We start from the raw sequence: 57,671 nt of genomic DNA on the forward strand, positions 1-57,671 counted from the left end.
CATCCTTTTGCGATACCCTGGACATCTTCCCCATCCTAAAACCCCAAATCGCAAAAGATACAGCGGACAGCCCGGCCCGGAGGGAAACGCCATAAATATTTTTAAACTTATGATTCTGTACATCAGAATGTTGTTTTGTTGTGCGTCTTTATATTTTTTTACTGTCAACGTCATTAATAAATTGAATTACACCATTCATAAAGACTTTTTGATCATCCCACATCGCTAAGTGACTTCCGTTAGGGCAATATAAATAACGTCCTTTTTGAACTAATTTACTTTGTTCTTCCATAGCTTTTGGATCCATTGTGTCATATTTTGCGCCAATCATAAGTGTTGGGATGGTAATTTCGCGTAGTCTGTTTTTAATATCCCACTTAGATAATCTTCCACTAATACCGAATTCACTTGGGCCTTGCATTAAGGTGTAAATGTCTCCATTTACATGTTTAGTGGCACGATTTAAGCCGTCTGGCCATTCTTTTAATCTACATAAATGTTCTTTATAAAAATTTGGAATTAGCAATTCCATATATCTTGGATTATTAAAATCTTTTTTAGCTTCTAAAGCTCTTATTTCTGTAAGAATTTCGGGTTTCATCTGCTTTGCTAAAACTTCTTCTGCATATTTTCCATATTCTGGCGCACTTGCCATCATATTAGATATTAATAAGCCTTTCATGTTTTTCTGATATTTTAAAGCATATTCCATAGCTAATATTCCTCCCCAAGAATTTCCTAAAACATAAAAATTATCGCTATCTGCATTTATTGCTTTGCGAACTTGTTCTACTTCGTCAACAAACCTGTCAGTTGTCCATAAACTGCTGTCTTTTGGCTGATCGCTGTAATAAGAGCCTAATTGATCATATTCGTAAAATTCAAAACCCTCTCTCTGGAAAAACGTTTCAAAACATTCCATGTACTCGTGTGTCATTGCCGGACCACCATGCAACAGAAGTATTTTTATTTTTGGATTGGCCCCAAAGCGTTTTGTCCAGACTTTAAATTCACCCACTGGTGTTTTTATTGGAATCATTCTCACCCCTGCTGCTTCTACATTATTATCTTTATTATACGTGAAATATTCAGCTAATGCTGTAGATTGGTTTTCTTTTTTGCATGAAGTTATCATTGCAATTACTAGAAAGAGTGTAATACGACGCATATTTTGAAATTTTATGATTTTTAGTACGAATTTCTTTTGTCTAAAATACAAATTTAAAATAGACATTTGAAAAATAGATTGTTACATACATTTTGAATGTAATTTTAAGGCTAAAAATTTAGTGTAGATTGGATTTTTAGCTAAGAATGTCTATGTTTTTAATTTATTATTTGAATTTTTAAAAGCGATATTTTATTCAATCTTGAATAGTTATCTTTGTAAAAATGATTACGTACAATTAGTGCCGTATACTATAATTAGCGATATATTAAAATGAGCAATAAATTTACTGTTGGAAGTCTATATGCCGGTATTGGAGGGATTTGTTTAGGATTTAAAAAATCAGGTTTTGATTTACTTTGGGCAAATGAATATGATAAAAATGCGTGTATAACATATAAAGAAAACTTCAAACATAATTTAATTGAAGGTGATGTATTGCAACTTAATTTAGATGAAATTCCTAAAATTGATGTCTTGACGGCAGGGTTTCCTTGTCAGCCTTTTTCAGTTGCGGGCTATAGAAAAGGTTTTAATGATAATAGAGGAAATCACTTTTTTAGAATATTAGATTTTGTGGATACTATGAGGCCTAAAGTTGTATTTCTTGAGAATGTAAAGAATCTTGTTAATCACGATCATGGAAATACAATGAAGGTAATTGAGAAATCTTTGCGAGACAGAAAATATTCTTTTCAATATAAAGTTCTGAATACCAAAGATTATGGGAATATTCCGCATAATAGAGAGCGTATTTTTATAGTTGCTTTTGATACATTAGAAATTGAAAATGCAGAAGCTATTTTTGAATTTCCAAAAGAAGATAAGTTGACTAAAACGATAAAAGATTTAGTTATTAATGAAAAAGTAGAAGACGATTTTTATTATAAAGAAGATCGCTATATGTTTGATATGCTTCAAAAGGAAATGACTTCTGATAAAACGGTTTATCAGTTTAGAAGACAATATGTGAGAGAAAACAAATCGAATGTCTGTCCTACTTTAACTGCTAATATGGGAACTGGAGGTCACAATGTTCCTTTGATAAAAACTGATTTTGGTTTTAGAAAACTAACACCTCGAGAATGTTTAAGATTTCAAGGCTTTCCAGACGAATTTAAAATTCCTAAAATAGCAAATTCTCATTTGTATAAACAAGCAGGAAATTCTGTAAGTGTGCCAGTTATTGAAGCGGTGTCAAAGAGTATAATGAAGGTTTTGAAATCATCAAAAAAATAATGTTTTTTCGATTTTTATCAGAGACTTTTTAGAAGTTCATCAATATCTTTCATGTCTCCACATTGTATATAATAGTTTTCGGCATCCATTTTAGTGTATTCATTTAAAATGGAATTTTGGGGTAATATATTGTTGTTTGCAATAGCTTGTACTAAATTTTCAGTAGTACAATATCCTGCAATATCATAACTCCAAGTTTGAGCAAAAGTAATTTCTTCAATGTCTGTTTTTGGTATAACATCAGTGTACATTAATCTTTTGCTTCGGAATATTTTTTTGATGTCTGGATTAATTCTTACTAGAATAAAATAATCGTATAAATTCGCTGATCCATTATTGAGATTTGGAAGATACTGCCCATTATTTGACCAATCTTTGGTTTCGAGTAACAATAGATTAGATTGTGATGCCGCTGATTTTACATTGATTTTTTTATTGTAAATTTCTAAATCCGCATCATCCCAAATTCCTTCGCCATAGATTCCAAAATCCGGTTCATTGCAAGCGATAGATTTTGACTTAAAAAAATTATAAAGTACAATTTCGGCTAATTTTCCCTGGAAAATATTGCAAAACTTCTCTCCATTTTTTCTTCCGTATTGGCCTCCAGTTCTAGTTGATCTATGATGACCAATTCCAAAAGACATTTCGTATGCAAAATCTAGAGCATTTTTTAAATCGGCTTCATTAATTAAAATCCCTTTAAACGGCTTTTTATTGTTGACAAAATAATAATCGCCATTTGGTCTTTTTTGGTAATCTAATTTCATATTCTTCTGGTTTCGGCAACTTCTGCTATAATATTCCAGTTTTCTTTGTACTGTTTTAAGGTGTTTAGATTAATGCTGGTGATTTCATGCTCTTCTAAACTATCAACGTAGTGCATAGGAATCAGGTAGCAAATACCAATTTCTTTATCAACTGCAACATAAATGTCACAATCTGCAGATGTAATTCTTTTTCCTTTATTTGTTATGTGTGTATGATCAATTCCTTGTCCGCCTCGATCTCTGTCTTTAAAACTTATAGCATTACTGCTTGAAACTCCTTTAATTTGAAGTCGCAGCAATACATTATTAAAGTCGACTACAGCGTCATATCTACTGGAGCGAACATCAACATTTGAGCAGTTATATCCTGCTAGAATTGCGCGCGCTAGAAATAAAAATTGTGCACTGTCTCCTGCATTAGCGGTCATTATTCCGGTATTTATATTTAGAAGATTTGTCGGAAATCCGTTTGAGAAAATAAAATCATACTGTTTTTCTAATATTTTTCTTAAAGATGTTTTTGCATATCCAAATTGATGCTGACTTGAAACGCTTTTTTGAATAAAATTCAAGGAATTATTTATAAATTCTTCTTTATCGATTTCATTAATCAAATTGCTTTGCAATGCTTCATCATAAAAAGACTGAAGATCTGATTTTGCGATAAAATATTGATCAGCAATTTCGGTTATTTTGGCTTTTACAAAATTTCTTTCAGAAAAATCTTTTATAAGTTGATCGTTAAACTCTTGTTCATTTAATCTTGTAATAAAATAGCCTTTTAAGAAAGTTTTTAAATTGGTTATTGAACCAAATAATGTTATTCCTTCCTTATTTAAATTAAAATTAGGTTGGTTTATTTCTTTTATATTTCCTTGAATATAAGTTATTTGGCTGTCAGTCATTCGTAATTAGATTAGATAGTCATTTAAATAAAATACTACATTAATATTCATATTAAATTCAATGCGAATTTACTTATAAAAAAATAAAGAGCCTGCTAATGCCGTGCTTTATTTGGTAAATAGGTTTTTCGTTCTTATTTGGAAAATGTTTTTATATTAAATTGCACGGATTATTTTTCGAATAGTAATTTTATCCCTGATTGAGAATAGAAATCAAATTTTCTCTAATTCCCGTTTTTAAATCTATAACTTCAAATCTCTTTGTTGACGAAAATGAACCAACATCGCTGTCACTATTAATTAAAATCCCCCCAACCAAAATAATGTACTTACAATTATACTTTGTAGCGGCAATAAGTTCCTGAATACGATTATCTATAGCTTCGTAAATTATTTCTGTTGCTTCATGTAGAGGAATTTCGGCATTTAAAATCTTATCTTTTTGATTATAAAGAATTTGTTCAATTGTATTCATTTGATAATCAAGCTCAGTTATATTATCAGGTTTTATGCTATTTTCTCTTAAGTTGTTTAATGCCACTGTTGCAGCTCCACAGCAAATAGAATTGTTATTTTGCCCAAATCTATTTATTTTGCCAATAATCCCTTCCTTCGAAATGCCAATATGAGGCCCATAATATATAAACACCGCACCATCATCAGGTACATGACTCGCAAAAGCAGCCATGCCACTTAGTCCAGTAAATGGAAATCCGTCTAATCCTCCCATTTTAAAAGGCCCTAAAAACTCCAGAGCTCTTACTGGATATTGAATACTGTTTACATCATCACTGCAAATACTGTCGGCTAATATTATTTGAGAAGGTTCTAAATCTAATTTCTCTTCTACATAATCAATGATTTTATTTATGTAATCTATTGTAGTTAAAGCGTTAGGATAGTGTTTTCGAACAATTTGCAGTTTTTCTCTTTTTTTCATTTATCGAAAAATTAATAAAGTATTTTTTATGAAGGTACGACTTTCTTGTTTTTTAATAAACCCGTTTTTGGGCAAAGGTTATTACAAAAAAATCAATTAACAGCGAAAATTACAGAAAAGGAATACAAATGGAGTGATTTGTGCAAACGATCAAGTTGGCTTGTTATGTAATTTTGCTTCATAAGTTTTCAGAAAGAAGGCTTTTTACAGAATGAAACGTTTAGTGTATATCTTAACTTGTTTTTTAACGTTGGTGTTTTTTGCGAAAGCGGAAAGCAAACCAAAGTCAATTATACACTTTGATCAGTATCAGTTTCAAAGCAAAGATTTATCTATATCTCAAAATGATTTGTCAATTGCTCTTATTGATGCTAATGATGATTTCTATGTTGAAAATAATGATGAGGCTGATTTTGGAAAAAATGGTTTTGACCAATATGCTTTTCTGAATTTCGGAGAAGTGATTTTTTCTAATCTAAACTATCACTCATTTAAACCAGTTGTGTATGGGCAGGACTTTGCTCCATTTTTACATACACCAACTATTCCCCTTTATATTTTATTTCATTCCATGATTATTCCTTTTTCGAATTAAATCGGGAATTTTAGTTATTGCTTCTTTACAGAAATTTTCAATTTTATAAGGGTCCTTGTGCTCTTTTGAATTCCTTTCACGCACTTAAACTCCATTATTTTTTCAATGCTAATATAAATTGGTATTGATCGTGGATTTCTATTTTTCAAAAATTGTTAAACATTTTAAATTCAAAACACTATGCATCTTACACCAAGAGAAAGTGAGAAATTGCTATTGCATCTTGCCGGCGAATTAGCCGCTAAAAGAAAGGCCAGAGGCCTGAAACTTAATTACCCTGAAACGATTGCATACATCAGCAATCATTTACTTGAAGCTGCTCGTGATGGAAAGTCGGTTGCAGAATTAATGAATTACGGCGCCACTCTTTTGACTAGAGAGGATGTGATGGATGGTATCGCCGAAATGATTCATGATATTCAAATCGAAGCAACTTTTCCTGACGGTACTAAATTAGTTACAGTTCACAGTCCTATTCGTTAAATCAAAAAAACATTATTTATGATTCCAGGAGAATATATTATCAGCAAAGGAGACATTGATTGCAATGTTGGCCGTAAAACAGAAAAAGTAAAAGTGACCAATACAGGAGATCGTCCAATTCAAGTTGGATCTCATTGCCATTTTTTTGAGATCAACCGTATGATGAGTTTTGATCGCGGTTTGGCTTTTGGTATGAGACTTAATATTGCAGCTGGTACTGCTGTTCGTTTTGAACCAGGCGAAGAAAAAGAGGTTGACTTGGTTGCATTTAGTGGTGCAAGACGCGCATTTGGTATCAACAATATTGTTAATGGTGATACTACACTTGAAATTAACAAACAACACAGTTTAGCAAAATTGCAATCAGAAAACTTTAAAAACAAATAGTCATGAGCTTGAAAATAAATAAGCTGAAATATGCAAGCATGTATGGTCCTACTAAAGGAGATAAAGTGAGATTGGCCGATACAGATATAATTATTGAGATAGAAAAAGATTTTACCGTCTATGGTGATGAAAATAAATTTGGAGGAGGAAAGACTATTCGTGACGGAATGGCTCAATCTAGTACATCCACTCGTGATCAAGGAGTTTTAGATCTTGTAATTACTAATGCTACTATCATTGATCACTGGGGAATTGTAAAAGCAGACATTGGTATTAAAGACGGCAAGATTGCGGGTATTGGTAAAGCAGGCAATCCTGATACAATGGATGGTGTTGATCCAAATATGATTATTGGTGCCAGTACAGAAGCGCATGGTGGAGAAAATTTGATCGTTACTGCCGGAGGAATCGATACGCATATTCACTTTATCAGTCCACAACAAATTGAAACTGCTTTATATAGTGGTGTGACTACAATGATTGGTGGTGGTACAGGACCTGCTGATGGTACAAATGCAACAACTATTACTCCAGGTAAATGGTATATTGAAAAAATGTTGCAAGCAGCAGAAGCATTCCCAATGAATCTTGGATTTTTTGGTAAAGGAAATTGTTCCACCGAAGCACCATTAGATGAGCAGATTGAAGCTGGTGCTTTAGGTTTAAAAATTCACGAAGATTGGGGTGCTTCTCCTGCAGTAATTGATGCATCGTTGAGAGTTGCTGATAAATATGATGTACAAGTTGCAATTCACACAGATACGCTTAACGAAGCTGGTTTTCTTGAAGATACTATGAATGCGATCAATGGTCGTGTAATTCACACTTTCCACACAGAAGGTGCAGGTGGTGGTCACGCGCCAGATATTATCAAAGCTGCAATGTATCCAAATGTATTGCCTGCATCAACAAATCCTACTCGTCCTTACACTGTTAATACAATCGATGAGCACTTAGATATGTTGATGGTATGTCATCACTTAAGTAAAAATATTCCGGAAGATGTTTCATTTGCTGATTCTCGTATCCGTCCTGAAACAATTGCAGCCGAAGATATTCTGCATGATATGGGAGTTTTCAGTATCATGAGTTCTGATTCACAAGCAATGGGACGTGTTGGTGAAGTTATTACTCGTACTTGGCAAACTGCTGATAAAATGAGAAAACAGCGTGGTGATTTAGCAGAAGATAAAGGAAATGAAAATGACAATTTCCGTGCAAAACGTTATGTGGCTAAATACACTATCAATCCAGCAATTGCCCACGGTATTTCTCAATATGTAGGATCTATCGAGGTAGGAAAAATGGCTGATCTTGTATTATGGAAACCAATGCTTTTTGGTGTAAAACCAGAATTAATTGTTAAAGGAGGTATGATCATCGCAGCACGTATGGGAGATCCAAATGCTTCGATTCCAACACCACAGCCTGTTCTTTATCGCAATATGTTTGGTGCTTTTGGTAAAGCATTATCTAAAACGTGTGCAACGTTTGTTTCTCAGGCTTCTCTAAAAAACAATATTGTAGCCGAATATGGTTTAGAAAAAATGGTATTGCCGGTAGTTGGCTGTAGAAATATCTCAAAGAAAAACTTGATTCATAATGATAAAACACCTGAAATCACGGTAAACGCAGAAAATTACGAAGTACGTGTTGATGGAGAAAAAATAATTTGTGAGCCAGCCGAGAATCTTCCAATGGCACAACGTTATTTCTTATTCTAAAGGATAAAAAAAATTGAACCGGGAGTAATTCGGTGAAAAATCAGAAGAAGGGCTGCGGGATAGATCTGCAGTCACTTCTCTCTGATTAAGATTCCAAAATTAAGTGAAGTAAAAAAGAGAACAAGAAAATGATGGATGCAGAAGCGTATAAATATTTTGAGATTTAAAAGAAAAAGATATGATTATAAATGAAGTAGCTGGAAGTCTTAAGCAATTTGATGTAGGAAACCGCACCATAGACTTTCTTGAAATCGAATGGTTTGAAGCAACAAAACGCATTCAAAGAAAAAAAACTAAAAATGGACAAGAGCTTGCTATTAAATTTTTGAAAGAAGGACAAAGGTTAAAACAAGATGATGTTTTATATGAAGATGATCAAAAAGTAATAGTAGTTGCTATTATTCCTTGTGATGCTATTGTAGTAAGACCTAAGTCGTTACTTGAAATGGGAAGTGTTTGTTATGAAATTGGGAATAAGCATCTTCCTATGTTTATTCAAGATGATGAAGTATTGCTTCCTTTTGAAGAGCCCATTTTTAAATGGCTTTCAGCAAGTGGTTACGAGACAGATAAAATATTTACCCGTTTGATCAATATTGTAAACGCAACAGTACAGCCTCATGGATCTTCAGAAAGCAGTTCGCTCTTCTTTAAAATTATGAATATTGCGAAGTAGTGCCGTCTTGCATTATAAATAAAGAAACACAGATAATACGATGAAAAATTTTATAGGCAGTTTGTTGCATTTGAGTGATCCCACGTTGCCAATTGGCGGTTATACACATTCTAACGGATTAGAAACTTACGTACAGCAACAGTTGGTAAAAGATCCAGAAACAGCATCATTGTTTGTGCGCAACATGCTTACTAACAACCTTCAGTATAATGATGGTGCTTTTGTAAAACTGGCATATGAAGCCACACAAAATAATGATATTACTGCTTTACTGCAATTGGATGAAGAGTGCAGTGCGCTAAAAACAGCCAGAGAAATAAGAGAAGGAAGCCAAAAATTAGGCTTAAGACTGATAAAGATATTCAAGCGCCAAATCAGCGAAGATCCTATTAACGCTTATGAAAAAGCGATTTTAGAGAAAAAGATAGAAGGACATTATTGTATTGTTTTTGGCATTTATGCTTGCTTATTAAATATTCCGCTTCCTGAAGTTCTTCTTGCATTTTTATATAATGCTACGGTGGGTACTGTTACTAACGCGGTAAAACTTGTTCCGCTGGGACAGCTTGACGGACAGGATATTTTGCATGATATGCAGGAAGTTATCGAAACCATTACGCAAAATATACTTCAGCTTGATCGTAATCATGTTGGTCTGTGCAATATTGGTCTGGATGTGAGATGCATGCAACACGAACGATTGTATTCAAGATTGTACATGTCTTAAATAAGTCGAAAGTTGTAAAGTCAAAAGAGCCAAAATAAATTTAAAAATTTAGGCTAAAAAATAATTAAAAAATAAAACAAAATGAAAGAGAGAAGTTATGTTAAAATCGGAATAGCTGGTCCGGTAGGTTCAGGAAAAACAGCCTTAATTGAGCGTTTGTCTCGCACATTAATGAACGAATACAGCATTGGTGTAATTACGAATGATATTTATACAAAAGAAGACGCTGAGTTCCTTACTAAAAATAGTATGCTTCCTAAAGAACGTATCATCGGCGTTGAAACGGGAGGATGCCCTCACACTGCAATTCGCGAAGACGCGAGTATGAATCTTGAAGCAGTTGAAGAGATGGCTTCTCGTTTTCCGGATATTGAATTTATTTTGATTGAAAGCGGTGGAGATAATTTATCGGCCACTTTTAGCCCTGACTTGGCAGACGTGAGCATATTTGTTATTGATGTTGCCGAAGGAGATAAAATTCCACGTAAAGGAGGTCCAGGAATTACGAGGTCAGATTTGCTTGTAATCAATAAAATAGATTTGGCACCTTATGTAAACGCAGATCTTGGAGTTATGGAACGCGATGCAAGAAAAATGCGTAACGGTCAGCCATTTGTATTTACAAATCTTATGAGTCTTCAAGGTCTAGACGCAGTTATTGGCTGGATTAAGAAATATGCATTGCTTGAAAATGCTGAAGAGCCTGAGTTGGTCAGATAATCAAACTTATTTTACAACATTCAATTTCATTACATGATTAATAGATTAAATATTGTCAGTGGATTTAAAGACGGACGTTCTTATTTAAAAGACAACTTCTTTACAAGACCTTTCAGAATTGCAAATATTAATGAAGACAGGTCAGATCCTTCCTTATATCTTATGCTAATGAGTTCCTCTCCGGGAATTCTGGATAATGACCATTATGATATAAATATTGAAGTTGAGTCAGAAAGTCGTTTGCAACTTCAATCTCAATCTTATCAACGGTTGTTTAATATGAAAAATGGTGCTCAGCAACAAATGAAAGTTTCATTGAGCAACGAAAGCACATTCAGTTATATACAGCATCCAATCGTTCCGCATGAGCAATCGATTTTTAAAGCGCATAACGTAATTGCTTTACAAGGAAATTGCAGTTTGACACTTGGAGAAATTATTACCTGTGGACGAAAACATTCAGGAGAAGTTTTTCTTTTTTCAAAATTTCAAAACCTTACAGAAGTATTTCATAACGGAAAATTGATTTTAAAAGACAATGTGTTGTTGCAACCACTTTTAGCCGATATCGAAACTTTAGGTCAAATGGAAGGGTTCACACATCAAGCTACATTAATTCATATTAATACTGGAATTCAAGATATGAAATCTCTTATTGAAGATACTTTTACTCTTCTTCAATCACAAGAAAATGTGGCGTATGGCGTTTCACAGCCTTTTGCAAATGGAATGATCGTGCGTATGCTGGGCAACGGAGGAGAACAATTGTATAATGCATTTCGTCAGATAGAAGACAAACTTTGGAATATGGAAAAACAAGTAAAAGTCGAAAATCAGATAATTGAATCTGTTGAAAATTATAACTAATGGATACTACAATAACAACACTAGTATTATCAGCCATCACAATCAGCTGTTTGCATACTGCTTCGGGACCAGATCATTATTTGCCTTTTATAGTATTATCAAGATCTAAAAAATGGCCCATAACCAAAACAATTTGGTGGACAATAGTCTGTGGTCTCGGACATATATTAAGTTCTGTAATTCTGGGATTGATTGGGGTTTTGGTAGGTTGGCAATTATCAAAATTGTCTATGTTTCAGGATATCAGAGGAAATGTTTCGGGTTGGTGTTTACTGGTTTTCGGATTCATCTATCTTATTTGGGGACTCCGAAGTGCTTACTTAAATAAACCTCACAAACATTTTGAAATGTACAGCGATGAAGATATGTATGTTTATGAACATAAACACGGAGAAGTTGTGGCACCTCAAAACCGTATTAAAATTACTCCATGGGTTTTGTTTGTCATTTTTGTAATGGGACCAAGTGAGCCTCTAGTTCCTCTATTATTTTACTCTGGAGTACGACGTTCTTCCTTAGAAGTTATCATCTTAATTACTGTTTTTGCAGTATTTACAGTTCTTACCATGCTTACAATGGTTTTGATTGGCTGTTATGGCTATTCATTTTTTAAAACAGACAAACTAGAACGTTATGTTCATGCCATTGGTGGTGGTGTGGTTACCATTTGTGGTATCGGAATGGTGTTTCTAGGTTGGTAAAAACAAAAATTATGGAATCAAAAATTAGTCTTTATATTAAAACAATTTTGACCAGTATTGGTCAAATTATGCTCCAGGAAAACCCTTGGACAGGTTTACTTTTTCTGGCAGGAATATTTTATGGATCGCCTGTTATGGGCATTGCGGCACTTTTATCCGCAGTTGTCGGATTGTTCACTGCTGAACTATTAAAATTTGATAAAACAGAAATAGCACAAGGGCTTTATGGATTTAGTGCTACACTAGTGGGAGTTGCCTTAACATTCTTTTTTAAACCTGAACCTGTAATATGGATTGCTGTAATTGTTGGGTCAGCATTGGCAACTATTGTTCAAAATATTTTTATTCGTTATAAAATACCAGCATTTACACTGCCATTTATCCTTGTTACCTGGATTTGTCTTTTTGTTTTTCATAATCTATTTGTAATAGGAAGTCCTGCAATGGGTGCAGAAACTGCCGCTGATACAAATGAGCTGGTAACGGTTGCACACAGTTTTGGAGAAGTGATTTTTCAGGGAAGCGTTCTTACAGGAGTTATATTTATTTTGGCCGTTTTCATTAATAGCCCAGTTGCTGCTTTGTATGCAATTGCTGCTGGAGTTATTAGTACTTATTTATCATTACAGTTTTCTGAACCTCAAACCGATGTACACATGGGATTGTTTAGCTTTAATGCTGTGCTTTGTGCGATAACTTTTTCAGGAACTCGTGTTAAAGACGGGATTTATGTTTTTCTCTCAGTTGTTTTATCGACTCTATTCGATATTTATATGGTAAAAATGGGATGGCCTGCACTTACTTTTCCTTTTGTACTTGCAAGCTGGATCACTATTCTAGTCAAAAAGATTGTTCCTAAACAATACCAATAATTACAAATTTCCTCATTAAATAATTAAATCAAAATGAAAAAATACGCCTTATTAAGCGCATTGTTTTTTGCAATGTGCTACTCAACCTATGCTCAGGTTTCATTCGAATCTAAAGCACAAACATCTGATAAACCGTTATATGAAATGGAATTTTCGCCTCGCTTGAAATTGAATGGATATGTGAATCTTGGAGGAAATGATAGCAAGACATCACAATCATTAAACTTAAACTCTGCAAATCCGTACAATCCTTTCAAAGATAAAAATGCAGATGCTAATATGTATCAAACGCAATTGGCATGGAAAACGACTTATAACGGATTTGAAAAAGGTCCTTTAGTTACTTATGTTGAAGGACAATGGTGGGGCGGACCTGGAGCTGGAGGTAATTTACAGTTAAGAGTAGCTTATGTAGATTATAATCACTGGCACGTTGGTCAGGATTGGAGTTTCTTTGGAGGAGGTGTGCCAACTTGGTGCAATACTTTAGATTGGGAAGGTCCAAATTCTGGAACTTGGGCGAGACATTTACAAGCTAAATATTATACTAATTTCGGAAAGGACAAATTATGGAAATTTGAAGGAGGAATAGAAACTACTGCTCAATATTTAAAAGTAGCAGGCGGAAGTATGCCAGGTCAATTTTCTGTTGATCCGATTTTTGCTTTTACTAAATATGCACAAGATGGAAGTTTTGCTCGTTTGGCATTCATGGGACGCAGTATTCGTTATACCAAAGAAGATGCTTCTAACACTCTGGCAATGGGTTGGGGAATAAATGCTAACCTAAAAAGTAAGCTGAACGATAAAAGCTATTTCTTGGCACAAGGACTTGTAGGATCTGGTATTGCAGGTTCGTATACATTGTCAGGAGCTTTATTTGGTAATGGCGGTGCTACAAATATGTATGACGGAATTTATGATCAAAACGGCAATTTCAAAACGGTTCCAGTTTATGGAGGTTCTGCTGGTATTGAATATTTCTTCGGTCCAAAAAAGAATTTACACTCCAATCTAGTATTAGGATATACCAACATGTCTTATAATGCTTCGCCACTTTCATTGGTACAAAGTAAAGTAATCAATGACAATGCTACAGGAGATTTTGTGACCAAAAATAATGAAGCAACAACTCATACGGCTTTAACTTTTGGATCAATAAACATGCTTTATGATGTGACAAAAATCACTACTATGGGAATTGAATATGACGCAGGAACCAAACAAATTACAAATTCAATTTCACAAAGTTCAATGGTAAATCGTGTGGCTTTAGGTTTAAAAGTTGGATTCTAATATCATAAAAAATCAAAATTATTTTTATTAAAATGAATAAGCATACGAGAGAACAAATGAAGCGAGCTTTCATTTTTATAATATTATTTTTAATTACCTCTACATCGCTTTTTGCGCAGAAAACAATAAGTGGTATTGTGACAGATGAAGATGGATTGCCGTTAGTAAATGCAACTATTATTAACAAAGATAAAACTTGCCATTCTGCTACAAAAGTAAATGGCAGTTTTGCAATAAGTTTGAAACAGATTCCTGATACATTAACGGTTTCTTACGCTGGATTTAAGCCACAATCTTATTCCGTATTTCAGAATTCACCTTTAAACCTTGTATTGATGTCTCATATTAGTACATTAAATGAGGTGGTCATAAAATCAAAAAAAATTGACAAGCAATTAATAAAAATTGATTTAGACAAAACTCCTGTAAATACGGCGCAAGATTTACTCCGCAAAGTTCCTGGGCTTTTTATTGCACAGCATGCAGGTGGCGGAAAAGCAGAGCAAATATTTCTTCGCGGTTTCGATAATGATCACGGCACTGACATTGCTATAAATGCCGACGATATGCCGGTCAATATGCCGTCGCACGCGCATGGTCAGGGATATTCTGATTTACATTTTTTAATTCCGGAAACCGTTCAGAATATTGATTTCGGAAAAGGTTCTTATTATGCTGATAAAGGAGATTTCAATACCTCTGGTTATGTTGATTTTCATACTTATGATTCGATAAGTTCAAGTTACATTAAAACCGAAATAGGAAATTACAACACGGCACGCATAATGGGAATGGCCAATTTGTTAAAAGGCAATTCGCAAAAACAAAATGCCTATCTGGCCGGAGAATATAATTATACCGATGGGCCGTTTGATGTCAAACAAGATTTCAAAAGATTAAATTTATTCGGAAAGTACAATCAGAAAATTGGAGATAAAGGACAATTGAAATTTGAAGCTTCTTGTTTTAGTTCGGGTTGGAATGCCTCTGGGCAAATTCCGGAAAGAGCTGTTTCTGAAGGTATGGTTTCCAGATTTGGGTCAATTGATCCCACTGAAGGAGGAAATACGCATCGCGTAAATGTTTTGGCGAGTTATATTTATAAGCCAAGCGAAACCGAGACTTTTAAAACCTCTTTCTATTACATCAATTATCTGTTTAACTTATATTCAAATTTTACTTTTTATTTGGTGCATCCAGACAAAGGAGATGAAATAAACCAATATGATAATCGTGAAGTTTACGGAACAAATAATACCTATACAAATCATTTTACGTTTGATCGATTTCACTTAAACTTAGTTTCAGGATTTGGAGGCCGTTTTGATGATATTCATGATTTGGCGTTGAGTTATGTTACAGCTAGATATACGTTGAATGAGCGTATGGCATGGGGATCAGCCAAAGAAGCTAACGCTAATGCCTACTTTTCAGCAGATTTAAGTACGGGTAAATGGAGGTTGAATGCTGGCTTGCGAGCCGATTGGTTCTATTTTTATTATTTCGATAAGATGCAACCAGATCTTGCTTCATCTTCTTACAATAAAGCTCGCATCAGTCCAAAATTGAGTGTTTTTTATAATGCTTCAGATGCAGTAACACTATATCTGAAATCTGGATTAGGATTTCATTCGAATGATGTGCGCGATGTAGTATTGCAGGACGGAAAAAACATACTCCCTTATTCTGCTGGCGTAGACCTGGGCTGTGTGCTGAAACCTGCAAAAGGATTGATTTTACAGCCAATAGTTTGGAATACTTATTTAAATAGTGAATTTGTCTGGAATGGCGATAGTTATGGAGTCAGTGATGCAGGAGCGACCAGAAGATATGGAGCAGATTTTTCAATGCGTTATCAAGTACTTCCGTTTCTTTATCTTGACAGTGATTTAAACTGGGCTGTACCGCGTGTAGTAAGTGCACCTAAAGGAAATAATTATGTAGAATTGGCACCTACTTTTACGAGTACTGGTGGAATAGGATTGCAATTTCAAAATGGGTTTTATTCTAATTTGCGTTATCGCTACATGCATAATCGTCCAGCAAATCAAGATGGCAGTATTATGGCACAAGGCTATTTTGTTAATGACTTTATCTCAGGATATCAGGCAAAAAAATGGGGTGTAAATGTACAAATACAAAACCTTTTTAATACAAAATGGAACGAAGCCATGTTTGCGCAAGAAACAAGGTTGAAAGGAGAAACAAACAGAGTAGAGGAATTGACTTTTACACCAGGAACTCCATTTTTATTAAAAATTGGGTTGGCGTATAAGTTTTAAACTCTGTAGATAATTAAGTAGAAAAGGAATTTAGCTCCGAATAAAATCAGAGTTAAATTCCTTTTTTTATAAATAGATGAAATTATTTGTTTAATACTTGTAAACGAAAAGCAGAAGGAGATTGGTTCGTTACTTTTTTAAAGACTCTCGAAAAATGAGAAAGCGAATGAAAATTAAGTTCATAAGCCACATCTGCAATTTCACGCCCTAAATCGCGAAGCAACACTTGGCTGTGTTGAACACAGATTTCATTAATCCATTGTTTAGGAGGTTTTCCGGTTGCTTTTTTGATGCATTTATTTAAGTATGTTTCAGATATGTTCAATTCCTGCGCATAAAAGAATACATTTTTATGCAGTTTATGTTCTTGCTGTAACTTCTCTCTAAATTTATAAGTTATATCCAATTCTCGACCCATTAATAAAGGTTTATGAGTAGCTTGCTTAATAATTTTCAGCATAATCGCGCGAAAAAAAGTAGAACAGATATCTTCCTGAATACATTCTGAATTTAATTCTGTTTCCAGCAATTCAAAAATCTTAACCATGGAATCATAAATTTTCTCATGAATTTTTATTACAGGATCTGATGTGAGAAATATAATGTCTTGTCGGCTTAAAGAAATAGAATTGATGACATCATTTTCATAAATGAGGTAAAAGCCTTTAATGTTTTCAGATAATTCATGAGTTCGGGTAATACTACCTTGTTTGATGTTTAAAATTTGTCCAGCCCCAATAAGATAATTTTCAGTTTCGACCTGTTGTTTTATATAACCTTCTGTTACAAACAGCATAAAATTAAAAGAAGTTCGGTAGGGTGGTACCGGAATAACAATTTCTTTTAGATAGTTTTCTATTCTATATAACTGCAATTGCGATTTATTGTGTAAAGCTATGCTGTTTACTTGTGGTAAAAACTGCTCCTTATATTGATAAGTACTGAAAATTTGAATAGAGTTGTCCATTTATTCGTGTTGTAATCTTATACGACTCTTTTCTTGAAAAATAAATTCCCTTTTTTAAAATAGCTATAAACAAAAAATACCTTTAAACAAGTGAATGTTTAAAGGTATTATATTTTTGAAGTTTCTTCTGAAACTTATACTGGCGGAGAAAGAGGGATTCGAACCCCCGGACCTGTTACAGTCAACAGTTTTCAAGACTGCCGCATTCGACCGCTCTGCCATTTCTCCAGTATGTTGCTCTCATTATCTGATTGCGAGTGCAAATATAAGACGCTTTTTCGGTTCTCAAAATTTTTTTGGAACTATTTACAAAGAAAATAATATGTTATTAAAAAAGAAACCCTTAACAAAAGTTAAGGGTTTGAAGTTCTGCGGAGAAAGAGGAATTCGAACTGTGCATCCAACACCTCTTATACATATTGCAATTCTTAAGATATGCCAGGTTCAAAATCTAGTGTGCCATGATATTTTGCCATGAAACTTAAAATGTCGACTTACAAGAGTATTAGTTTTTTTTAAATGACTGATATAGCTCTCTTTTGAGATTGAAAATAAGTAATTTTTTTTGACAAGAATAGAAAAATTACAACCTTAAGTTTTTGTTGCAAAAGAATATTCCTCAACTGCCTAAATCATAAATTCTAAACTATATTTTTTCTGAGCCTTTTTTATTTCCTATAATTAAAAGAGTACTGAGTTTTTTACTCCATTAAATAGTAGGTCCCTTTTTTACTTTTCTTATATTTTCAAAAAACGCCTTAAATTTTTGTGGCAAATAAGCAGACAGCTCCAGGTAGAGGATGTGTTCTAAAAATACAAACATGAGTCAAATTGTAGTTTAATATTCTTTAAATGAAGTGATTATGTGGTTTTAAAGGAAGTGGTCAAGTTATTTGACAATTTGTAATAGGGTAACTAAATGTAAAAACCCTAATTTATAATTCAAAAGACTTTTAGAGGCAAAAGTAAAGGGTATTATAGAGGAACTTTGCACCTTCAAATTTAGATGTTTGAATTGTAAACACTTAAAAAATAATTAATTACATAATAACTACATGTTATGAAAAATAGATTACTCCCTTTATTTGTTGTTTTAGGAACTATCTCTGCTTATTCGCAAGTGGGTGTTGGAACATTAAATCCAAAATCTTCTTGATAATAAAGGGGTTTTCTTAAAAATGTTTAAGAGAAATTTCAAAAAAAATTTTGATTTTTCTGAAAATTCATTTCTACTGGAAAATGAAAATGATTATAAAGATTTTGATCGTTCTATATTTGTTGTTTATGATAAAACTGAAATGATTGACTATTTAAGATTAGAAAAAAAAGGCTCAAATGTTTTAGTTTGTTTATTTGATAGGGGACTATACAGCAGTGTGACTTTTTTGGAAGAAATCAATAATCTGATTTTATTAGATCCATCTAAAACAAAGCCGGAAATTGTCAAGGATTTAAAAGCACATTTTGAAAAAAATACTGAAAGAGAAGAACAAACAGTGAGTTCTATATTTACAGATGCAAAAATTTTTCAAACACAATTTTACAATTTACATAAAGCATTATTTTTTCTTTTGTAAATGAATTTTAATTCACTTTAAAATAAAGAATAAAATTTTACCTAATCTTACTCAATATTTTTTATCATAGGTAAATTTAAGTTTGGTTTAATTTTCTTTGTTCAAGTTGTAACACATTCTGTTTGTTATTATATTTTCACTGTATCCTGTTGTTTTTTCGGGATATTGTAACTCTTAAAAATCTTTAACTCTTTTTTATTCCACTACTCAAGCCCTAACTTTTTCATATGCTTATTTACTGTGGTACATGATGTTTGATATACTAAATATTATAGCTATACTGTAATTCTTCGACACACATAACGTTGTCTAAAAGCAAGGAATATGGGAGCGATTTCTTTCTGTATTAAGATTTTCCTTTTTGCTTTTCTTTAGCTAAGCCATTCTTCCATGTGTATTTCTTCCTTTTAAACCATATTTTAGATTTACGAAACACGACTTCCACTTGAGGTTATTTCATTCATTTTTTTCTCAATACTCACATGCAGTATGTCTAAGCTACTTTGAATAATTTTTTCTTTTTGCATTTCAAAATTTATCGATTTAAAAACAGACAGAATTTTATGATCTCAGTATTTATAGAAGTTAAGAGAGCATAGAGGTATACTGAAAGACTGGGTTCACTTTTTTTTATGATCAGCCAAAAACGACGAAACCCCTAGTGTTTAATAGGGGTTTCGAGTTTTAGCGGAGAAAGAGGGATTCGAACTGTAAATCCAAGACCTCCTTTATATACTGCATTTTTAATATTTGTAACCGGGTTCAAAATGTACTGCGCCACGATTCTGCCACTGAATTTTCAAGTGTTTTTATAAATATTAAACCTTTAACTTGTTTAAAATGAATGTTATAATTCACCTTGTAAATCAAATGTAAATAATTTTTTATAATAAAAAAACTGAAAATGGCAGCTTTAACTTTTTGTGGCAAAAATAGTATAGAGTCCCATGTAAAATCAGGTATAAATACGCGTAGTTAATAATTTAAATCCTATTAAATTTGACTTAACTTATTTGTTTATAGATTGTTATGAAACAACATGTATTATCCTTCTGCATATGAAAAAAAACTACTTATTCCTTCTTTTGTTTTTTTGGGGAACAATTGCTGTCACACATGCCCAAGATTCTCAAGAACTTGTTTTAAAATTCGATCTAGCAACTCAAAGCCTGCTGCAAAAAGGAATTATTCCTTTCGATAAAAAGTTTGATCTGGTCCTGGAAAAGATGCCCAAGACAAAAATAAAATATATCCATGCCTATCAAACAGTCTACAAAAATGGCGAGCGGTTATATAAAATTAACAAATTTAAAGACTGTCCTGACAGCACTGGTACGGTTAAATATACTTCAGTTGCAGTTAAAGATTTGGATTTGAAATTTACTCAAAAAGGAGACACTTTGCGCATAAAGTTTGATCCGTTGAAACCAAACGTCGAATTTGCAGTTCACATCGTCACAGAGTTAGATCCTAATACTAAAAAAATGCTCATGCAGCTTAATACTGCTTTGTCCAAAAATGAAAAAGGCACTAAAGAATACGGGGCAATTGACAAAGTTACGACTTTTAGGGATGGAGATGTTGTACTCACTTATTTTAATATTGGTTTGGATGGCTACAAGAAATTGTATGATGATAACTTTAAAGATGCTTACGATTCCATGGCCAATAGTAATGTTTTTAAAACAACAGCTTTGATCAGTGAAGTTAATATTCAGGCGTATGATGGTGCGACCAGTAAAAATGTGACAGACAGTACAGGAGGGTACCTATTATTGGAAACAGCCAGAAAGAAACAATTTAATGACATTCTTTTAGGCAGGAGAGATATCAATAATGCACTCGCCGATTCGGAAAAGAGTATTGCAGATGATCGTTCACCAGAGAAGCGAATTATCAATCTTAAAAATAATATCAAATATTTCGATGAAGTTCAAAGAAAACTCACAGGCGTGATTTCAAAGGGAATTACATGGTACAAAATAGAAAATAAAAGAATTGATTTAAATCTTGTAAAGGAACAGGTCGAACAGCTAAGAGCAGAACTTCAGTTTAATTTTGATTTGATTAATTCTGCACTTAAAAAAATCGATGCTACCATTTCAAAAGCTAAAGATATGGGGCAGGTAGTTTACTTTTCAAGCAATACTCAGGCACTTGATTTAAAAACAGCAGGAGGGAATATACTTTTTCTCGATCTTGGCTTTACCAGTATTTTTGCTACGGACTTAAATAATGAAATAGCACACATTCCAAAATTATTTGTGGGTTTTAGCATTTATTTCAGACCAATAGATTCCAATACGAGACGGGGAAAATTCAAGGATTACAAAGATGCAAAAAATATGGGGTGTATCGTTAATAATAATTCACTCTCCGAGTATGGTCCTGATTATGGTATTGCCAGCAGATGGAATATATGGCAGCGTTTATCTCTAAGTGTCGGCATCACATTGGGTTCAATGGACAACAAGGATTTTGATAATTATTACAGCGGAAACTCTCTAGTTCTGGGACCTGCTTATCGTTTTGCCAGGGCATTTAAGGTCAGTAGCGGGGTAGCACTATTGAAAAGAAGTTCTACAAATCCGCTTATTTCGGAAAAACATGTAGTTGCTGGGGCTTACGTGTCTTTATCTGTTGACATAGATGTGATCAGCAAAATTTCGGACGTTACTAAAATGATATTCAAATGAAAAAAGTAGTTTTATATTTTTCGGTATTATTGCTGTTCTCATGCACGCCAAGTGCCGATATAGACCAAGTCTTTACAGATTTTTCCATTAGTGCAGAGGAAATTCCGGCAGATGGCCAGTCTATGGTTAATATTACGGTTAAGTTAAATGATAAAACTGATGTGGATCGCAGGAATGTGATATTTAAAACATCTGGAGGAATTTTTATCTCCTCAAGCAAAGATACTGAAGTAATAAAGGCAGAATACGAGCAGGGGCGTCTAGTTGCAAAAACAACCTTAAAAGTATCCACCAAACCCGGTAACATAACTTTGTCTGTTGCTCCTGAATATGATAGCAAAGTTGCGGATTTTGTTTTGGAAAAAACAATTGCTGCCGTACCTTCAAAAGTTTCTTCCCTGAATGTAGAGCCTTCATCATTTGGTATTGGATCTAATTATTTGACGGAAGTTCAGATAACAGGAAATCTTAGAAACAGTGCCGGTAAATTTGTCTCTAATGGCCATAAAGTAGTCTTTAATGATTTTCTGGCCGATGGGTCATCTGCAGGAGGAGCATTTCGAGAAGTGCAGGCAGAAACTGGCGCAGAGTCTAAAGTCTCATGTTATTACGCAGCAACTCAATATCCTATTGGAACAGCAATAACAATAAGATGTACAGTAGTTGACGAAAATAATTTGCCAACTGCCTTAGCAAGTGTTGTCAAACTAACAATTAATCAATAAGTACTATGGGAAAATTAAAAGTAAGCCAATTGAAAAATTTGCGTACAGTTCTTTTAAAAAAAGATCTGATAGAAATGCTGGAGACGCATTTAGCGGAACACGATATTAATGATATTGAAATAAGATCTATTCAATTTAAGCGAAAAGATGCAGTTTCAAACAATATGTCAGTACGTTTTGAAGGTTGTCCGGACGGACACGAATTAAGACTGTCTTGCTCAGATAATGGCAGCTGTGTCTATAAATGTATGCCAATATATGAATAGCTACACTTTGGAAATGTTTTAAAACTATGCAAGTCAGACTTTAATGATGATTTGTTGATTATAGATGCGCTGATTTTTTTATGCGTTTTAAAAGGCAGATTGTTGTAAAGTCAGTATTGATGGTCTTTGGGGTTTGTTTGGAAGCATACTGTATGCATTGCCATAAATTCCAATGAAAAATAAGAACTCAACAGCATTAATATGGTTTTTCATGCTAAGCTGTTATATGAATATGTTGGTGAATCACAATTAGAGTTTTATGCCATTCCCATTAAAAAGTTCTGGAAACATCTAAAGCTTTTTTCGGACTAATTTTAAATAGTGGAAATATGAAAATAGGAATTTACATTTCAGGTCTTGGACAGTCTGTAGAGAATGAATCAGTAGACAAGTATGCCACGCGGTTGATGAATGAAATGAACTTTAACACCAATGGGATTAAATACGTACTTAAAATTGAAATTATTAATTATACAGAAGATCAGCAGAGTAATGTAGTTAGTATTTATGGGGAAAAAGAGCCCGATAAAATAGTATATAAGATATACGATTTTAAATACCACAATTTGCTTACTGACAAATTCAACAGTTATTCGATCATTTCAAAAAATTTCTGGCTCTTTTTATTGGTATTTAGAAAGTTTCCGGTAGTATTCAAAAGACTTTTTGCCCGCGAAAGCTATAGCAGGCCTTTACAGACCTTTTATATATTTTTGATTTTTCTGATAATAGCACTTGCCGTATTGTTTATGATTCCGGCAGCAATTACAGCCATAACAGGCCTTTCAGAAAATCTAAAAGTCAGAGATTTGCTATATGATTTTAAAAATTTTATAGGTGTTGGGGATATTCCATTTATTTCTAAAGAGGGTATGGAAAATATTTCAAAAGCTGTAGTGTCAATAACTGCAGTACTTATAGTGATAATTCCAAACGCCAATGTTCTACTCAGCAATTTGGCTACAGAATTTGTATGTGCTAATGATTATATACAACAAGGGTCTCAGAAACAGCTGATATTGGGTAATCTGGAACTCCTGGTTGACTACATATCGGAGAATGAAAAAGATTGTAAGTTGCATTTTCATACCTACAGTTTTGGAAGCATACTCGCCCTTGATTACATTTATCCTTTTGGAAATAAGGTTTCAAAGAATGCTGAAATGTTTTGTGAAGCGCTTGTTACAATAGGAACACCATTCGAATTCATTAAGTCGTATTATCCATTATTTTATAAAAAACGAAAATTAGAGCTTGGGGATAAACTTCATTGGCTTAATGTGTATTCGACCATTGATGCCCTTGCAACAAATTTCAGGAAGGATGCAAAAGAAGGAGAATCTGAATTTGGGATTGAAAAAATGTCAAACAGGCCAAAAAACATAAATTATGAGGTGGTAAGCATGGAGCGTGTAGGTTTGATTGATTTCTTGCTTTTATATACCATAAAAGTCCATGGAATGTATTGGGATGATAAGACAGAGGGGCAAAGTTGCTTAGGTTATATTTATCAAGAAATGAAAATTAGAAATTTGATTTAGTATTTTCAAAATTAATTAGTGGTTGCCCAGGCTTCATTCTTATTATCAGATCGAGGGCTTTCTAACATAAATGCTATTTTTATGTATTCTGAAACCAAATTTATGGCTGCAAGATCGCAGGAATACAAAATGCATATGAAAGAAATAAACCAATTTTTTACATCAGAATAACAGCAAATTAATAATTAGTTTGGTAAGAAAACTGATCTACTTTTTTTAAATAATTTATATTTTTTCTAATTTTGAAGAGGGACTCTCTGCAATTCCAACCCAAAGTTCTCAATCCTTGGTTCTGCTGGGCTTATAATTTTAAAACACCATTTGCCACGATTCTGCCACAAAATTTGAAATGGTTAATTATTTTGTGAATTCGCCTTAACTTTTTGTGGCAAAAAAGGTATCCACTCCACTTTGAAAATGCGCCACGAATGCGCCACAAAGTTTTTGTTCGATTTTATAAATATTGAAAAGCGGTATAAAAGAAAAAACCCTGCAAATCGTTTGATTTGCAGGGTTTACCGCTCTTTTTGGCCTTTTTTGAAAACTTTGAAAAGTCTCTTTTTTAGCCTTCAGCGGAGAAAGAGGGATTCGAACCCCCGGACCTGTTACAGTCAACAGTTTTCAAGACTGCCGCATTCGACCGCTCTGCCATTTCTCCAGTATGTTGCTCTCATTATCTGATTGCGAGTGCAAATATAGTACGCTTTTCTGATTATAAAAACTTTTTTGGCGATTTTTTTAACTTAATTTTCAAGTATCTAATTATCAGTATTTCCGAAAAGTATTTTTTTGAAAATTTATTCTAAATCATCTAAAATTGGCACTGGTTTTTTGTTTTCGTCGACTGCAACAAACGAAAAAGTTCCTGAAACTACAGTTTCGCGAAGTTCTGAATACATTTGTTCCATGAAAATATCAACGTGAATTTTACAGCTTGTTCTTCCAACGCTATCAACTTTTGCTACTAATTCGATTAAAGTTCCAGCCGGAATCGCTTTTTTAAAGTCAATTTGCCCCGTAGATATTGTCACTACTTTTTTTCGGCTGAATCTTGTAGCGCAAATAAAAGCAACTTCGTCCATCAAATGAAGTGCAGTTCCTCCAAATAAAGTGTCGTAATGATTCGTTGTGCTAGGAAAAACAGCTTTGAAAATATGCGTTTCAGATTTTATGATTCTTTCTTCTAATGTACCCATATTAATAACTTACGTATTCAGTAATTTCAAGTCCATACCCAATCATACCAACACGTTTTGTTTGCTGTGTATTCGAAACTAATCTAATTTTAGAAATATCGATGTCATGAAGAATTTGAGCTCCAATTCCGTAGTCTTTACTGTCAATAATTACTTTAGGTGCTTTTAACGTTCCTTGCGATTGTAATGATTTAAGTTCAGAAATTCTATTTAAAACATTAACTGCCGTCATATCCTGATTAATAAAGATAATAGCACCTTTGCCGTTTTCATTAATCACTTTAAACATGTCGTCAAGCTGTTGTTCGGCATTATTGGTTAAAGTGCCCAATAAATCATTATTTACTTGTGAAGAGTGGATTCTAGTTAAAATTGGTTCACCTAAATTCCAAGTTCCTTTAGTTAAAGCAATATGAATTTGTTTGTTTGTAGTCTGTTCGTAAGCTCTTAATCTAAATGTTCCAAAACGGGTTTCAATATCAAAATCCTCTTTTTTAACAATCAGACTGTCGTGCTGCATTCTGTAGGCAACTAAATCTTCAATAGAAACTAATTTCAAGTCGAATTTTTTTGCTACTTCAATAAGTTGAGGTAGGCGTGACATTGTTCCGTCTTCATTTAAAATTTCGCAAATCACACCGGCAGGTTTGAATCCTGCTAATCTCGCAAAATCAATTGCTGCTTCTGTATGCCCTGTTCTTCTTAAAACGCCTCCTTGTTTAGCGATCAATGGAAAAATATGTCCAGGACGCGCTAAATCGTGCGGTTTTGTGTTTGGATCAACTAAAGATTGAACAGTTTTTGATCTGTCAGCGGCAGAAATACCGGTTGTTACTCCATGACCTTTTAAATCAACAGAAACTGTAAAGGCAGTTTCCATGTGATCTGTATTATTCGTAACCATTGCACGCAAATCTAATTCTTTGCAACGACTTTCTGTAAGTGGTGTACAAATTAATCCGCGTCCGTGCGTTGCCATAAAGTTGATCATTTCCGGAGTTACTTTTTCGGCTGCTGCCAAAAAATCACCTTCATTCTCACGATCTTCATCATCGACTACAATGATTACTTTACCTTGACGAATATCTTCTATAGCTTCTTCAATGGTATTTAGTTGTATTTTTGCTGACATAATTTTATTTGTTTTGAGCAGGGAAAAATCGCTCGGAAATTTTTTGAAATAATTGTAATATTGGCGTCGTAATGGCATCAAAATTTATTAATCCGTTGTCATTTGTAGCACGATAAGTTAATAAAATGGCCAATGGCGATAATATGAAAGAGGACATCCATGAGCCCATAAAAGGAGTCATACCGCCTTCCTGCGAAAGTCTTTTTCCAAACGTATTAATGAAATGGAAAGTAATGAAAATCAATACAGCAAAAACAATTGGTAATCCTAGTCCACCTTTGCGAATGATTGCGCCTAATGGAGCTCCAATAAAAAACATTAAAAAGCAGGCGAAAGCAATCACAAATTTCTCATATAATGCAGTGAGATGTTTGTTGATTTCGCGCTGTTTGTCTTTTAAATCTTTTTGGGTGGCTTCGACGGAATAGATATTACTGCTTACATTACTGCTTGCCATTTTTAGAATATCCAGTTTTTGCTTATTTGTATATAATGATAAAAGATCATTAGGCATTTGCTTCTTCTTAATATCAGTTTTAATCGGCATTGGGATTTTTTTAATTCCCACACGTTGATTGATATTTTCTGAAAAAGAAATTATTTCATTATCTAAATTTTTGTTTAACGAATCAAGTGTATAGCGTAATTCGCTAACATTCAACATTCCGTTTGTACTGCTTACGCTTTCTTTGTCTTCATCAACTTTATTCAGTTCAGACAAATCAATGTTGATAATTTGTTTTTTGAAAGCTGCTTTAACAAAAGGAAGTTTAGCGCGGTCTTCATATTTTTTTGGCGTAACGTCTTGATAATAATAACCATCATTTAAAACCAGTTTCAAAATACTTGATTTTTCGTTACTGATTAACTTCCCGTTTTTTGCTTTAATAACGGTTTTGTTTTCACCAAGATTATTATTTTTTTCATGAATAGTAACACCGGTTAGGATGTTTCCGTTTTCGCCTGATTTTTTATTTACCTTAATGTTATAAAATCCAACATCGTTAAACTGACCTTCGGCAATTGCCATTGCAGGCTTAGCTTGAGCGATGTTTTTTCGGAAGTTAACGAATTTGTATTCTGCGTACGGAATTACATTATTAGCAAACCAAAAAGCAACAATACTTAAAACAAAGATAAACACGATTAAAATACGCATCGCTCTTTGAAGCGATATCCCTGAAGATTTCATCGCGGCAAATTCATAATTCTCAGCTAAGTTTCCGAAAGTCATAATCGAAGCCAATAAAACAGATAGCGGTAAAACTAACGGAATAATTCTCGGCATTGAGAACAATAAGAATTTTACAATCAAAATCAAATCTAAGTCTTTACCAGCAAGTTCTGAGATAAAAAGCCAGACTGTTTGAAGTATGAATATAAAAAAAAGGATTACGAATACCGTAGTAAACGTAATCAGAAATGTTTTTAGTAAGTATTTGTCTAAAATTTTCAACCCGTAATTAATCTAATTTGTTGATGTAGTATTTTGGATATTTGCTCGCTACAAAGGTAAATTGATTTTTTGATAAAGGCTGATTGGTTTTAAAAGAATTAACGGTTAAAGTTGTTTTTGTTCCGTTTTTTCCAGTTTCAATTAAATTGTAAATGTGTTTGGTCTGAACGTCAATACCTAAAAGAATTTCTTTTCTTTGGTCTTTTCCACTTGTTGGAACTAATTTTATGTACTGAATTTTTCTTCCCTTAACATTCTGTACAATATCCATGTTGTATTTGTATCCAGAATTAAAGAAAGTAAGCATTTTTGAAGGTGTAATCGCATTATCATCCTTTTCATTTACTTTAGAAATAGTAACTTCTTCATCTTCAGGGTTGATAGTGTATGTTTTTTGTCCGTCAAATATTTTAGTAACTCCCATAAAGTTTAATACATATTGATTTCCCTTCATTGTTACATTTCCTTTACTGTCTTGATTAATGTTTTCTTTAGCATTATTCAAAGAGTATTTAAAATCGATAACAATGTTGTCGTAACTTTTTATTTTAGTTGTTACTTCGTTCAATAAATCTTTGGCTTTTTTATCCTGAGCCTGAGTTGAAGTGAAGCTCAAAAGCAATATTGCAGCAATTTGAAAACACTTTTTAGTCATGTTAGTGATAGAATTGTTTCTGATTTCCTGAATTTTCGTTTTCATGATGGGGTTAATTTTGTTCATTATTAAAAAATTGATCAAGAGCACTTAAGTCTAAAATGTTCACGCTTCTAGCTTTACTGCCTTCAAAAGGACCAACAATTCCGGCTGCTTCCAATTGATCAATCAATCGTCCGGCTCTGTTGTAGCCTAATTTTAATTTTCTTTGCAGTAATGAAGCAGAACCTTGCTGTGCATTGACAATAATCTCAGCAGCTTCTCTAAATAAGGTGTCTCTTTCGGAAATATCTATATCAAGATTAATGCCACTTTCTTCTCCAATGAACTCCGGAAGCAAATATGCTGTGGCATACGCTTTTTGTCCGCCAATAAAATCTGTAATTTTTTCAACTTCAGGAGTGTCAATAAATGCGCACTGTACACGCACAACATCGTTTCCATTTGTGTATAATAAATCTCCTCGTCCAATAAGCTGATCAGCACCTTGGGTGTCTAAAATTGTTCTTGAGTCAATTTTTGAAGTTACTCTAAACGCAATTCTGGCAGGGAAATTCGCTTTAATCAAACCTGTAATTACGTTTACAGAAGGTCTTTGTGTGGCAATAATTAAGTGAATACCAATAGCACGGGCCAGCTGAGCCAAACGCGCAATCGGGATTTCGACTTCTTTTCCTGCAGTCATAATTAAATCGGCAAACTCATCGACAACCAAAACGATGTAAGGCAAAAATCGGTGGCCGGCTTCTGGATTTAATTTTCTTGCTTTGAATTTATCGTTGTATTCTTTAATGTTACGAACCATCGCATCTTTTAATAAAGAATAACGATTGTCCATTTCGGTACAAAGTGAATTTAAAGTATTGACGACTTTTGCATTATCTGTAATAATAGCGTCTTCCGTATCAGGAAGTTTAGCTAAATAGTGTCTTTCGATTTTATTGAAAAGTGTAAGCTCCACTTTTTTCGGGTCAACTAAAACAAATTTTACTTCTGCAGGATGTTTTTTGTATAAAAGAGAAGTTAAAACCGCATTCAATCCAACCGATTTTCCTTGTCCTGTAGCACCCGCCATCAATAAGTGAGGCATTTTAGCTAAATCGACAACAAAAGTTTCGTTTGAAATTGTTTTTCCTAAAGCAATTGGTAGCTCCATTTCAGCTTCCTGAAATTTAGCCGATCCAATAACGCTTTTCATAGAAACCATTGTAGGGTTCTTGTTCGGAACCTCGATACCGATTGTCCCTTTTCCTGGAATCGGCGCAATAATACGAATTCCTAATGCTGATAATGACAAGGCAATATCATCTTCTAAACTCTTAATTTTAGAAATTCTGATTCCGGCTTCCGGTACAATTTCATATAAAGTTACCGATGGACCTACGGTTGCCTTAATCTGCGCAATTTCAATTTTGTAGTTACGCAATGTATCTACAATTTTGTTTTTATTTTCTTCTAATTCTTCTTGATTGATGGTAATGCCGCCTGTCGAATATTCTTTTAATAAATCGATGGTTGGGAATTTGTAATTCGATAAATCTAAAGTTGGATCAAACAAACCAAAGTCTGCAACTAGGCGAGAGGCCAGATTTTCTTCAATAATATCTTCTTCTTCGGCTTTTTCGATCACAAATTCTTCAGTATGGGCTGGAGCTGTAACGGTTGCAGGATTAATGTTCATTTGAACTGGTTTTAAAACCGGATTTAAATCAATTTCTGACGAATTTGAAATAGTCGGCTTTAAAGCTTCTTTGTTGATTTCGAATTGAGAGTCGACTGTTTTTAGATGAATGTTGTCCAATTCAGGATCTTCTTCTTCCTCAATTGCAAATTCTTCTAAATTATAGGCACTTTCTGGCTGTTGCTGTTGTTGAACAGGTTTTATCGATTCTAATTCTGAATTGAATTCCTTTTTAGTCGAATCAAAATAAGACTGAATTTTTTCAGGAGATACTTTAATTTTGAAAATTAAATAAACGATAAGGCCGAAAAACAAGGTCAATAAAGTTCCAGTTTTTCCGATGTAATCCTGAAGAAAAAGATTTAATTCATAACCAATTGTTCCTCCTAATTCTGGTGCCGATGTAGCGAAAAAACCAAACAGAACAGAAACAACAATCATCGCAAATAAATCCCAAAACCAAGTATTTTTAAGTTTTTTGGTCGAAAGTTCCAATGCCAAAAACAATCCGGTAAGGAAAAATAAACGGACAAAAATAAAAGAAGCAATCCCAAAGCCTCTGTAAACAATTAAATCAGCAAGATAAGCCCCGAATTTTCCGAGCCAGTTTTGTACCACTTCGTCTCGGTCTCCAAGACTACTGACAGCACTTTGATCTGTTTGCCATTGTCCGTTGATATAAAACGAAATAAAGGCAACCAATAATGCGATTGAAAAAAGTATTAGGAGACATCCCAAAACAAACTTTTGCTGTTTGGTTAATTTCCAAGACCTAATACTCTCGACTTTTGATTCCGTTTTTTTGTCTGCAGTTTCTTTTTTTGTTTTTGCCATTCTTGCGTTCCGCCTATATAAATTTTGGGATATAAATAATTAAGCCAATTGCTATTGCAGTCATTGCGGCAAAAAATACCGCTCCGGCAGCAATATCTTTAATAAACCCGATTCGTCTGCTGTAATCTGGATGAATAAAATCAGCAATTTTTTCAACTGCAGTGTTCAATCCTTCAACACTTAAAACTAAGCCAATTGCCAATGTCTGGCAAAGCCATTCGGTTTGTGAAATATGAAAATAGAACCCAGCAATGGTCATGATAATTCCTAATGAGAATTGAACCATAATGCTGTGTTCTGTTTTTATTAATTTTACAGCCCCGTTAAAAGCATACGTCATGCTTTTTAACCGGCCTGTAACAAATGTATTATCTTTTTGAAACTCCATTTAAAGGAAAATATTATAGTGTTGCTAAAGCTGCTTCGTAATTTGGTTCGTTTGCAATTTCAGCAACTTGTTCTGTGTGCGTAATTGTTCCGTCAGCGTCAACAACAATGATTGCTCTTGAGTGTAAACCTGCTAAAGGCCCGTCAACAATTTCTAAACCGTTTGCTTTACCAAAACTTCCTTCTTGAAAATCAGATAAATTAACCACATTTTCTAAACCTTCAGCACCACAAAAACGTTTTTGAGCAAATGGCAAGTCTCTTGAAATACATAAAACAGTAGTATTTTCTAATCCGCTTGCACTTGCATTGAATTTTCTAACAGATGTTGCGCAAGTTCCTGTATCAACACTTGGGAAAATATTTAAAACTAATTTTTTACCAGCGAAGTTACTTAACGAAGCAACAGATAAATCGTTTTGTACTAATTTGAAGTCAGCTAATTTTGAACCAACTGCAGGTAATTCGCCTGATGTATGAACTGGATTTCCTCCTAAAGTTATTGAAGCCATGATTTTTGTTTAAATTAATGAGGTTCAAAAGTAAGGATTAATATTTGAATCTAAAAGTATTTGTTAAGGGTTTAAGTAGAGATTAAGGAGATGGATTTTTATCTTAGTTTGCGTATAGATTGTACGCGGATCACACAGATTTGCTTACGCAAAAACACGGATCTAAACGGTTTTTTTGTACGAAATGATAAAACAAAAAAAACCGTTTAGATCTGCGACTTCACGAAGTGAATCCGTGTCATCAGTGTATCATTTGCTACAATAAAAAAAGCGTCTCTTATCCAGAAACGCTTTCTCAGTCTTGTTTTTTTGTTTTTTATTTGAAAAAGAGGCCGATTTATTTATCGATTGAACCTAAAACACGTTTCATGAACGTATTTAGAGCTTCTTTTTTATCTGTTCCTTGCGCAACCAATTTTTGTACTTCAAGTGCGCCGTACATGTTTGAAATCAATTCGCCAATTACGTCTAATTCTTCGTCTTTAAGAGAAGGAATTTCAGTCATTGCTTCAAGAACTTCAATTGTTTCAATGATATAATCCTGATCGTTTTCTTCGATGAATTGCGTTAAATGTTTTATTACTGGTAATTTCATAATTTAGACTTCTTAGATTTTTAGACTACTTAGACTTGCTTAGATTTTTGGACTACTTAGACTTACTTAGACTTTTTAGACATCTTAGCTGTTATCAAGTTATATTTTTACATAGTAAAAATTTCAAGATATTTTAAGTAAGTCTAAGTTGTCTAACATCTAAGATGTCTAACAATCTAATTAAGCAATTGCGTTTACCAAGTCGATTAAAACTTCTTGTTTATTAGTTTGTGTTTCGCCAACCAATTGTCCGTTTACGAAAGTGGCGAATGTTGGCAGGTTGCTCACATTAGCTAATTTTCTTGATTCAGGAGCATTTTCAGCATCAACCAAAACAAAAGTGATAGCTTCATTTTCTGTTGCTAATTTTTTGAATTTTGGTTTCATAATACGGCAATTTCCACACCATGAAGCTGAATATTGTACTACTACTTTTTCGTTTTTAGCAACTAAATCTGCTAACGTATCTTCGTTTAAGTCGATTAACATAATTTTTATTTTTAAGACACTAAGTTACTAAGGTTCTAAGATGCTAAGTTTGCTCTCGAACCGAATAACTTTATGTGGATTTATTTGATAGATTTTTTAAGTCGTTGAGATTCTAAGATCTAAGTTTAATCTTAGAATCTCTCGACTTTTATTGTAGAATTTTATCTAAGATTCAAAAGTTAAGTTGAAAAACTTAGCAACTTAGAACCTTAGTATCTTAGCAGCTTAATTAGCGCTTAAATATTCAGCAGTACTTAATCTGTCTGCAGACATAGCTTCTTTACCAGCTTCCCAGTTTGCAGGACAAACTTCACCTTTAGTTTGGATGTGTGTGTAAGCGTCAACCATTCTTAAGTATTCGTTTACGTTACGTCCTAATGGCATATCGTTTACGCTTTCGTGGAAGATTTTTCCAGTTTCGTCAATAAGGTAAGTAGCTCTGTAAGTTACGTTTGAACCTTCGATGATAACTGAATCCGTTTCTTCGCTGTATTCTGTAGAATCAATATCTAAAATTCCTAAAATGTTAGATAAGTTACGGTTTGTATCCGCTAAGATTGGGTACGTTACACCTTCAATTCCACCATTGTTTTTTGGCGTGTTTAACCAAGCAAAGTGAACTTCGTTTGTGTCACAAGAAGCGCCAATTACGATAGTATTTCTTTTTTCGAATTCTGGTAATGCAGCTTGAAAGGCGTGTAATTCAGTTGGACATACAAAAGTGAAATCTTTTGGGTACCAAAACAATAATACTTTTTTGTTGTTGTTTACTGCTTCTTCAAAAATGTTGATTTTTAAATTATCACCCATTTCTGAGATAGCATCTACTGCAATACTTGGGAATTTTTTTCCTACTAAAGACATATTTTTCGTTTTACGTTAAAAATTTATTTCTGGTGCAAAAGTAGGGCATAAGTACAGGTACTTACAATAAGATGTAATTATAAAAATTTATAATTTGATAAGATTTAGTTATTGTTGTTTTTAACTTATTGAATATCAATATTTACGGGTAATGCGCCATTCAAAGTATTTTTTTCTAAAAATTGAATTCCCGCCGTTTTTTGAAATTCTTCAAAATCCTGATAGGCCTGAACCAATCCTGAAGCCTTTTTAAGATTCGGAATTATAGGCAAAACATACGGATTTCCGAAAACGTAAACGATACATTTTTTGGATTGAAGCAAACTTGAAAGCAGTTCTAAAACTTCATTATCAATTTCGAAATTATTCATTGGTTTTGCTTTCGGAACAAACAATGAAATGATAATGGTTTCGAAATTTTCTAATTCTCTTTTGATAAATGAAATATCCGAAATTTCTAAATTTTCGAAAGCAAATTCTGGTGAAGATAATTTTGTATTTAGCGTTTGAAAGAAAGTGTTCTCGGTATTTTTATATAAACTCAGTTTGGCAAGTTTGTTGCTTTTGTGCGCTTCAAAAGCCAATTCTGAATTTGAATTATCAATTATTGTCGTAATAGCATTTTGAGCAATTTGCAGATTTAATTCGGATGTTTTTTTGAAATCTAATTCTCCCGAAGCAGCAGTATTTCCAGAAAGAATTCCAGCTTTTTCTTTGGCTTTCATAATTCTGTTGTAGCTTTCTTCAATGCGCTGTGGCGAAGCATTTTTCAGAATTTCTTCTATTCCTTCCGGAACATTTTCGGCGAAGCATAAAACATCATTTCCGGCATTAAAAGCTTCCCATTCTAAATGACCTTTGGTTTCATATAATTTAGAAACGCTGTGCATATTTAAAGCATCAGAAATGACCAAACCGTCATAACCTAATTTGTTACGTAGTAAATCCTGAATAACAGCTTTTGACAGTGTTGCCGAAGTATCTTTTCCGTCATTTAAACTCGGAACGGCTAAGTGCCCAATCATAATCGAATCGACATTATTTTCAATTCCTTTAATGAACGGATATAATTCGTTTTCTAATAATTCTTCTAAAGTTTCTTTTAAAACAGGTAATCCCAAATGCGAATCGACATTCGTATTTCCGTGTCCTGGAAAGTGTTTCAGACATCCTAAAACTCCAACTTCAGACATTCCTTTTAAATATTCTACCGAAAAAGCGGCTACTTTTTCTTTGTTTTCACCAAAAGAACGATAGCCAATAACCGGATTATTAGGATTGTTATTGATGTCTGCCAAAGGCGATAAATTATATTGAATTCCGGCCGCTTTTAAATCCAATCCAATTTGTTTTCCAATTTCGTAAACCAAATTAGATTTGTTTTCTGGCAAAGCACCAAGAGTGATAGCATAGGGATATTGCGGTGTTTTTTCGATACGCATTGCCAAGCCCCATTCCGCATCAATACTGATTAAAAGTGGAGTAGAAGCGGCTTTTTGATAACGTACAATAAGTGCTTTGATTTTTTCGTAGCTGTCGTCATTAAAAACAACTTTTTTCTTGCTTTCGTAATTGGTTGCGGCACTCGCACGACTATGGAAAAAGGTCAGTCCGCCAATATTATGTTCTTTTATAAGGCGTTCTGTTTCCTGAATATTTTCTTCGGTATCGTTGATAAAAACGGCAGGAAAAAAGAATTGTCCTATTCTTTGTCGTAATGCTTCGGCAGTAATTTTCATTATTATAAAGTCTTTTTCATACAGACACTATTATCCATTTTTTCGTAAGGCGGATAATTTGGAATGATGGTATAATTTAATTTTTGATATAAGTTGATGGCTTCCGGCTGATTTTTGCCAGTTTCCAAAATGGTATAAGTATAACCTACTTCTTTGGCCCAGATTTCTAATTCGGCTAAAATTTTTGAGGCAATTCCTTTTTTTCGATAATCAGGATGAACATACATTCTTTTGATTTCGGTTTTGTCGCTTTCTTTTTCGCGAAAGGCGCCACAGCCGGCCGGGATACCGTTTTCGTAATAAACAATTACGTGTTTGATTTTATCGGTTTTATTAAACTGATTGTAAAATGCGTGATCGTCTCCGTCTCTGATCGCTAAATCTTTATCTAATAAAGCAACCAGATTTATAAAATCGATATCGTCTGAATTAGTTCGTTTTAAAGTACTCATTTCGATTTTTTTACCATTAAGATATTAAGTTCAGAAAGCTTGGCTTAAATTTCTTAATGGCTGTAATGGTTAAAGAAAATTAAGCTTCATTTAAATTTACTTACTTTAATTTTGCCTTTTTTTGCTTTGCCAATTGCTTTTTGGTTTCAATTGCCTTTTCTAATCTGTTTTTAAAACGGAAAAGTTTTGGCAAACCTTCAATTCTGTCTACGAGTGTAATTTCCTCGTATACAATGATCGCTTTTTCTAAAACCCTGATTTCATTTTCAAGATCAAGCTGATTTTTGTAGATCGTAGCTAATCGATCGTAAGGATGATTTCCTTTAAAGCTTTCCGCGACATTTTCCTCATATAATTCAATTGCTTTTTCAAGATTTCCATTTTTTTCGAACTCAGCTCCTTTCAAGTTGCGTTCGGCCTGCAAATTTTCATTGATTTCCATAGGTAAGATGTTTGATTTGGGGTTTAAACTTCTTCTGATTTTTTCCCAAAATCTTTTGGGAAAGTTAAAAAACGTGATAAAATAAGACCTGGAATTGTAGCTATAAGAACCCAAATAAAGAAGTTGTCATAGCCTAAATATTTCTGAATGTAACCGCTCAGCATTCCCGGAAGCATCATTCCTAATGCCATAAAACCAGTTGCAAGTGCATAATGTGCTGTTTTTGATTCTCCTTCGGCAACGTGAATTAGATACATCATGAAAGCTGTAAAACCAAAACCGTAACCAAATTGTTCTAAAATAACAACGGCATAAATATAATAAATTGATGTTGGGTGAAAAAATGCCAGCAAAATGAACCCGATAATTGGTAAATGCATGGCTAAAAACATGGGAAACATCCATTTAGTAAGGCCTTGCTTCGAAATTGCGATACCTCCTAATATGCCTCCTAAAGTTAGCGCTGCTACACCAAATGTTCCGTAAATGATTCCAACACCTTCAGTATCTAATCCCATTCCTCCTAATTCTTTTCCATCCAATAAAAAGGGAGTCAGCATTTTAAGCAACTGCGATTCGCCTAATCTGAAAACCAGAATAAAAGCCAAAATCAATCCGATTTGTTTTTTCTTGAAGAAGCTGATGAAAACTGTAAGGAAGTTTTGATTTTGATGCGCTTCTTTAGTTTTCGCAACAGCATTTATTTCATTTTTTGGCGTAAAAATAAAATTGTAAGCTGTAATGAATGTCATTAAAAAACCAACACAAATCATAGTGTACGACCATGCTTTTGTATTGTCACCGAATTTATGCTCTAAATAACCTGCAAAAAGCACCACTAATCCATTTCCTGCAAGCATAGAAAGTCTGTAAAAAGTGCTTCTGATCCCGATAAAGAAAGATTGTTTGTCTTCTGGCAAAACTAATAAATAGAAACCGTCGGTTGCAATATCATTTGAAGCTGAAGCAAAAGCGGCAACCCAGAATATGGATAATGAGAGTATAAAAAAGCCATTGAACGGAATCGTGAATCCGACTAATAAAAAGGCAATTGAAATTAATAACTGCATCGATAAAAACCATTTTCTTTTGGTTCCAACCAATTCAATAAGCGGACTCCAAAGCGGTTTGATTACCCAAGGTAGATACAATAAACTGGTGTAAACGCCAATGTCTTCATTTGAAATTCCCAGATTTTTGTACATAATTACCGAAACCGAAATAATTATGGCATAAGGTAATCCAGAAGCAAAGTTTAGAAACGGAATCCAAAACCAGGGTTTGTTATCTATTTTCATTAGGTTGTGCAGGTGTATAGTTTTTAAAAGGTTTTTTTAGATCTATGGCAGTCGGCGTACTTTCATTGGCATAATAATCAATAAACGTTACGGCGCAAGCTTTGTAAAGATTGAGTTTTCCGCCAGCAATTGAAAAAGTGATTTTTCCGTCAATTTCTTTCACGGTAACTTTTTCAACAATTTTTGTAGCATCATTAATATCAATTTTAGAAACGTGCTCACCGCCATAAACGACCATATAACGAACTTTTGTATTCAGGGGACTTTTGAATGTAAAAGTGTATTTGATACTGTCTTTAATATATTCAGCAATTTGTGGCGTGTCGATAATCACGTGTTTTAAATTTGGAACCGGAGCAGGAAGCGCTGGATATCGATATTGATTTTCTTCTAAATGGCGAACCACATCAAAGTTTTTGTTCATAAACCATTTAGAGCTGAAATACGCACTTCCTGAAACATTTTTGAAAGTTCTCAAAAAGTCAATTTGAGTTGGGATTTCCTGCATAAAATTCCAGCTTTTATCGCTATCGGCTCTAATTTTATAAGTCGCGTGTCCAATATAAATGGCTGTATTATTGGAGTTTTCAGACCACCATTTTACTAATTTTGAATAAGAAGCTCTCGTATTGTTCATGCTCCAATACAATTGTGGCAGAATATAATCGATCCATTTTTGATCCATCCATAACATTGGATCGGCATATAAATCATCGTAGTTTGATGTAGATTGTGTTTCAGAACCTCTTGGATCTTGTGTTTTATTTCGCCAAACCCCAAACGGACTGATTCCGAATTGCACCCACGGTTTGCTTGCTTTAATAGTGGTAGAAATCGTATGTACAAAGTTGCTTACATTCGCACGACGCCAATCGGCAAGGCTCAGGCCAGCACCATATTTTTTGTAGGATGCATTGTCGTTAAAGACTTTTCCAGGAACGGCATACGGATAAAAATAATCATCAAAATGAATCGCATCAATATCGTATTTATCAACGACTTCTTTTACCACTTTTGTCAAATGTTCCTGAACTTCAGGCAAAGCAGGATCATAATAATATTTTCCGCCGTATTCGATCATCCATTCCGGATGTTTAAAAAGATCGTGTGCTGGGCTTAAAAGATTTTTGTTTAGATCAAAAGTCGCGCGATAAGGATTCAGCCAGGCATGAAATTCAAATCCGCGGTTATGTGCCTGCTCGATCATCCAAGCCAACGCATCATAATAGGGGTTGGGAGCCAAACCTTCTTTTCCAGTCAAAAATCGTGACCAAGGAGCAAATTCAGAAGGATAAATCGCGTCACCAACACTGCGAACCTGAACAATTACGGCGTTATAATTTAGTTTTTTATAAGTTTCTAAAATCTCAAGATAATCAGCTTTTTCTTTTTCAACGTTGTCAGTAGCTGTTTTGGGCCAGTCAATATTAACAACCGTTGCAATCCACACCCCTCTGAATTCGTTTTTAGGATGCAGTGTTTTTTCCTGTGCGTTGGATGTCCATCCTAAGAAAAGTAAGAATATGATAGAGAATAGTATTGGCTGATTTTTATGCATTGCAATCTTTTTTAACAGAAACCAAAAATAGTTTTTTTAGCTGAGTATAGTAAATAATTCAGAAATTATAATTTTAACGGTATTTATTTGAATTTCTTATACGTGGTTTTTGCCACAAATGCGCAATGTTTTTTGCCACAAAGGCACAAAGCCACAAAGTTTTTATTTCTTTGCCACGAATTGCACTAATTAGTACGAATTGTTTTTTAAATAAACGCTACAAAATTTGTGACTAATTTTTAAACACATAGAAAAATAGCTATTCTTTGTCGGTAAAGGCATTTCATTTGTTTTAAAACACAGAGCTATGTGTGAAAATCTAGATTTTTTAAAAACACCTTTTTTCAAAGTTTAAAATCTATGTTTCTATGTGTTTAAATTTTTAACTTATTTTTTTGCCACGAATTACACGAATTTCCACTAATTTTTATACTCAATACTGCAAAAAAATAATTCGTGAAAATTCATGAAATTCGTGGCAAACCTATCAATCTGGTAAGGAGATTTTTCCCATTGTTACTGAGGGAATTCCTTTTTTTGTGCCAAAATTATAATTTCCGCCTGCTACGGTTTCATTAGCCAAAACAGCAAATAAAACCGCTTCTTTTGCGTCGCCTGAAATGCCAAGATCGTCGCTTTTTTGAAACGGGCACGACAATAATTCCTTTAACCACTTTACCAATAACGGATTGCTTGCGCCTCCGCCCGACATATAAACCGTGAATTCTTCGATTGGCGTTCCCGTGTTTTTTACCACAAACAGAATCGCTTCAGCAATCGTTTCGGCGCTTAGTCTTGTTAAAGTCGCCAGCAAATCTGGTGCCGAAATGTTTTCGAGTTTGGTTTTTGCCAAAGCCGAATTGACAAAAGCTTTATTGAATAATTCCTGACCGATGGTTTTTGGAAAGCTTTTCTGGAAGAAAGCATTGCTTTTTAATTCCGTTAAAAGGGTTTGGTTTACGGTTCCGGTTTGGGCGATTTCGGCATCTTTATCGTAACTTTTTTCAGGGAAAAAGTGTTTCGTGAAAATGTCCATTAACGTATTGGCAGTTCCGGTATCGGTTACAAAAACGTCGCTGGCATTTTGGGAAGCGGGTAAATAAGTGAAATTCGCGATACCACCCATATTGAGCATAATGCGGTTTTCGCCTTTTTTGCTGAACAACAAATAATCGCCGTAAACCGCCAAAGGCGCACCTTCGCCACCGCCTGCAACGTGTTTTTGCCTGAAATCGGATAACGTAATAATTCCGGTTTTTACTGCAATATGATCGCCGTCGCCAATTTGCAAAGTCGCATTGGGGAATTTTTCCTGCTGATGCAAAAACTTCGGAGCGTGTAAAACCGTTTGCCCGTGTGAGGCAATTAAGTCGACTTCGTGCGCGGGAATATTCCATTTTTGAAGACAATCGTTGACCATGCCGGCGTGCAAAAGACCGATCCATTCGTTTAATAAAGCCAAATGCTGAAAATCGATGGTTTTCTGTGCAAACACTTTACGGATTTCGGTTTTTATGTCTTCGGTATAATTGATGGTTTCGAATTCCAGAATTTTCACAGCGGTATTTTCGCCCGCACCAGAAATAGCACAAAGCGCAATATCCAATCCGTCAAGCGAAGTTCCGGACATTAAACCTATTATTTTTCGGGTCTCTTTTTGAGCGATTTCAAAAAGGGCACTTATATTTTTATTCATTAAAATACTGTTTTAAGGAGGTGTTTTATTTGGTAATGCTAAAATGGGATTTATTTGGGGATAAATTTAGGGAAAGTTGGGGATTTTTTTTGGTTGGGGAAAAGGGGTATATGTACTTGGTGGTTTTGCTTTGATTTATTGGTATACTTGTTTGATAATAAATCTCAGATATTTATGGTTTTCCATAAATCAGAAAAGGGTTGAATGTTGATATTTGTTTTTTGATTTAAATACATATAAATAATTAATTGTTTTCCTTTAATTTTTAAAAAAAAAAATGCAAAAATGAGTGAAAAATACAAATTTAAAATTCTAAGAGAAGAGGTTGAAGCTAAAGATTTTTACGAAGAACAAACTCATGAAAAAATTAAAAAATCGTTATTTAATTTAATACAAAATGAGGATGAGGGTATTACTATTGGGCTTTCTGGACCTTGGGGATCAGGAAAGTCAACGATAATTAATTTGCTAAAAAAAGAGGGTGATTTTTTGTTTTTTTATTTTGATGCTTGGGCACATGAAGGAGATCCATTAAGAAGAATTTTTCTTGAAAGCTTCATAAATTGTTGTAAAGAAGAAGAAAGTAACGAAGACATACTTAATAAACTAGAAGAAAAAAGAGCAATTATTTCAAGAGAAAAAAGAATTAAAAAAACTGAAATAAAAAGATCGACAACAAAGCTTGGTCTTTTTCTTGCAGTTTCAACTTTCATTTTAAGTATTGGATTAGCTTTTCTATCGTCAATAAATTATGAAAATTTAACCTCTACTTATACTGGATCAATAAATCTAGCTTTTTACACTGGTGTATTATTTTCGTTAACTCCTTTTTTCGTTTTGTTGATCAATTATTGTCATTTAAAAAAAAATAAAAAAGATGTAAGAGATTTAAATTATTGGGCTTTTGTGCAAAATAATTCGAATGAAACTGTAATAGAAGACGTTAGTAGTGATGAAGAAAGGAGTTCTATTGAATTCGAAAGGTATTTTAAAGAAATCTTAGAAATCAATAACTCTATTAAAAAGAGAAAAATAATAATTGTCCTTGATAATTTAGATCGTGTGGATGCTGAAGTTTCATTGAAGATTTGGTCAACTTTACAAACATTTATTCAGCATAAAAATCCAGCTTCTAAAGATTATGAAATTTTTAAATTTATTTTTACTGTTATTCCATATGATGAAGAAAGCTTAATGAAAATTTGGGAGAGCTATAAAAAAGATGAAGAATCTATTGATAACAACTTTGCAAAATCCTTTTTTGATAAAAGTTTCCAAGTTAGAATTGATGTCCCAAAACCTATTGTTTCTAATTGGTTAGACTTTATAGATAAAATGATTGAAAAAGCATTTGAAGTTTGGCCAGAAGAAGAAAAGAGAGTAATAAAAGAAGTGATCGAAAAAACAAGAAAAAATGTTTTAGATAATCCAAAGCCAAGAGAAATAAAAACATACTTGAATCAAGTAGGTTTTTTACGGAATCATTTTTTAGAAGATATTTCTACTAAAAATATTGCGTTTTATTGTTTTAAAAGATATTTACAAGGGAAATCAAATGAACAAATTTCAGATTATTTATTACAAGTAGAAAAAATTCCAGTTGAGGAAATTAATTTAATTGAAGATGATACTATTCAAGAAATTTCTGCAATTGTATATGGCGTAGCCAAAGATAAAGGGCTTCAGCTATTACTTTCCCCAAAAATAATGAATGCTTTAAATCTAAATAAGCCACATGAATTAAAAGAATTAGCGATAAATCATAAAAATGTTTTTTGGTCAATATTTAAAAAAATCATTTCTGATACTAGTGACTTTCAAAAATACTTGGAATATAGTACTCCTATAAATATTTCTTTTGAAGAAATTAATAAAGATGTTGAAGCTAATTTTATTAGTTTGCTGGTAAGATATTTAGATGCAATTAAACAAGCTGATTAATTATTTGATGAAGGTTTTTTTACTAATATTAAAAGTACAGTAGATTTACTAGTTAAATATAAAAAAGAATCGAAATTATTTAGACTGTGGGATTTTTGTACTCTAACATATACTATACAAGAAAATAATAATGAAATAAATTATGCTCATAATGCAATGTTTACTAATATTTTATATCATATTAAAAGTAGTTCTAATGTAGTTCTTAAACAAAAAAAAATAGATATAAGCTTAGGCAATTGGAAAAATATTAATGAACAATCTAATTTTTTAGACCTTTCAAATTTAGTACAGCCTTCACCTAAACTTGCAAATGAGATTAAGGATCTAATTAAGCCAGGAACGCCAATAACAGAAGAAGATTATTTTTTAATAAGTAATTGTATAACAATACAAGTCAAAGATTTTAAATCAATTATATTAAATTTTCAAAAGTATATTCAATGGAACAATGGAAGTCAAAGTGGAAACATTTTTAGTTTTCAATCCATTGAAATATTACAAAAACTTTATTATGCATATTATACAGAATACGATTTTAAGGTTCTTTTTACCAGTCCTGAACTATATTCCGTTTGTTATTATACAAACTCAGAAAATGAAAATATAATCAAAATCATATCTACACTTTGTAGTTTACATTTTAAAGAGAAAATTTTCACCATCGAAAATGAAGTGGGGCAGACAAATTATTATGCTAGTTTATATTTCCAAAACATTAAAAATTACTGGTTAGTTTCTGATATAGGAAATGCTAATTTCACATACATTGAATATAAAGAAAATAATTTGCTCAAAAATATTTGGTCACTCACAAATGACAAAAACAATTTGTTGACTTTTGATATAATTAATTTGATGATAGAAAATAAGGATGAAAAAGAATTTGAAGTTGAAAACGCATTTGAGATTTTGGATAATTTAAATAATAATTGCCAAGATGATTTTGATATGCCAGAAATTATCTCCTTATTTTATAAAAATTCAAAAATTGAAGAAGAAATATTGGAGATGGATGACTTGCAATTAAAAATTAATAACTATTTGATTTATAAAATTATTCAATTAAGTAATTCAGAGAAATTATTGAAAAAAGTCCAAAGTGCATTAGATGAGATTGATGAGAAGGATTTACAAAATTCTCTTCAAGAAAATGATTATCTGTTTGATATATTGTTGCTTATAAAAAAGAAGTACAATGATTTTTCTCTAGGACTTTCCTTAAATAATGTGCTTTATGAATTTGTGAAGGATACTTTAATAAAAGGCAATACAATTTTTACGTTAGATGATTGGCAAAAAGAAAATTGGAGTAATATAATAAGATTACTTGATGAAAGAAATTTTAAAAATTTCTCTGATAGAATAACAAAATTAGCTTTAGATGAAAAAGAAAATCTATCAGAGGTTTTTTTTGAACTTAATAATGAATTTATAAATAAAAATTTCCTTTTTACTTTGTTAAATAAAGATATTTCAAGTTTCCGATTATATATTCAAATTGCCCTTCAAAATCCAATCGATATTGAAAAATTAAAATTTATTGAAAATATTTTGAAGCTGGAAAATAAAAAAGAAATTAAGTTTGGGCGGGATTTGAAAGAAATTATAAAAGATTCTATTCTTACTATTTTAAATGATAATGATAATGATATTGTAAAAAGAATTTCAAATGTAATAGCAAACAGATTCTCTATTAAAAATTAACCCCTGCTGGCGCGAGCGTCCCGCTCGTGCGCACAATCTTTATCAGTAAAACAATCTAAATGTTCACGAGCGAGACGCTCGCGCCAGCAGGGAACTGGAGGAAAATCTCTTTGTAGTCGTTGTAGTAAACTTTAAATTTTTTAGCCACTCTAACAAAGTGGCTTTTTTTATTAAGAAAGCAATTTCTTCTAAGCTTTCTTATGAAATCGAGATCCCTAGCCCTGATGGGAGCGACATCCTTTTGCGCCGGTCCCGATAGCTATCGGGAGGCACAAAAGATATAGCGGACAGCAAGAATCAGCTCCTAATTAAAATTAAAATCCCAAATACGTGTTTGAAGTTCGGGATATTTCAAACTTTTGTTATACTCGCTAATTTTTTTTAAATTTGAGTAAATGAATTACTCAAATATTCATTGAAATCTTCTTAGATACAGAAAAAACAATCGGATTCATTATGTTTTCAGACTCCAATATCGATAAATTTATATTAGACTTATTCGGGAAATTATACATCATTAAGACATGAGTTACGAAAAAATCAAAGAAGAATTTATTAAAAGTGCGGAAGCGTATATAAACGCAAAGCGCCAGCCGTTTGAAAAATTATCAGGTATGGAACTAGTAGATGCAAAATCTCAGTATCTGGATGATTTTCAAGGTTACATTACGCACCTTAACTTTACATTGAATGCATTGATTGAAGAGCATTCGATAACTTTTCAAACCCTTGAAGAGGCAAATGCTTTTCAAGATTACATGAAACCGACTTTTGGTAGTATTGCGACAAAGTTTACAGAAGGACTTGTTGATTAAATTTCTTCAAAGTCGTTATAAGTTAATAATCCGATAGCGTGTATTTGAAATCAGCGTTTTAGCTTTCTTAAATAAATTTTCAAAAAAAGAGAAAATTTTCGTTTTCAAAAGCCTTCGACTCCGCTCAGGGTGACAATCGTGTCGTGAGATTGTAAAGTTTTCATAAGACAAAAAAAGCTGTTTTCTAAGGTGTTTGTTTGGGTTTGGAGGGTTTCTTTCTAATAACATATATTTGTTTAAGATTTTTAAAAAAAGTACAGACAGAATTAATTAAAAAGATGAAACAGTTTAAAATTCAATTTATAATTTCAACAAGTATTATTTTAATAATTGCCTTCCTTGTTTCTATAAGTGATTCGGTATGGCTAAAAATGTTAGTTATACCATTACTGTTTTTATCTGCTTTGGTAAACTTAGTGTTTTCAGTGGTTTTGTATTATCTGAATAATAAAGTGTCGGTCTTCGTTTCATTAGGAATCTTCATAATAAGTGCATGGCTTTTAAGGGTAATTAATAAAAACTATGACGAATTCAGTAATCATGAAAACTGGCAGTTTTACCATCATCAACAAATAATTTCAACTAAATTAGATTTAGTTATTGCCAAAAATTTGGATTGGTTTCAATTTTATTTAGCCCTGATTTTGCTAAACATTTTTTCGGGTTTTATTGCATTTTTAATAAGTTACTTTGGAGAAAGAAAAAATGAAAAGCTGAATTTAGAAGAAGAAAATAGTTAGTAAACCCCAAGCTAGCCAGAGCCTTTTGTTCGAGCGTTCAAAGTAAATCAGGCGAGATACTTGTGCCGACTTCAGGATGTATATAATAATTAGTAATTAAATGTCAAAAATGGATTTAATAAAAATTCAACAAGATATTTGTAGTAAATACGAGTTTAGATTTGAAGCTTGTGAATTGCATCTAAAAGTTGGAATCGATTTGGATATAAAGGAAAAAAGCAAAACAATGCCAATACACGCATTGCGACTTCCAATGGTAGGTGATACAACAGGTTGGTATATTTGGTCAGGAGAATATTTAGAAGATGATGACTTTTTTAAGCCAATGCATACAGTACATTTAGAAGAGTATTGTCCGTTGATACTTCCTTATTTAGGATTGCCACCAGGAACCAGACTTTTGATTGCTGAAAATGGAGATTATGTTGATGTTTGGGAAGATTTGTCTTTATTGAGTGTTTAAAGTATTATAAAATGAATATTATCAACTGATTGGGAAATATATTTCTTAAATTAGAGAAACAATTAAATTCAACAAACATGAATCCATCAAAAATAATAGGAATAATTCTAATTGTTATTAGTCTCGGTGTGGGATATATAGGTATCAACAAAATAGCTGATAATACAAAAGAAATTAATTTATTAGGACTAAAAATTAATGCTTCCAACGAATCCGGTAAACAACAGGGATACCTTTATTTAGGGCTGGGCGTCATTTTACTTGTGGGCGGAATTTACACTGTCAACAAATCAAAATAAAGTGATATAAGTAGGGATTGTACATATTGTATGAGGGGATTTTTGGGTAACTATTTCTTGTCCCCGTGCTGGCGTGCGTCTCGCTCGTGCACGTAACTATTTTACATTCTAAATGTCAACGAGCAAGACGATATCAATAATAGTTATTCAATTTTTATCTTGGTCTTATACACGTAACCTTTTTTGCCTTCTTTAGTTTGCACAAGCCACCAATCTCCTGAATTGTCTAAAATTTCTACCGAATCTCCTGTATTTATTTTTTGAATTACTTCTGAATCTGAACTTCTTTCTTTTCTGAGATTTGTATAACCATCTTGGTCATTTATGATTCCAAATGAAATAGATTGTTCTTCTGATTTAATGGCACGATATATCTTTGTGTATTTTTGAATCATAGGAAAATTAAAATCCTGTAGTTTATTTAGCAAATTTGAATCATCTTCATATAAATTATTTAGAGCTCTATACGCCATATTGGTTTCTGTATCTTCATCATCATGTATTTTAAGAACTACTTCTAGTAGGTAGCCTAGAGTTTCATAAAATAATTTATCAGAAATAGAATTTTTTATATCTGTTTTCTTTTTAAATAAAAAATACGAAAGATCAATTATAAAATCAGAATTTTTTCCAGCGATATCAGAAATCATTTTTTTTCTAATTATTTCTGATTTACTTTTATTATTATACCATAATAAATGAAATTTAAATTCATCGTTAAAATCATCAATATTTTTAATCTTGTTTATTGTATTTTTATTTAATAAATCGTTCTTTTCATAATCAAAATAAATTACAATATTCTCTAATCTATCTGTATCATTAATTATTTTCGAAATTGTTTGTATATCATCATAAAACAAAATTTTATTATAGTATATAAAATCTTTATTAAATTCATTTCCTGTTCCTTCTTTTAATATTTCAGAAAATGCGTCGCCAGCACCATCTATATTGCCACGGTCTAATGAGTAAGTGTCTATAAATCTTTCACTACTAATTGCAATCGCTAAATTTGGTATATCCACATCATTGTAATCTGAAGTATCTATATCAACTCCAAAATAATTAATAACTTTATTTCTAAAATCTTCATGATTTGGATATTTATAGTTATTATCATTAAGTAATTTATTCATTAATGGTATGTATCTTTCATACAATTTATCTTGATATAACTTTGTTGGTTTACTAGATTCCATTTCTTCTTTTTTTGTTTTAGAATTACAACTAATTATTAAACTAGTCACAATTATTAGAATAATTATTTTTTTCATTACTATTTACTGTTTTGCATCTTTTGAATAATTCCCCTGCTGGCTCGAGCGTCCCGCTCGTGGGCACAATCTATTTAACTAAAAAAGTCTATGTGTTCACGAGCGGGACGCTCGAGCCAGCAGAGGATTAATTTTTAACTTGGAAATCGCAAATGCCTTTCCTTCATAAGGATAATGCATAAAATTAGCTTGCTTATCTGAAACAAAATCTTCGGTGTTTTTATGGAACAATCTATTTACATCTGATAGATTACTTTTTATAATACTATGATAACTTAAAAAGTTATCTAATTTTGTTTGATAATAATTGCTTTTTGGCAGTGTATCGATTTTGAAACAATAAGGAAGAAATATTTCTGTTAATTGCTTATTATTACTCTTTATTGTCTCAGTATTTCTTGAATTTTGTGTGTTTTTTAAACTATTCGTTTTATTATCATATTTACATGATAACAAAATGAACATTAATATGAATGCTAAATTTTTCATTATTCATTTATTTGGGAATGATAAACGCCAGATCTCCTAAGTCTTCTCGAAACGTAAAGTACACTTAGAAGTTTTGCTGTGTGAAGTCTGCCGACTCCATACCCGTTCTTATATTTTTTTTACAACTTAAGCCTTCTTTTAATAACTGTATTTGTTAATCTTTGTCGCTTCGAAGTAGGGAGACTTTGCAGAGCGCAGATTACTTTATTTATTAAATCAATAATAAAGTTTATTTTTTTCCATTTCAACGTCCAGCGATTCATCAAGATAATAAAGCGAATCTGTTTCAATTTTTCCATTTTCCAATATTTTATTTTTTGCATATAAAATATAACCTACAGATTTGTCTACAGAGGAGGAAAAATATTTAATTTGCCAAATTTCATTATGCTTTAGATCTAAATAAGATAAAGAAGTATAATTACTAGGTTCATGGTGTAGGTCCTTGACATTTTTATAAAACTCAATAGAATCTTTCTTTATATTATTAATTAATGTGTAAAGAACAATTCGATATTTTTTCCCTTTATTTATAAATTGCTTTTCAAATTTGAATTTGATATTATCCTTAAGTTGAGAAACATTCCTATATTTAAAATTTGAATATTTTTTTTGATATAATTTATTCTGCGTACTCAATATTGAATAACCGTTGGCCTCATTTAAATTATGGAAATAGTTATTTTCCATAATTATTGAATCTCCTAAAAAGACCTCTTTATTTTGCTTTTCGCTTAACCCATTATTTTTTTTACAACTAAATAAAATAATTACCAGAAATATTACTAATAGAGATTTGGTTTTCATTTTTTATTGAAATATTCATTAAGATTTGTTTTAGATATTCCTAGATAATAAGTTTTATCTTCATCAATTCTAAATTTTTTATAAAATAAAATGCCATTTTCATTTAGATAACCTATGTTTTGTTTTGAGGAGTAAGGATAGTCAACTTCCATATATAAGTTAATTGATTTGATAAATGTTTTTTTATTGAATAATGCTAAATCAATTTTATTGATAACCAACGGCATCTCATAAGCTATACTGTTAATGACCGAAGAGGTTTTAATGTAGAATATCTTTTTTTGATTACTTACTAATGAATCTAATAAACTAAGCGATTCTATTTTACTTAATTTTAAAAGACTATCATTTTTTATATAACTATTAAAAAAAGATTTATTGCTTATTTTTGTACCACTCTTCTCATCAAAATAATCAAGCTTATTAAATTTTTTTTGAAAATCTAAATATTCTTTTTTGATTTTCTTAGCTGTGTCTTGATAGGTGTTTATTTCCCATTCTTTTGGAAAATCGGTATTTTCAACTAAAGATTTTCCAAATTCTTTATAATGAAAGCTCTCATTTTTTGTTTGTTTTTCAATAATGAGTTCATTTTTATTATTTGATATATTGTCTTTTTTACAGCTTGTAAATACTATTAATGGAATCATTAATTTTAAATATCTCATTTTATTTTTTTATGATTTAGTTTTAAAATTATAAAGCTCTAGCTCTAGAGATTCATCAAGATAATAAAGAGAATCTGTTTTGATATTTCCAGATTTTGTTACTTTTTTTTTAGCGAAAGAAATAAAACTCAAGTTTTTATTTGCTTTAGAAGAAAAAACTTTTATTTGCCAGATTTCATTTTTTTTCAAGTCTAAATAAGATAGACAATAATAATCATCCTTGCCTCTTATGTTGGCAATATTTTCATAAAAATCTATTGAGTCCTTTTTTTTATTGTTTAAGATCGTGTAAAGAATGATTCTGTATTTTTTTTCATTTATCACCTTTTGCAATTTAAACTTCAAATTACTGTTGCTGTCATGGACTATATCATTAAATTCCGAATAGTTTTTCTCATATAAATCATTTTGTTTTTTTATTATTGGAAACCCTTTATCTTCAGTTAAATTGTCAAAATATCCTTTTTTGGCTAGAAGTTTATCTCCTAAAAAGTAAGTTGAAATTTGATTTTCCTTTTGATTTTTTGTAAATGCAAAAGAGATTACTAAAAGAGTGGCAAGAAAAATGAATAATCCTAATATTTTTTTCATTATCATTATTTTTACATTAATAACAAAAATTAAATTTGATTAATTTAGAAGAACTATCTCTCCATTTTACCCATTTTGTTACATCTTTATAATTTTCTATATAATCACAGCTCTCTTTTTTTACAGATTTTATTTTCATAGAATCTTCCTTAATCTCTAAGACCTTATACCAATACATTTTTTCTTCTTTACTTACATTATCTGTATTTGATGTCAGTTGTATAAAAGAAGATTTCACATATTCGTTCCAAGTTTCAAACTTATATTTAATGCTTTCTTTTTTTAGAAGCCTTTTTTCTTGATTTATATATACAATAATAAAATCCTTATTTGCTTCTGGTATTTCAGCATCAAAACTAAAAACTTGAAAATCTTCATTAGGTATTATTTCTCTTGCGATTACAGTTTTAGGTAACTTAATCTCATAATTATCTCCTATTTTACTTTTTGATATACTTCCAAATGATGTTCTATTTAAATTTAGAAACTCTAATCTTTGAAAAATAGAAACTATAATCACTCCTTTACCTCTGAGAGTATTTTCAGTATAAAATTTAATTCCATTATGTTCAGAAGTATACATCTCTATTTTATCTAATAAACATATATCTTGTTTAATTATGTTATTTTGTATTTCGTTTTTCTTACCAGTTTTTAAGTCTTCTTTAGTAGTCTCTTTTAGAACCTTCTTTTTGGTTTCATGTATGCAAGAACTAAATAAAATAGCACTTAATATTGTTACATAAAATATTCTCATAATTATTCTTTTATTTCTTTAAATTTTGGGTTATAAACTTGAGTTATTAATTTTTGCATTTATTCCCTGCCTAGAAAAAGTAAATTATGACCACGAGCGAGAGGCTTCTGCCAGCAAGAAGTTTAATTCGAAAATATAAATTTACCAATATCATTTATTTTATATTTATATAGATTTTTGTATTCGATTTCTCCGCAATAGTAATAATCATTAATTGATATTATTTTTTTTTGACTAATGCAGAAATCTCGATAGCCACTGCATTCGCTACTAAATGTAGAAGCTATTATTAGATTATCTATATTTTTTTGATTATGGTCAAAAGTTTGTATTTCTATTCTTGGTTGTATCATTTCAGAATCAAATAAATAAACGAACAGTATAGCTGTGATGTTATTATTAATTTTTAACTTGGAAATTGCAAATGCCTTTCCTTCATAAGGATAATGCATAAAATTAGCTTGCTTATCTGAAACAAAATCTTCTGTGTTTTTATGGAACAATCTATTGACATCGGATAAATTACTTTTTATAATACTATGATAACTTAAAAAGGTATCTAATTTTGTTTGATAATAATTACTCTTTGGCATTGTATCGATTTTGAAACAATAAGGAAGAAATATTTCTTTTAATTCCTTATTATTACTCTTTATTGTCTCAGTATTTCCTGAATTTTGTGTTTTTTTTAAACTATTGGTTTTATTATCATATTTACATGATAACAAAATGAAGATTAGTATGAATGCTAAATTTTTCATTATTCTTTAATTATTTTTATTTCTGAATGATCATATCCTGACAAATGTAAATGATGATGGTGTCTATATCCTTTAGCCCCTGCTGGCGCGAGCGTCCTGCTCGTGCGCACAATCTATATAACTAAAAAGTCTATGTGTTCACGAGCAGGACGCTCGCGCCAGCAGAGGCGAATCTTCAAAAGCAAATGTTTGTTATTCAAATTTAATTTTCACATTTTTCTAGTAAAACAGGATTGTCATTACTAATAATAGGGTCTGTATATTGTCTTTGCTTATTAACTTTGTTATAAAAGCCGAGCCAATTAAATTCGATTTTATCATTCTCCAAAATTTTGATAATTGCAATTTCATTATCATTTAAATAGCTCTCTGAGTAAACATCTTTTGAACCAAAACCATCAAGTCTATTCAATTTATATTTTAAGGTTTTGTCTCCTGCTTTTCCATTAACCTTAGTTAAATGAATATAATAGTTATTGGGTTCAACGCATATTATTAGTTCATTTTCTTTTACTGTTATCCCTATTGGATTATTACAATTTGTTCCCCATTTTCCATTAATAGAACTAACTTTCGTCTCTTTTTCTTTACCCTCGCAACCCTCATAACATTCTTTACAGGACTGTTGCTTATGTATAATCGTATTAGCGTAAAGGCTGTCTATGAATAACTCATTGTTAATTTTCCAATATTTTTTGTTATTATCAATTGCTTCAAAAGTTATACTTTCTTTGCTGATTGCAGTCTTACCAAAAATATACTCGCCAGAATACTTGTATTTATTATTTTCATTCTTCTGTGATAAGACTTTAAACGTATAAAATTCTTGCCCTAAATCATGAAAGATACTATCATGATAAACTATATATTTTTCAATATTTGCATCACAAGGTTGATAAATTACCCTTTCTTTTCCATTTTGACTTACACGATAGAATGTATGCTTTTCAGTATTTGACAAAATCTGACTGTCGTTAATATTGTTTTTATTTGTTTGTTTTTTATCTTGACATGAGGATGCCAATGATATTAATATAAAATATAAAATTGTTATTTTTCTCATTTTAATTGTTTCTTCTGACTTCTGTTACTGTATAATTATGGGTGTTTCCGTAGCTTTTGCCTACTAACATTAAATTATCTTGTAAGTATAATTTATTCTTTTCAGCTGTTCCTTCTTCACTAATTTTTGAACCTACATCAAAAAAGCGATAATATATATTCCCATCTTCACAACCTTTACCCACGATTACAAAAAAATGATCAGTGGCTTTATGTGTATTGTAAGTACTCTTTCTTAAGTTGTCATCTAGTCCAACGATTACAGGTTTACCAAGTATAAGTTGAGAATCAATGTAATCTAAACCAGCTTGAGCATTTTGTACGTTTAATTTATCTCCTTTTTGGTCAACAGTATAAATAGGATTAATATTAGCCCCTCCAATTATGCCGTAATTTTTAAGTATTTTAACGCTTGCTGCCCAACATTCGTGAGGCTTCTGAGTAATCCAATGTTCAGTTTTTGCTACATCATAATGATTTTCATTGCACTTATCACAAGAACCGGATTGAAATTCTGTCTGTTCTGCACAGCAGCTATATCCAAATTCTTTTAAAAAACCTTCTTTTAAGTGTAATTTCCATGTTTGTTTATTGGTAAGTTCTTCTTTTAAAAATTTCTCATAATTTGCTTTACATTCCTGTATTGTTTTTGAAGGTTGACCATATGGAGAATCTGGTAAGCTAGCCCAACATAGACTTGATAGTAAGGTTGCTTTTTTGATATCGTTATCAATTATTAATTTAATGATATCAGCTTGTTGACCTTTAAATTTTTTTCTCCTATCTTTTATTTTAGTTTCCTTTTCTACATCCCGAATTGTTTTATCCTTATTTTTCCAATAAATAGGATTATAAAAACTATTTGGCCTATCAGTAGTATAATTATGTTTTAAAATTACAAGGCATAATTTATCCTGTGATTCCTGATTAAAATTTAAAATATTATATTTAGTTCTATAAGTTTTTAATCCATCATAAGTATCTGACATTATTTGATATGCTCCGGCAGCTGAAGAGGAATATCCATTTGTGGATATAATTTCATGAGGGTGGTTACTCATATCAGAAAATTGCTTTCCACTAAATTGTGTTGTGTAACCTCTTTCAGAAACTGTTCCTTCTCCAACACGTAACATTCTCATAAATGCTTTTACTCTTGCTTCATATTCACATACATCTTTTTTCTCTTCTTTGTGATTCTTTTTATCTGGCATATCAACCTTAAATAGTGTATTAAAAATTTCAAAAGGATCCTGCTTAAAAACACTAGCATCAACATCAACAATGGCACTTTTTGTAAAAGCATGTGTCTGTATAACTTCAACTTCTGCAAATAATTCCTGTTCATTTCCTTCTTCTAAATAATTCCCGCCCCAACTTCTTGGTATTGTATTGAGGGAAACCACTATTGCATGCAAATTTGATTGAATGGTAAATTCCTTTTGGAACAATAAATCATCTTTCCCGTAATCGTCATCAAATAATTTAAGGCGAACTTCTTTTCCCTTTAAATTGCTCGAATTTATCCAAACCTTGATTTGTTTTTCTCTAAATCTTCCTTTTATTGCATCTCCTGATGTATCAGTAATATTCACGCTATTAATTTTGCCTTTTGCTTCTGCAGGAGCGTTTGGCTTATGTGATTTCGGTAGTTCCGTTTTAGGTTGTTTTGCTGGTGCTTTAGTGACTACAGTCGCTTTTTGAGTTGTTTTGCCTTTATAAGGAGCCACCGGTGTTTCCGGAGCGTTGATATTAACATTGTTACTGGCTGTTTTTTCTCTGTTGTACTCTGCCGTCACATAATACTCGTGAATTTTATCATTTTCTGGACCTCCTTTTGTTGCAATTTTCGCGAAACTGGGGCTTAATAGAAAATCAATATCCGCTTTTCCAAAATTGACAATTGCAGAGCGCGTTTCTATGAAATTTTTCTCATTGGCTTTGCTGTGTCCAGCTCCTTTTACATCATCTTCCCAAAGGGTAACATGTACACGGCGCTTTTCCATGTTCAGACAAAATACTCTGGCCTTGACTGTTTGCCCGTATGCCAGACGTCCTGTTATTTTACTTCCGTTTTTATCCAATAACTCGACATGATCTATTTTTGGATGGGCAGGTAATGGCTTGATGTCAAGTCTGGCTACTTTGTCGCCTTTTCTTGCCAATAAACGGATACCTTTTCTGGTTAGGCTTTTCTCGAAGAAGGTATAAGTGACTTGCTTTCCTGTTTTATCATTTTCTTTTGTTTTGCGCCATTTGCCTAACTCCAAAACATACACTTCCCACTTGACCTGATTTTCTGGGGTTTTTGGAATATAAACAAATTCCTGGGTTGGGGAAATCTCCGAAAAAAAATCGCTTATGGTATAAAATTCTAAAACACCAACCACAGGATTAGGGTTTCCTATTATTTTAAAATCTGACATGGTACTTTATTTACAAATTGAATCATGATCCTCTAAACGCTCTCTAAACTCAGCCATATTAACCAGCGGATTTATTTGATTGCTTATCATATCATTGGCGTTCCTGACGTTTTGTTTGCTGGGCTCAGCTTTTTGCCCGTGTTTGTCCACCGTAATACAATCCGGACCGCCAATAGGGCAGGTTGCCTTGCTGTCCTCCACTAAAATTTTGCCTTGATTACTCAGCGTTACTTTTTCATAAGCGCCATTCCATTGCGTTATTACAGCCTGGCAGGGTTTGTAACTGCTTCCCGTGGGCTGGAGTTTACAGTTGCCGAAAGTGTTTTTTTCTAAAGTTTGTCCCGTTTCTTTTGTTGTTGCAATTAGCTTTTTTTCAGCATCTTTATCATTTGCAAAATGCTTATTTTGTGATTTTACTTTTAAAATATCGGTCTGAGGCTTTTCACTAAATTTGCATTTAACTGTTGCGCCTTGAACTACTACGTGTTTTCCGCTCATGATTTGGTTTTTATATTAGTTAATTGGTTCTTAAATCGGATAGATATTACCTTGTATTGTAAATAAAATCTTATAATTAACGAATATAATATTTTTCTTAAAATAAAATAATTTTCTTACAAACTTTAACTTTGGATAAACCTTCTTATGAAAAAGAATGCCTTAGCCCTGATGGGAGAGAAAATCCCTTTGTGCTGGGGTTCGGCACAAAAGATTTGGAAGGACAGCAGGAATAGCTCCTACATTAAAAACGAAATTCAAATTTTTCACGTTTTCAAAAGCCTTTGACTCCGCTCAGGGTGACAATCGTGGAAAAAACCTCTGAACCTTTGTCCCTTTGCACCTCAAAAAAAACCTTAGAACCTTAGTATCTTAGCCTCTCAGAACCTTAAAAAAGCCTATTTTTGTCAAATCATATTCAGCAAAAATGTCACTACTTAAGGATTTAGAACAATTATCAGCATCGTTGGAAGGAACACTTTTATACGATGATCTTCATAAAACACTTTATTCGACCGATGCTTCGGTGTATCGGATTAAACCAAAAGCGGTTGCCTTGCCTAAAACGATCGCAGATATTAGTAAACTGATTCGGTTTGCGGGGGAGCATCAGAATTCGATTACGCCAAGAACGGCGGGAACTTCGCTGGCCGGACAAACGGTGGGCGACGGAATTGTGGTTGATGTTTCGAAGAATTTTACCAAAATCCTGAATTTCGACCCGATAAAAAAAACAGTTACTGTCGAGCCTGGCGTGATTCGCGATGAACTGAATTTGTTTCTGAAACCTCATGGCGTATTTTTCGGCCCGAATACTTCGACCTCCAACCGCTGTATGATTGGTGGAATGGTAGGCAATAATTCTTCGGGAACGACTTCGATTCGCTATGGCGTGACGCGCGATAAAATTGTGGAGATCAAAGCGATTTTGAGCGATGGATCGGAAGTGGTTTTTAAGGAACTGACTTCGGCTGAATTCATCGAGAAAACCAAAGGCGATACTTTAGAAAATAAAATATACAAAAGCGTTTACGACGAACTTTCGGTAAAAGCAACGCAGGATGAAATTGTAAAAGAGTTTCCGAAACCGGAGATTCACAGAAGAAATACGGGTTATGCCGTTGATATTTTACTGAAATCGGATTTGTTTGGCGGAACGGAACCGACCATAAACCTCGGAAAATTACTCTGCGGAAGCGAAGGAACTTTGGCTTTTACTTATGAAATCACTTTAAAAGTTGACGATTTACCGCCCGCTAA

At 32.5% G+C, this 57,671-nt stretch carries 57 protein-coding genes and 2 tRNA genes (1 of these 59 running past the window's edge); 25 read left to right on the plus strand and 34 right to left on the minus strand.

The window, feature by feature from the left end; translation table 11 throughout:
* Window positions 1-148: 148 nt before the first annotated feature.
* Entirely contained in the window at window positions 149-1,168 is a 1,020-nt protein-coding gene (locus EV145_RS20850) for a proline-specific peptidase family protein (protein ID WP_133527121.1), read from the minus strand.
* Between the two features lie 273 nt (window positions 1,169-1,441).
* Here EV145_RS20850 and dcm point away from each other — a divergent pair, with 273 nt between their 5' ends.
* Window positions 1,442-2,407 (plus strand): DNA (cytosine-5-)-methyltransferase, encoded by a 966-nt coding sequence (dcm, locus tag EV145_RS20855; protein ID WP_133527122.1) that lies wholly within the window; start codon window positions 1,442-1,444, stop codon window positions 2,405-2,407.
* A 17-nt stretch (window positions 2,408-2,424) separates the two neighbouring features.
* Here the strand turns inward: dcm and EV145_RS20860 are convergent, their stop codons facing one another.
* From EV145_RS20860 to EV145_RS20870, 3 genes are all read right to left on the minus strand, one after another.
* Window positions 2,425-3,177 carry a hypothetical protein gene (locus EV145_RS20860; RefSeq protein ID WP_133527123.1) on the minus strand — a complete coding sequence of 251 codons (753 nt, stop codon included), beginning with the start codon at window positions 3,175-3,177 and terminating at the stop codon, window positions 2,425-2,427.
* Entirely contained in the window at window positions 3,174-4,082 is a 909-nt protein-coding gene (locus EV145_RS20865; protein ID WP_166638499.1) for a group I intron-associated PD-(D/E)XK endonuclease, read from the minus strand. The genes EV145_RS20860 and EV145_RS20865 overlap by 4 nt, the downstream gene beginning before the upstream one ends.
* Window positions 4,083-4,272: 190 nt before the next feature.
* Window positions 4,273-5,022: a hypothetical protein gene (locus EV145_RS20870; protein ID WP_133527124.1), complete on the minus strand. Its 750-nt coding sequence runs from the start codon at window positions 5,020-5,022 to the stop codon at window positions 4,273-4,275.
* 211 nt (window positions 5,023-5,233) lie between these two features.
* Between EV145_RS20870 and EV145_RS20875 the strand changes: the two genes are divergently transcribed.
* The 12 genes from EV145_RS20875 (at window position 5,234) to EV145_RS20930 (ending at window position 16,352) form a co-directional block, all read left to right on the plus strand.
* Window positions 5,234-5,617 carry a hypothetical protein gene (locus tag EV145_RS20875; protein WP_133527125.1) on the plus strand — a complete coding sequence of 128 codons (384 nt, stop codon included), beginning with the start codon at window positions 5,234-5,236 and terminating at the stop codon, window positions 5,615-5,617.
* A 180-nt stretch (window positions 5,618-5,797) separates the two neighbouring features.
* A complete protein-coding gene (gene ureA / locus EV145_RS20880) occupies window positions 5,798-6,100 on the plus strand; it encodes an urease subunit gamma (protein ID WP_133527126.1) in 303 nt (100 codons plus the stop codon).
* A gap of 18 nt (window positions 6,101-6,118) precedes the next feature.
* Window positions 6,119-6,487 carry an urease subunit beta gene (ureB, locus tag EV145_RS20885; RefSeq protein WP_133527127.1) on the plus strand — a complete coding sequence of 123 codons (369 nt, stop codon included), beginning with the start codon at window positions 6,119-6,121 and terminating at the stop codon, window positions 6,485-6,487.
* 2 nt (window positions 6,488-6,489) lie between these two features.
* Window positions 6,490-8,211 (plus strand): urease subunit alpha, encoded by a 1,722-nt coding sequence (gene ureC, locus EV145_RS20890; RefSeq protein WP_133527128.1) that lies wholly within the window; start codon window positions 6,490-6,492, stop codon window positions 8,209-8,211.
* 178 nt (window positions 8,212-8,389) lie between these two features.
* Window positions 8,390-8,887 (plus strand): urease accessory protein UreE, encoded by a 498-nt coding sequence (ureE, locus tag EV145_RS20895; protein ID WP_133527129.1) that lies wholly within the window; start codon window positions 8,390-8,392, stop codon window positions 8,885-8,887.
* Between the two features lie 40 nt (window positions 8,888-8,927).
* The gene (locus tag EV145_RS20900) at window positions 8,928-9,614 is read left to right on the plus strand and encodes an urease accessory protein UreF (RefSeq protein ID WP_133527130.1); all 687 of its coding nucleotides are present in this window, start codon (window positions 8,928-8,930) and stop codon (window positions 9,612-9,614) included.
* 81 nt (window positions 9,615-9,695) lie between these two features.
* Window positions 9,696-10,334: an urease accessory protein UreG gene (gene ureG / locus EV145_RS20905; protein WP_133527131.1), complete on the plus strand. Its 639-nt coding sequence runs from the start codon at window positions 9,696-9,698 to the stop codon at window positions 10,332-10,334.
* 33 nt (window positions 10,335-10,367) lie between these two features.
* Window positions 10,368-11,201, plus strand: a complete 834-nt coding sequence (locus EV145_RS20910; protein WP_133527132.1) for an urease accessory protein UreD — start codon at window positions 10,368-10,370, stop codon at window positions 11,199-11,201.
* Entirely contained in the window at window positions 11,201-11,902 is a 702-nt protein-coding gene (locus EV145_RS20915; RefSeq protein ID WP_133527133.1) for a hypothetical protein, read from the plus strand. Before EV145_RS20910 ends, EV145_RS20915 begins: the two co-directional genes overlap by 1 nt.
* An 11-nt stretch (window positions 11,903-11,913) precedes the next feature.
* Window positions 11,914-12,774: an urea transporter gene (locus tag EV145_RS20920; RefSeq protein WP_133527134.1), complete on the plus strand. Its 861-nt coding sequence runs from the start codon at window positions 11,914-11,916 to the stop codon at window positions 12,772-12,774.
* A gap of 33 nt (window positions 12,775-12,807) precedes the next feature.
* Window positions 12,808-14,070, plus strand: coding sequence for a hypothetical protein (locus EV145_RS20925; protein WP_133527135.1), 1,263 nt, complete (start codon window positions 12,808-12,810; stop codon window positions 14,068-14,070).
* Window positions 14,071-14,102: 32 nt separating this feature from the next.
* Window positions 14,103-16,352 carry a TonB-dependent receptor gene (locus EV145_RS20930; protein WP_133527136.1) on the plus strand — a complete coding sequence of 750 codons (2,250 nt, stop codon included), beginning with the start codon at window positions 14,103-14,105 and terminating at the stop codon, window positions 16,350-16,352.
* An 82-nt stretch (window positions 16,353-16,434) separates the two neighbouring features.
* Here the strand turns inward: EV145_RS20930 and EV145_RS20935 are convergent, their stop codons facing one another.
* Both EV145_RS20935 and EV145_RS20940 read right to left on the minus strand, forming a co-directional pair.
* Window positions 16,435-17,319, minus strand: coding sequence for a helix-turn-helix domain-containing protein (locus tag EV145_RS20935; protein WP_133527137.1), 885 nt, complete (start codon window positions 17,317-17,319; stop codon window positions 16,435-16,437).
* Between the two features lie 140 nt (window positions 17,320-17,459).
* A tRNA-Ser gene (locus EV145_RS20940) sits at window positions 17,460-17,547 on the minus strand.
* A 950-nt stretch (window positions 17,548-18,497) separates the two neighbouring features.
* Here EV145_RS20940 and EV145_RS20945 point away from each other — a divergent pair.
* The 4 genes from EV145_RS20945 to EV145_RS20960 all read left to right on the plus strand — a co-directional run bounded on the left by EV145_RS20945 (window position 18,498) and on the right by EV145_RS20960 (window position 22,583).
* On the plus strand, window positions 18,498-18,896 hold the full coding sequence (locus EV145_RS20945) for a hypothetical protein (RefSeq protein WP_133527138.1): 399 nt from the start codon (window positions 18,498-18,500) through the stop codon (window positions 18,894-18,896).
* A 1,058-nt stretch (window positions 18,897-19,954) separates the two neighbouring features.
* Complete coding sequence (locus EV145_RS20950; protein WP_133527139.1) at window positions 19,955-21,592, plus strand: hypothetical protein; 1,638 nt, start codon at window positions 19,955-19,957, stop codon at window positions 21,590-21,592.
* Complete coding sequence (locus EV145_RS20955; protein ID WP_133527140.1) at window positions 21,589-22,317, plus strand: hypothetical protein; 729 nt, start codon at window positions 21,589-21,591, stop codon at window positions 22,315-22,317. Before EV145_RS20950 ends, EV145_RS20955 begins: the two co-directional genes overlap by 4 nt.
* 5 nt (window positions 22,318-22,322) lie before the next feature.
* The gene (locus EV145_RS20960) at window positions 22,323-22,583 is read left to right on the plus strand and encodes a hypothetical protein (RefSeq protein WP_133527141.1); all 261 of its coding nucleotides are present in this window, start codon (window positions 22,323-22,325) and stop codon (window positions 22,581-22,583) included.
* A gap of 87 nt (window positions 22,584-22,670) precedes the next feature.
* Here EV145_RS20960 and EV145_RS22665 read toward each other — a convergent pair whose 3' ends face one another.
* Window positions 22,671-22,796 (minus strand): hypothetical protein, encoded by a 126-nt coding sequence (locus tag EV145_RS22665; RefSeq protein WP_262711925.1) that lies wholly within the window; start codon window positions 22,794-22,796, stop codon window positions 22,671-22,673.
* Between the two features lie 116 nt (window positions 22,797-22,912).
* Here EV145_RS22665 and EV145_RS20965 point away from each other — a divergent pair, with 116 nt between their 5' ends.
* Window positions 22,913-24,124 (plus strand): hypothetical protein, encoded by a 1,212-nt coding sequence (locus EV145_RS20965; protein ID WP_133527142.1) that lies wholly within the window; start codon window positions 22,913-22,915, stop codon window positions 24,122-24,124.
* Window positions 24,125-24,697: 573 nt separating this feature from the next.
* On the opposite strand, the gene EV145_RS20970 is transcribed toward EV145_RS20965, so the two are convergent.
* The 17 genes from EV145_RS20970 to EV145_RS21050 all read right to left on the minus strand — a co-directional run bounded on the left by EV145_RS20970 (window position 24,698) and on the right by EV145_RS21050 (window position 41,110).
* Window positions 24,698-24,782 (minus strand) — tRNA-Ser (locus EV145_RS20970).
* 139 nt (window positions 24,783-24,921) lie between these two features.
* Entirely contained in the window at window positions 24,922-25,320 is a 399-nt protein-coding gene (locus EV145_RS20975) for an acyl-CoA thioesterase (protein WP_133527143.1), read from the minus strand.
* Window position 25,321: 1 nt separating this feature from the next.
* Complete coding sequence (ribB, locus tag EV145_RS20980) at window positions 25,322-26,452, minus strand: 3,4-dihydroxy-2-butanone-4-phosphate synthase (protein WP_133527144.1); 1,131 nt, start codon at window positions 26,450-26,452, stop codon at window positions 25,322-25,324.
* Between the two features lie 4 nt (window positions 26,453-26,456).
* Window positions 26,457-27,908 (minus strand): LptF/LptG family permease, encoded by a 1,452-nt coding sequence (locus tag EV145_RS20985; protein WP_133527145.1) that lies wholly within the window; start codon window positions 27,906-27,908, stop codon window positions 26,457-26,459.
* 7 nt (window positions 27,909-27,915) lie between these two features.
* Window positions 27,916-28,608, minus strand: a complete 693-nt coding sequence (locus tag EV145_RS20990) for a LolA family protein (protein ID WP_238567983.1) — start codon at window positions 28,606-28,608, stop codon at window positions 27,916-27,918.
* A gap of 7 nt (window positions 28,609-28,615) precedes the next feature.
* The gene (locus EV145_RS20995) at window positions 28,616-31,078 is read right to left on the minus strand and encodes a DNA translocase FtsK (protein WP_133527147.1); all 2,463 of its coding nucleotides are present in this window, start codon (window positions 31,076-31,078) and stop codon (window positions 28,616-28,618) included.
* Between the two features lie 13 nt (window positions 31,079-31,091).
* Window positions 31,092-31,466, minus strand: coding sequence for a diacylglycerol kinase (locus EV145_RS21000; protein WP_115886268.1), 375 nt, complete (start codon window positions 31,464-31,466; stop codon window positions 31,092-31,094).
* 13 nt (window positions 31,467-31,479) lie between these two features.
* Complete coding sequence (gene tpx, locus EV145_RS21005; protein WP_133527148.1) at window positions 31,480-31,977, minus strand: thiol peroxidase; 498 nt, start codon at window positions 31,975-31,977, stop codon at window positions 31,480-31,482.
* A 337-nt stretch (window positions 31,978-32,314) separates the two neighbouring features.
* A complete protein-coding gene (locus EV145_RS21010) occupies window positions 32,315-32,572 on the minus strand; it encodes a DUF6952 family protein (RefSeq protein WP_008462029.1) in 258 nt (85 codons plus the stop codon).
* A gap of 180 nt (window positions 32,573-32,752) precedes the next feature.
* Window positions 32,753-33,061, minus strand: a complete 309-nt coding sequence (locus EV145_RS21015; RefSeq protein WP_031453681.1) for a thioredoxin family protein — start codon at window positions 33,059-33,061, stop codon at window positions 32,753-32,755.
* Between the two features lie 225 nt (window positions 33,062-33,286).
* Window positions 33,287-33,925, minus strand: a complete 639-nt coding sequence (locus EV145_RS21020) for a peroxiredoxin (RefSeq protein WP_026985957.1) — start codon at window positions 33,923-33,925, stop codon at window positions 33,287-33,289.
* 125 nt (window positions 33,926-34,050) lie between these two features.
* Entirely contained in the window at window positions 34,051-35,664 is a 1,614-nt protein-coding gene (locus tag EV145_RS21025; protein ID WP_133527149.1) for a glycoside hydrolase family 3 protein, read from the minus strand.
* A gap of 2 nt (window positions 35,665-35,666) precedes the next feature.
* Entirely contained in the window at window positions 35,667-36,116 is a 450-nt protein-coding gene (locus EV145_RS21030) for a GNAT family N-acetyltransferase (protein ID WP_133527150.1), read from the minus strand.
* A 100-nt stretch (window positions 36,117-36,216) separates the two neighbouring features.
* Window positions 36,217-36,558 (minus strand): hypothetical protein, encoded by a 342-nt coding sequence (locus EV145_RS21035; protein WP_133527151.1) that lies wholly within the window; start codon window positions 36,556-36,558, stop codon window positions 36,217-36,219.
* Between the two features lie 23 nt (window positions 36,559-36,581).
* On the minus strand, window positions 36,582-37,856 hold the full coding sequence (locus EV145_RS21040; RefSeq protein WP_133527152.1) for an MFS transporter: 1,275 nt from the start codon (window positions 37,854-37,856) through the stop codon (window positions 36,582-36,584).
* Window positions 37,843-39,414, minus strand: a complete 1,572-nt coding sequence (locus tag EV145_RS21045; protein WP_133527153.1) for a glycoside hydrolase family 10 protein — start codon at window positions 39,412-39,414, stop codon at window positions 37,843-37,845. Before EV145_RS21045 ends, EV145_RS21040 begins: the two co-directional genes overlap by 14 nt.
* 487 nt (window positions 39,415-39,901) lie before the next feature.
* Window positions 39,902-41,110 (minus strand): anhydro-N-acetylmuramic acid kinase, encoded by a 1,209-nt coding sequence (locus EV145_RS21050; RefSeq protein ID WP_133527154.1) that lies wholly within the window; start codon window positions 41,108-41,110, stop codon window positions 39,902-39,904.
* A gap of 285 nt (window positions 41,111-41,395) precedes the next feature.
* Between EV145_RS21050 and EV145_RS21055 the strand changes: the two genes are divergently transcribed.
* From EV145_RS21055 to EV145_RS21080, 6 genes are all read left to right on the plus strand, one after another.
* Entirely contained in the window at window positions 41,396-43,051 is a 1,656-nt protein-coding gene (locus EV145_RS21055) for a P-loop NTPase fold protein (RefSeq protein WP_133527155.1), read from the plus strand.
* A 156-nt stretch (window positions 43,052-43,207) separates the two neighbouring features.
* Entirely contained in the window at window positions 43,208-44,758 is a 1,551-nt protein-coding gene (locus EV145_RS21060) for a hypothetical protein (RefSeq protein ID WP_133527156.1), read from the plus strand.
* A gap of 524 nt (window positions 44,759-45,282) precedes the next feature.
* Window positions 45,283-45,573, plus strand: coding sequence for a hypothetical protein (locus tag EV145_RS21065; protein ID WP_133527157.1), 291 nt, complete (start codon window positions 45,283-45,285; stop codon window positions 45,571-45,573).
* 278 nt (window positions 45,574-45,851) lie between these two features.
* On the plus strand, window positions 45,852-46,313 hold the full coding sequence (locus EV145_RS21070) for a hypothetical protein (RefSeq protein WP_133527158.1): 462 nt from the start codon (window positions 45,852-45,854) through the stop codon (window positions 46,311-46,313).
* A 109-nt stretch (window positions 46,314-46,422) separates the two neighbouring features.
* Window positions 46,423-46,776 (plus strand): hypothetical protein, encoded by a 354-nt coding sequence (locus EV145_RS21075; protein WP_133527159.1) that lies wholly within the window; start codon window positions 46,423-46,425, stop codon window positions 46,774-46,776.
* A gap of 77 nt (window positions 46,777-46,853) precedes the next feature.
* Complete coding sequence (locus EV145_RS21080; protein ID WP_074656283.1) at window positions 46,854-47,075, plus strand: hypothetical protein; 222 nt, start codon at window positions 46,854-46,856, stop codon at window positions 47,073-47,075.
* Window positions 47,076-47,218: 143 nt separating this feature from the next.
* On the opposite strand, the gene EV145_RS21085 is transcribed toward EV145_RS21080, so the two are convergent.
* From EV145_RS21085 to EV145_RS21130, 10 genes are all read right to left on the minus strand, one after another.
* The gene (locus EV145_RS21085; protein WP_133527160.1) at window positions 47,219-48,352 is read right to left on the minus strand and encodes an SH3 domain-containing protein; all 1,134 of its coding nucleotides are present in this window, start codon (window positions 48,350-48,352) and stop codon (window positions 47,219-47,221) included.
* A gap of 96 nt (window positions 48,353-48,448) precedes the next feature.
* Window positions 48,449-48,841 (minus strand): hypothetical protein, encoded by a 393-nt coding sequence (locus EV145_RS21090; protein ID WP_133527161.1) that lies wholly within the window; start codon window positions 48,839-48,841, stop codon window positions 48,449-48,451.
* Between the two features lie 216 nt (window positions 48,842-49,057).
* A complete protein-coding gene (locus EV145_RS21095) occupies window positions 49,058-49,648 on the minus strand; it encodes a hypothetical protein (protein WP_133527162.1) in 591 nt (196 codons plus the stop codon).
* Window positions 49,645-50,316: a hypothetical protein gene (locus tag EV145_RS21100; RefSeq protein WP_133527163.1), complete on the minus strand. Its 672-nt coding sequence runs from the start codon at window positions 50,314-50,316 to the stop codon at window positions 49,645-49,647. Before EV145_RS21100 ends, EV145_RS21095 begins: the two co-directional genes overlap by 4 nt.
* A 9-nt stretch (window positions 50,317-50,325) precedes the next feature.
* Window positions 50,326-50,907, minus strand: coding sequence for a hypothetical protein (locus EV145_RS21105; RefSeq protein ID WP_133527164.1), 582 nt, complete (start codon window positions 50,905-50,907; stop codon window positions 50,326-50,328).
* Window positions 50,908-50,923: 16 nt separating this feature from the next.
* Window positions 50,924-51,664, minus strand: a complete 741-nt coding sequence (locus EV145_RS21110; protein ID WP_133527165.1) for a hypothetical protein — start codon at window positions 51,662-51,664, stop codon at window positions 50,924-50,926.
* A gap of 122 nt (window positions 51,665-51,786) precedes the next feature.
* On the minus strand, window positions 51,787-52,425 hold the full coding sequence (locus tag EV145_RS21115; protein ID WP_133527166.1) for a hypothetical protein: 639 nt from the start codon (window positions 52,423-52,425) through the stop codon (window positions 51,787-51,789).
* A 202-nt stretch (window positions 52,426-52,627) separates the two neighbouring features.
* Entirely contained in the window at window positions 52,628-53,488 is an 861-nt protein-coding gene (locus tag EV145_RS21120; RefSeq protein WP_133527167.1) for a hypothetical protein, read from the minus strand.
* A 1-nt stretch (window position 53,489) separates the two neighbouring features.
* A complete protein-coding gene (locus EV145_RS21125; RefSeq protein ID WP_133527168.1) occupies window positions 53,490-55,913 on the minus strand; it encodes a glycoside hydrolase family 104 protein in 2,424 nt (807 codons plus the stop codon).
* 6 nt (window positions 55,914-55,919) lie between these two features.
* Window positions 55,920-56,411, minus strand: coding sequence for a DUF4280 domain-containing protein (locus tag EV145_RS21130; protein ID WP_133527169.1), 492 nt, complete (start codon window positions 56,409-56,411; stop codon window positions 55,920-55,922).
* Window positions 56,412-56,838: 427 nt separating this feature from the next.
* Between EV145_RS21130 and EV145_RS21135 the strand changes: the two genes are divergently transcribed.
* Window positions 56,839-57,671: the beginning of an FAD-binding and (Fe-S)-binding domain-containing protein gene (locus EV145_RS21135; RefSeq protein WP_133527170.1), read on the plus strand. It continues 2,074 nt past the right edge of the window; 833 of the gene's 2,907 nt are visible here — the first part of the coding sequence; it begins with the start codon at window positions 56,839-56,841; the stop codon falls past the right edge of the window.

The organism is Flavobacterium sp. 245 (assembly GCF_004362055.1).
In the GTDB taxonomy this organism is placed as follows: Bacteria; Bacteroidota; Bacteroidia; order Flavobacteriales; family Flavobacteriaceae; genus Flavobacterium.

Bases quoted from the DNA above. Each gene is read 5' to 3' on its own strand.
- EV145_RS20850 (WP_133527121.1), bottom strand. From the start codon at position 1,168: ATGCGTCGTATTACACTCTTTCTAGTAATTGCAATGATAACTTCATGC.
- dcm (WP_133527122.1), top strand. From the start codon at position 1,442: ATGAGCAATAAATTTACTGTTGGAAGTCTATATGCCGGTATTGGAGGG.
- EV145_RS20860 (WP_133527123.1), bottom strand. From the start codon at position 3,177: ATGAAATTAGATTACCAAAAAAGACCAAATGGCGATTATTATTTTGTC.
- EV145_RS20865 (WP_166638499.1), bottom strand. From the start codon at position 4,082: ATGACTGACAGCCAAATAACTTATATTCAAGGAAATATAAAAGAAATA.
- EV145_RS20870 (WP_133527124.1), bottom strand. From the start codon at position 5,022: ATGAAAAAAAGAGAAAAACTGCAAATTGTTCGAAAACACTATCCTAAC.
- EV145_RS20875 (WP_133527125.1), top strand. From the start codon at position 5,234: ATGAAACGTTTAGTGTATATCTTAACTTGTTTTTTAACGTTGGTGTTT.
- ureA (WP_133527126.1), top strand. From the start codon at position 5,798: ATGCATCTTACACCAAGAGAAAGTGAGAAATTGCTATTGCATCTTGCC.
- ureB (WP_133527127.1), top strand. From the start codon at position 6,119: ATGATTCCAGGAGAATATATTATCAGCAAAGGAGACATTGATTGCAAT.
- ureC (WP_133527128.1), top strand. From the start codon at position 6,490: ATGAGCTTGAAAATAAATAAGCTGAAATATGCAAGCATGTATGGTCCT.
- ureE (WP_133527129.1), top strand. From the start codon at position 8,390: ATGATTATAAATGAAGTAGCTGGAAGTCTTAAGCAATTTGATGTAGGA.
- EV145_RS20900 (WP_133527130.1), top strand. From the start codon at position 8,928: ATGAAAAATTTTATAGGCAGTTTGTTGCATTTGAGTGATCCCACGTTG.
- ureG (WP_133527131.1), top strand. From the start codon at position 9,696: ATGAAAGAGAGAAGTTATGTTAAAATCGGAATAGCTGGTCCGGTAGGT.
- EV145_RS20910 (WP_133527132.1), top strand. From the start codon at position 10,368: ATGATTAATAGATTAAATATTGTCAGTGGATTTAAAGACGGACGTTCT.
- EV145_RS20915 (WP_133527133.1), top strand. From the start codon at position 11,201: ATGGATACTACAATAACAACACTAGTATTATCAGCCATCACAATCAGC.
- EV145_RS20920 (WP_133527134.1), top strand. From the start codon at position 11,914: ATGGAATCAAAAATTAGTCTTTATATTAAAACAATTTTGACCAGTATT.
- EV145_RS20925 (WP_133527135.1), top strand. From the start codon at position 12,808: ATGAAAAAATACGCCTTATTAAGCGCATTGTTTTTTGCAATGTGCTAC.
- EV145_RS20930 (WP_133527136.1), top strand. From the start codon at position 14,103: ATGAATAAGCATACGAGAGAACAAATGAAGCGAGCTTTCATTTTTATA.
- EV145_RS20935 (WP_133527137.1), bottom strand. From the start codon at position 17,319: ATGGACAACTCTATTCAAATTTTCAGTACTTATCAATATAAGGAGCAG.
- EV145_RS20945 (WP_133527138.1), top strand. From the start codon at position 18,498: ATGTTTAAGAGAAATTTCAAAAAAAATTTTGATTTTTCTGAAAATTCA.
- EV145_RS20950 (WP_133527139.1), top strand. From the start codon at position 19,955: ATGAAAAAAAACTACTTATTCCTTCTTTTGTTTTTTTGGGGAACAATT.
- EV145_RS20955 (WP_133527140.1), top strand. From the start codon at position 21,589: ATGAAAAAAGTAGTTTTATATTTTTCGGTATTATTGCTGTTCTCATGC.
- EV145_RS20960 (WP_133527141.1), top strand. From the start codon at position 22,323: ATGGGAAAATTAAAAGTAAGCCAATTGAAAAATTTGCGTACAGTTCTT.
- EV145_RS22665 (WP_262711925.1), bottom strand. From the start codon at position 22,796: ATGAAAAACCATATTAATGCTGTTGAGTTCTTATTTTTCATTGGAATT.
- EV145_RS20965 (WP_133527142.1), top strand. From the start codon at position 22,913: ATGAAAATAGGAATTTACATTTCAGGTCTTGGACAGTCTGTAGAGAAT.
- EV145_RS20975 (WP_133527143.1), bottom strand. From the start codon at position 25,320: ATGGGTACATTAGAAGAAAGAATCATAAAATCTGAAACGCATATTTTC.
- ribB (WP_133527144.1), bottom strand. From the start codon at position 26,452: ATGTCAGCAAAAATACAACTAAATACCATTGAAGAAGCTATAGAAGAT.
- EV145_RS20990 (WP_238567983.1), bottom strand. From the start codon at position 28,608: ATGAAAACGAAAATTCAGGAAATCAGAAACAATTCTATCACTAACATG.
- EV145_RS20995 (WP_133527147.1), bottom strand. From the start codon at position 31,078: ATGGCAAAAACAAAAAAAGAAACTGCAGACAAAAAAACGGAATCAAAA.
- EV145_RS21000 (WP_115886268.1), bottom strand. From the start codon at position 31,466: ATGGAGTTTCAAAAAGATAATACATTTGTTACAGGCCGGTTAAAAAGC.
- tpx (WP_133527148.1), bottom strand. From the start codon at position 31,977: ATGGCTTCAATAACTTTAGGAGGAAATCCAGTTCATACATCAGGCGAA.
- EV145_RS21010 (WP_008462029.1), bottom strand. From the start codon at position 32,572: ATGAAATTACCAGTAATAAAACATTTAACGCAATTCATCGAAGAAAAC.
- EV145_RS21015 (WP_031453681.1), bottom strand. From the start codon at position 33,061: ATGTTAATCGACTTAAACGAAGATACGTTAGCAGATTTAGTTGCTAAA.
- EV145_RS21020 (WP_026985957.1), bottom strand. From the start codon at position 33,925: ATGTCTTTAGTAGGAAAAAAATTCCCAAGTATTGCAGTAGATGCTATC.
- EV145_RS21025 (WP_133527149.1), bottom strand. From the start codon at position 35,664: ATGAAAATTACTGCCGAAGCATTACGACAAAGAATAGGACAATTCTTT.
- EV145_RS21030 (WP_133527150.1), bottom strand. From the start codon at position 36,116: ATGAGTACTTTAAAACGAACTAATTCAGACGATATCGATTTTATAAAT.
- EV145_RS21035 (WP_133527151.1), bottom strand. From the start codon at position 36,558: ATGGAAATCAATGAAAATTTGCAGGCCGAACGCAACTTGAAAGGAGCT.
- EV145_RS21040 (WP_133527152.1), bottom strand. From the start codon at position 37,856: ATGAAAATAGATAACAAACCCTGGTTTTGGATTCCGTTTCTAAACTTT.
- EV145_RS21045 (WP_133527153.1), bottom strand. From the start codon at position 39,414: ATGCATAAAAATCAGCCAATACTATTCTCTATCATATTCTTACTTTTC.
- EV145_RS21050 (WP_133527154.1), bottom strand. From the start codon at position 41,110: ATGAATAAAAATATAAGTGCCCTTTTTGAAATCGCTCAAAAAGAGACC.
- EV145_RS21055 (WP_133527155.1), top strand. From the start codon at position 41,396: ATGAGTGAAAAATACAAATTTAAAATTCTAAGAGAAGAGGTTGAAGCT.
- EV145_RS21060 (WP_133527156.1), top strand. From the start codon at position 43,208: ATGTTTACTAATATTTTATATCATATTAAAAGTAGTTCTAATGTAGTT.
- EV145_RS21065 (WP_133527157.1), top strand. From the start codon at position 45,283: ATGAGTTACGAAAAAATCAAAGAAGAATTTATTAAAAGTGCGGAAGCG.
- EV145_RS21070 (WP_133527158.1), top strand. From the start codon at position 45,852: ATGAAACAGTTTAAAATTCAATTTATAATTTCAACAAGTATTATTTTA.
- EV145_RS21075 (WP_133527159.1), top strand. From the start codon at position 46,423: ATGGATTTAATAAAAATTCAACAAGATATTTGTAGTAAATACGAGTTT.
- EV145_RS21080 (WP_074656283.1), top strand. From the start codon at position 46,854: ATGAATCCATCAAAAATAATAGGAATAATTCTAATTGTTATTAGTCTC.
- EV145_RS21085 (WP_133527160.1), bottom strand. From the start codon at position 48,352: ATGAAAAAAATAATTATTCTAATAATTGTGACTAGTTTAATAATTAGT.
- EV145_RS21090 (WP_133527161.1), bottom strand. From the start codon at position 48,841: ATGAAAAATTTAGCATTCATATTAATGTTCATTTTGTTATCATGTAAA.
- EV145_RS21095 (WP_133527162.1), bottom strand. From the start codon at position 49,648: ATGAAAACCAAATCTCTATTAGTAATATTTCTGGTAATTATTTTATTT.
- EV145_RS21100 (WP_133527163.1), bottom strand. From the start codon at position 50,316: ATGAGATATTTAAAATTAATGATTCCATTAATAGTATTTACAAGCTGT.
- EV145_RS21105 (WP_133527164.1), bottom strand. From the start codon at position 50,907: ATGAAAAAAATATTAGGATTATTCATTTTTCTTGCCACTCTTTTAGTA.
- EV145_RS21110 (WP_133527165.1), bottom strand. From the start codon at position 51,664: ATGAGAATATTTTATGTAACAATATTAAGTGCTATTTTATTTAGTTCT.
- EV145_RS21115 (WP_133527166.1), bottom strand. From the start codon at position 52,425: ATGAAAAATTTAGCATTCATACTAATCTTCATTTTGTTATCATGTAAA.
- EV145_RS21120 (WP_133527167.1), bottom strand. From the start codon at position 53,488: ATGAGAAAAATAACAATTTTATATTTTATATTAATATCATTGGCATCC.
- EV145_RS21125 (WP_133527168.1), bottom strand. From the start codon at position 55,913: ATGTCAGATTTTAAAATAATAGGAAACCCTAATCCTGTGGTTGGTGTT.
- EV145_RS21130 (WP_133527169.1), bottom strand. From the start codon at position 56,411: ATGAGCGGAAAACACGTAGTAGTTCAAGGCGCAACAGTTAAATGCAAA.